Genomic DNA, 56,875 nt, shown 5'->3' with positions numbered 1-56,875 from the left:
GCTTGATATATCTTGGGGGCGCAGGGTGCGTTCCGATCCCGTTTCTGCCCCCCTCGACGCAGCGTCGACGCTGAAGCGGTCGCGGAGACAGTTGTGCATGGTGCTTGCACAGCAGGCCCGGTGGGCGGGCACGCTTGTCGGGCGAATGAGGCAACCCGGCTTGACCCTTTGCTCGCGCGGGTTTCTTTAGGCGGCAGCGGAACCAAGAGGGGCGACATGGCCGATACGAGACTTTCATTTGACGAGCTTGCCCTGCTGCTGCGCCGGGTGTTCGAAGCGCAGGGGCTGCCCGCGCGCATCGCGGCGGTGCTGGGCGAAAATTGCGCCGCCTGTCAGCGCGATGGCGCGCTCAGCCATGGGGTGTTTCGCATTCCGGGCTATGTCTCGACGATCCAGAGCGGCTGGGGGTCGCCCTCGGCGCTGCCCGTGATCGACGCGGGAGAGGGCGCGTTGATCGGCGTCGATGCCTGCGGTGGCTTTGCGCAGGTGGCGCTGGACGCGGCGCGCCCGCTGCTGCTGGAGCGGGTGCGCGCGCAGGGCATCGCGGCGCTGAGCATCCGCAATTCGCAGCATTTCAGCGCCCTCTGGCCCGATGTCGAACCCTTTGCCGAGGCAGGGCTGGTGGCGCTGTCGGTGGTCAATTCCATGGCGGTGGTGGCGCCTGCGCCGGGGGCGACGCCGGTCTTTGGCACCAACCCCATGGCGTTTTCCAGCCCTCGGGCCGGCCAGCCGCCCTACACATGGGATCAGGCCTCGAGCGCGCTGGCGCATGGCGATGTGCAGATCGCCGCGCGCGAGGGCCACAAGCTGGCGCCGGGCACCGGGGTCGATGCGCAAGGCACCCCGACCGATGATCCGGACAAGATCCTGAATGGTGGCGCGCTGCTGCCCTTTGGCGGGCACAAGGGCGCGTCGATCGCCATGTTGATCGAGATCCTCGCCGCCGCCTTTACCGGCGGGGCGTTTTCCTCGGAGGTCGACTGGTCGGACCACCCCGGCGCCAAGATCCCGCTGACCGGGCAGTTTCTTCTGGTGATGGACCCGTCGCACACGGATGGCTTTGCGCAGCGGGTGGCGCAGCTGTCGGACGCGGTGCGCGCCTCGGGAAGCGCGCGGCTGCCCGGAGACCGCCGCCACCGCATCCGCGCCGAGGCGGCGCAAAAGGGCGTCGCCCTGACCACCGCCGATCTGGCGATGATCAAGGGGTATCTTTAGCGGCGCAGGATGCCTTCCATCGGGGCGATCTTTGATCCGTCGCTGAACCGCGACAGGCGGTATTGCGACGGGTCGACCACCGGCACCGCGCCGGTCACCAGATCCGCCATCAGCTTGCCGATCCCCGGTCCAAGGCCGAAGCCATGCCCCGACAGGCCGCTGGCAACGAACAGGCCGGGAATATGGCCGCGCACCCCTTCGGTGGACGAGACCACCGGGATGATGTCTGGCATCACGTCGATATAGCCGGCCCAACGCTGGGCGATGCCGACGCCTTGGAACGCCGGATAGGCCGCCTGAAGCTGGGCATAGACCTTGTCGATCGCCTTGGTATCGGGCTGGGGGTCATAGATCCGCGTGTCTTCGAACGGGGTGCGGTCGGTCGCGCCCCATTTGCGCGGCAGCTTCATCTCTTGCACGAAGCGCTTGCCGAAACGGAATTTCAGCCGGGTGAATTCGCTTTTCAGCGCCGGGAAGAACTTGGGCGCCAGCCAGAAGCTGTCGGGGGTGATCTCGTACAGCCCGGTTTGCGGGCCCGAGATGCTGTAGCCGCCATCCAGACGGCGGCGGAAGGTGTAATCCTGAAACTTGAACGTGCCCTCGGGGCCATCGGGCACAGGGTCGGTGCGTAGCACGGTACCGGTGGTCTTCAGCATCGGCAGGTCGATCCCGAGATTGCCAAGGAACAATCGCGACCAGATGCCCGCCGCGACCACCACCGAGGAACAGCGGATCGTGCCGTTTTCGGTCACCACCGCCGACACCTTGCCGCCCGAGGTTTCCACCGTGCGCACTGCGCAGTTCTGATGCACCGTGCCGCCCAGCATCCGGAAGGCGTTGGCGATGGCGGGGGAGGCCTTTTGCGGCTCGGCCCGCCCGTCATGCGGGTTGTAAAGCGCGCCCTTGATCGGGGCTGTCAGGCCGGGAAACGCGTTTAGCGCCTCGGGGGCGGGCAGCACGCGGGCCGGGATCTGGTATTCCTGCAGGATCTGGGCCCAGTCTTCCTCTTCCTTGAGCGCCTCGTCGGTGGTGACGGAAAAGGTGATGCCGCATTGGCGATAGCCGGTTTCGGCCCCGGTGCGTTCGTTCATGCCCTTCCACAGCCGCACGGATTCGACCATCAGCGGCATCTCGCGCGGGTCGCGGTGCGACAGGCGCACCCAGCCCCAGTTGCGGCTCGATTGCTCGGCGCCAACGTCGCCCTTTTCGCACAGCGCCACCTTGAGGCCGCGTTCGGCCAGCTCCAGCGCGGTGCAAACGCCAGCGATGCCCGCGCCGATGACCACCACGTCGACGCTTTGCGGCAGCGTCAGGTCGTTGGGGACCGGGTCGGGGATGGGGCGTCCGTTGGTCGGCATGGCTGTGGTTGTGTCGAGCGACATGAGAAGGGGTCCGTGTTGTGATGGGTCAGGCATGGGGCGGCAGGGGGGCACCCTGCCGCTTGGCGGTGATATTGTCGCGCAGGCGGTACATGCGCAGATGCGCCTGCGGAGCGAAGGACATGTAGAAGGGCTGCGATTTCAACGGTTCGATTTTCAGGCCAAGGTCCTGCGGCGGCAGGCCAAGCGCCCATTCCGACAGGATGCCGCCCAGCATCGAGCCGGTGGGCACGCCGCGCCCCGACAGGCCAGTCATGGCAACGACGCCGGGGGCCAGATCGTACAGGCGTGGAATGGTGCGGCGCTGCATGTCAAGCTCGCCGAACCACAGATATTCCCAGCGCAGGGTCTCGCGGATCTGCGGGTGCAGCCATGTCAGCCGGTCGCTCATCACCTGTTTGGTATAGGCGATGTCGCGGCCCCGGCGGCCCATCGGGAACATCGAGGCAACGATGCGCCCCGCGCCATCGTATTTATAGACGTAGATATCACCGCGCCCGTCGTGCATCGTGGTGTTGCGGGGCAGCACCTCGGCGCGGGTTTCCGGCGACAGCGGCTGCGTCGCGGCGACAAACACCCGCATGATCTTGAAGGTCTCTTCGAGCTTTGGCCAGCCCGCGACCGTATAGGCCCCGGTGGTAAAGATCACCTTGTCAGCCAGCACCGCGCCGCGTTCGGTGCTCACCCGCCAGCCGGTGCCAATGCGTTCGCAGCCAGTGACCGGCGAGCGGGTCAGGATGCGCCCGCCTTCGGACATCACGGCGCGGCCAAGGCCCCGCGCATAGGCCAGCGCATTGACGGCGCCCGCTTCCTCATGAAACCAACCGCCAAGAAAGCGCGGCGAGCCGGTGACCTGCTGCACCTCGGCGGCGTCGAGCATCCGGGTCTTGGCGCCGACGGCGTTGTACTGGTCGGTCTTGGCTTGCAGCGTCTTGAGATGGCCGGGATTGAGCGCGCCCTGCACATAGCCGCTCTGGTCCCATTCGCAATCGATGCCGTAGTCGCGGATCATCTGGCCGACGCGGTCATTGGCCCGGGTCTGACGATGGATCAGCCGCTCGGCCCAAGGCGCGCCAAGGACGCGGCGCAGATCGTCCGGCGTGTAATGGGTGAAGGTCGGGGTGCAATGCCCGGCGTTGCGGCCCGAACCGCCAAAGCCGATCTCCTGCGCCTCGATCACGGCGACCGACACGCCAGCCTTGGCGAGTTCCAGCGCGGTGGTCAGCCCGGCATAGCCCGCGCCGACGATGCAGACATCGGCCTTGATGGTGCCTTCCAGCGCAAAGGTCTCGGGCGCGGCGGGGGCGGTGGCGTACCACAGCGTGTCCTCGAAAGGTGAAAAGCGTGTCATTCAGCGCGCCTCCGACCGGCTGTCGAGCGCATCGCGCAGCCCGTCACCGACAAAGTTGAACCCGGCAACGGCGATGGTGATCGCCAGCCCCGGCACGATCGCCAGCCACGGCGCCGATTGCAGATACTGCTGCGCCCCGTTGAGCATGTTGCCCCAGCTTGGCAGCGGCGGCTGGATGCCATAGCCAAGGAACGAGATATAGGCCTCGAGCAGGATCGCGCGGGCCACGGTCAGCGTGGCGGCAACGATGATCGGGCCGATGGCGTTGGGCAGCAATTCGCGGAACATGATCCAGCGGCCCGACAGGCCCAGCATCCGGGCGGCCTGAACGAAATCCTGATCGCGCAGGGTCTTGACCTCGGCCTGCACGATGCGGGCGACCTCCATCCAGCTGGTGGCGGCAATGATGACGGTGATCATCGCGGGCCCCGGCTGGATGAACGCCGCCAGCGCCAGCAGCAGGAACACCGAGGGAAAGCTCAGGAAGGCATCGACGATGCGCATCAGCACCGCCGAGACGGCGCCGCCGTAATAGCCAGACAGCACGCCCACCACAGAGCCGATGCAGGTGCTCATGATCATCGCGGCAAAGCCCACGGTCATCGACACCTGCCCGGCGTGAAACAGCCGCGCGGCGATGTCGCGGCCCAGCGGATCGGTGCCAAAGATATGGCCTCCGGTGAAGGGGGGGGCAAAGCGGGCGCGCAGGTCGATGAACAGCTCGTCGAAGGCCAGCAGGTAGGGTCCGACAAAGCAGGCCAGCGCAAGCGTGACGATCATCACAAGGCCCAGCATGGCCAGCTTGTGCTGCATGAACCGGCGCACAGCGCGGGATTTGATGCGCGGCGCGCGGCGGGCGGGGGCGTTTGCAGTCATGGTCATCAGGGCCTCTCAGGACAGGCGGACGCGCGGATCGACCACCGCGACAATCAGGTCAGCGGCAAGGTTGCCGATCAGGACAAGCATGGCCGAGGCCATCAGCAGCCCCATCACCACCGGGTAATCGGAATAGCCGAGGCTATCGAGAAACAGCCGCCCCATGCCGGGCCATGTGAACACCGTCTCGGTCACCAGCGCGCCGCCCAGCACCACGGGCAGTTGCAGCCCGGCAAGGGTGATCATCGGCACCAGCGCGTTGCCGACGATGTGCTTGAACAGGATGCGCCGGTTCGGCAGGCCCTTGGCCCGCGCGGTGCGCACGAAATCCTGATTGATGACATTCAGCGTCGCGGTGCGCATGTAGCGCGACCAGACCGCCACATCGACCAGCGCCAGCACCAGCGCGGGCAGGATCAGGTGTACGGCGTAATCGCCGATCGAGCCATCGCCGACCGTGTACATGTTGCCCGCCGGCAGCCAGCCCAGTTCCAGCGAAAAGATGTAGATGGCGATCAGACCGAACCAGAAGGTCGGGATCGACAGCGCCACCATCGCCAGCACCGTCGTGGTGTAATCGAACACCGATCCGCGCCGCACCGCCGACCAGATGCCCACGGTCGTGCCCACGGTGACGGCGATGGCCGTCGCCGTGCCCATCAGCAGCATGGTGGCGAACAGGTGATCGGCGATGATCGTCAGCACCGGCTGCTGATCGCGGTAACTGGTGCCCCAGTCGCCGGCCAGCATGCTGGTCAGCCAGTCGAAATATTGCACGATGATGGGGCGGTTCAGGCCCATCTGTTCGGCCACCCGGTCCATCTGTTCCTGCGTCATGCCGGGCGACAGTGCGAATTGCGACAGCGGGCCTCCGGGCGCGAGGCTGAGGACGAAGAAACCGATCAGCGAGACGATGAACAGCAGGATCAGACTCTGGCCGAGGCGGCCGGACAGGTAGCGCAGCATGGCGGGGGCCTCATGGGTGCGTGGTCAGTGGCCCGGCGCGACCGACCGGGATCGGCCGCACCGGGCGGTTGTGCGCACCGGGCAAAGGGGGGAAAACCCCGGTGCGCGCAGCTCTCAGATCAGGACGTCCATTTCCACGACCGCACGTTCCACGTGCCGATGCGGTTGTTGACGTTCTGGGTTGGGCCTTCGACGCCCTCTTTCCAGCCAGCCACCACGGCGTATTGGAACAGCGGCAGGAAGGGCAGATCCTCACGCATGATCTTTTGCTGTTCCATGTACAGCGGCTTGCGGTCCTCGGGGACAAACAGGTTCGCCGCCTCGGTCAGAAGCTCGTCGACCTTGGGATTGGCATAGGCCATGGTGTTCTGGCCCGAGCCGCCTTTTGCCGGGATCTTCGTCGACATCCAGTAGTCCGAGGAATCCGGGTCGGCGCCCGACAGCGTGGACAGGCCCACCACCACCGAGTCGAATTCCGAGTTCATCCAGTAATCGCCCCACATGACGGCGGGCGGCAGGTTCTTGATTTCCATCTTGGCGCCGATTTCGGCAAAGGTCTGCTGAATGAACTGCTGTGCCTGTTCGCGCAGGTGGTTGCCCGCGGTGGTCGAGTTGGTGAATTCCAGCCGCACGCCGTCTTTTTCGCGCACGCCATCGCCGCCCATGACCCAGCCGGCCTCATCCAGCAGGGCGTTGGCCTTTTCGATGTTGAACTCGTGCTTGGGCAGGTCGGGGTTATAGTAGAACGACTGCTGCGGCATGTAGGTTTCGGTCGGGGTCGGCACACCGTAATATAGCGCGTCGATGATCGAGGTCTTGTCGACCGCAAGGTACAGCGCCTGACGCACCGCCGGGTCCTGAAACACCGGGCGCATGTTGTTGAACCCGATGGATTCGAAGGTGGCACGGCCCATGACCTGCACGGTCTTGCCGTCCAGGGTCTGCGCCTCTTCCAGATGGTCCGGCGAGATGTACTGAAGGCCGATCACATCGACATCGCCCGATTTGAACTGGGTGTACATCACGTTGAGATCGGGGATGTACTTGATGATCAGCGTTTCGATGTAGGGGCCATCGCCGTGGTAATCGGGGTTGGCGACCAGTTCGATGTGATCCCCGGCCATGCGTTCCTTCCACTTGAAGGCGCCGGTGCCGATCGGGGCATTGTTGAACGGGGCGGTGTTGGGATCTTCGACACCGTCGAAGGCGTGCTTGGGGATGATGAAGGTCGATGCAAGGATCGCGCCCATCGGGGCGAAGGGGGCCGTCATCTCCCATGTGATCTCGGTCGGGGACAGCACGGTGATGTTTCTCATCAGCTCATAGCCGGTGGACCGGAAGCTGATGAAATCGGGGTTCATCGGCAGCTCGAGGCTGAACTTGACGTCCTCGGCGGTAAAGGGCGTGCCGTCATGCCATGTGACGCCGTCCTTGAGCGTAACCTTCCACGTCAGGCCATCCTCGGAGATACCGCCGTTTTCCACGGTGGGCACCTCGGCGGCGAGCAGCGGGAAGAATTCGCCATTCTCGTCAAAATCGATCAGCGTGTCGAAGATCGCGTAATAGACGCCTTCATCCACCTCGATATGCGGCATTAGTGGGTTGAAGACGGTGGGCTCCTGGCTGAAGGACAGCACGATCTGGCCCTTGGGGTCGGCATTGGCCGCAAGCGCGCGGGTGCCGGACAGGGCGGTGGCGGACATCAGGCCCGCAGCCCCGAAAAGTTGCAGCGCGCCGCGCCGGGTAAAGCCCTTGCCGGGCAGGTCTTTGGTCATGATAGCGTCTCCCAGTTGGTTGGTTGAAGGCGACGACCCGTTTTGCCGGATTCTGTGTCGCGGGTTGGCCCGGCCCTGATGCAGGCCGGGTAGGATCAGAAACCGCTGATGATCTCGATCTTCGAGCCATCGGAAAAGCGGTTGAAACGGAACGGGGTCGGATCGACGATGGGCGTCTTGCCGGTCACCAGATCGGCGGCAAGCTTGCCTGCCGCCGGGCCGATGCCAAAGCCATGGCCGGAAAAGCCGGTGGCGATGAAGAAACCGGGCGTGCTGTCGATGGCCGAGATCACCGGCACCGCATCGGGCGTGACATCGATGGCCCCGGCCCAGCGTTGGGCGATCTCGGCCTTTTCGAACACCGGGAAGGCGCGGCGCAGGTTGGCCAGCGCCTCGTCCTGCAATTTGAACGCCGGTTTGGGGTCGAGCACGCGGCAGTATTCAAACGGGCTGGCCTCGTCGAGCGACCATTTGTTGGGAATGCGCGCCTCGTCATAGAAGCGCCCGCCGAAACGCAGCATCAGCGATTTCCATTCGGCGCCAAGCGCGGGCAGGAAATCTTTCATGTAGCGGAAGCTGTCGGGCACGATGTCGACGATATTGCGGAAGCCGTCGGCGATGGTATAGCCGCCGTCCTGCCGCTTGCGGATCGAAAAACCTTCGGACCAGATCGCGGTTTCCGGGCCACCTTCGAGAGGCTTGGTGCGGATCACCGAATTCTTGACCTTGAGCTGTGGCAGCCGCAGCCCGGTGTTGCGCGCGAACAGCGACGACCACGCGCCGCCCGCCAGCACCACCTGTTCGCAGGCGATGCGGCCGCGTTCGGTCACCACGCCGGAAACCTTGCCCCCCGATGTCTCGATGCCGCGCACGGCGCATTCGGTCAGCACATGCGCACCGCGATCACGGGCGGCCTCGGCGATGGCGGGGGCGGCTTTTTGCGGCTCGGCCCGGCCATCGACAGCGTTGAAAAGCGCGCCCTTCACATCCATGTTGCCCATGCCGGGGGCCAGTTCGGCCATTTCGGCTTTTGACACCATGCGGCTTTCGAACTGGTAATCCTGAAGGTTCTTCAGCCAGCGTTCGTGCTGTTCGTATTCCTTGTCGGTGGCGCAGGAGAACATCACGCCCGAGCGTTTGTAGCCCAGATCGCGGCCCGTGCGGGTCGCCATGCCGTCCCAGATCCGCAGCGATTCGGCCATCAGCGGCACTTCGCGCGGATCGCGCCGGGTGATGCGCACCCAGCCCCAGTTGCGGCTCGATTGCTCGTGCCCGATGCCGCCCTTTTCGCACAGCGCCACCTTTAGGCCGCGTTCGGCCAGTTCAAGCGCGGTCGAGCTGCCGATGATGCCGCCGCCAATGACGACGACGTCGACTTTTTCAGGAAGATCCACATCCCCGTGAACGGGAACGACATAAGGTCCGGGCATCAGAAAAACTCCTCGGCCTGACAGTTGACGTGAAATTCGGTGACCGAGGCGGTGTTGGGCAGCGCCAGCAGCATGGCGATTGCGGCGGCAAGATCTTCGGGCTGGGTCATTTCGGTGGTGGGCTTGCCGGTCAGGCTGACGGCCATGTCGGTGGCAACAAAGCCGGGGCAGACTGCGGTGGCGCGGATGCCATGGTCAAAGCCGACCTGCCGGAAGCCATGGGTCAGCGCCACCGCGGCGAACTTGCTGACGCTGTAAGATGAAGATCCGGCGGATTTCACCCGCTTTCCCGACAGCGAGGCCAGCACGATGATCCGCCCCGCCCCGCAGGCGATCAGATCGTCCCACGCGGCCTTGGCAAGGCGGCGGGGCGCCTTGACGTTGACCTCGAACATATCGTCGAAATCGGAATCCTCGGCCTCGATGACGTTTTTCGGGATCATGATGCCGGCATTGGCGACGATGGCGGTGATCGGGCCAAGCGCCTCGCGGGCCTGTTCGGCCCAAGCTGTGGCGGATTCGGGGTCGGCGGCGTCATATTCCATGACATGAACGCGCGCAGGGTTGGCCCAATCGGGCAGTTTCGGCGTGCGCATTCCCAGCGACACCTTCCAGCCCGCTTCATACAGCGTTTTCGCCACCGACGCGCCGATACCGCGGCTGGCGCCAGAGATCAGGGCAACCTTGTCTACTGCCATTTGTCTCGTATTCCCATGTAAGCGCGCTTGAGCAAGCGCATGAACTGGTCCCGATCCTCGTCGGGGATGACATCGAAGAACTCGCGTTCCTGCTGGCGGATGATCTCGCGGACCTCCTCGGCGAGCGCGTGGCCCTTGGGCGTGATGTGCAACGCCTGGGCGCGGGCATCGCCGGCATGGGTTTCGCGGGTCGCAAGCCCGGCTGTCACCAGCTTGTCGATGATCCTCCCGGTTGCGGGGCGATCGCGCATCAGAACCCCGGCAATGGCCGAGGGGCGGATGCCGGGATAGTCGTCGATCAGGAACAGCGTGGTGATCTTGCCCTTGCCCTTTGCCACCTCGAGATGGCCCATCCGCGCATCGAGATCCTTGGAGACCGCAAAATCGATCGAGCGGATGTACCAGCTGAACGCGCCTTCCAGAATGTCGATGCGCAGCCCGGCGATTTCAAAGGGCTGCTCGTCTTCCGGGGTATGATCGTGGGCTGCGGTCATGCCTGTCCTGTTCCGCCAAGGCGGTTGGTGTGGGGGCGGTGAGTGTATCTGGGTCAGGCAAGCGCCTGATGACAGTAGGGTGACAAGTGTAGTTGTTCTTCACAACTACTTTGCGCCGGCGAGCGGGGATTTTGTGAGATCGTCGCTGAATTCGCCCTGAACCGGTTCAAAATGCAGGCAAAGGGGCGATTGCCGCCCCTTTGCGGGCTATTCAGCCGCCGGGAATGGCCGCCACGAGCGAGCGGGTGTAGGCATCCTGCGGGTCGCGGAAGATGCGCGAGGGCGGGCCAGCCTCGACCACCTTGCCCTTGTGCATAACAAGGATGTCGTCGCAGATCTGGCTGGCGACGCGCAGATCATGGGTGATGAAGATCATCGCAAGGTGCCGTTCGCGCCGGATGCGGTCGAGCAATTCCAGCACCTGCGCCTGAATCGACACATCGAGCGCCGAGACCGCCTCGTCGGCAACGATCACTTCGGGGTCGAACATCAACGCGCGGGCGATGCCCACCCGCTGCCGCTGCCCGCCCGAGAATTCATGCGGATAGCGCTCATAGGCCGACGCATCGAGCCCGACCAGTTCCAGTGTGTCCTCGGCGCGCTTGCGGGCGGCGGTCTGGCTCATCAGGCGATGCGCCACTGGCCCTACGGTCAAGGCCTGCCCAATGGTGAAGCGCGGGTTGAGCGAGGCATACGGGTCCTGAAAGATCATCTGGATACGCGGGCGCAGCGGGCGGAAGGCCTGCTCATCCAGCGTCACGAGGTTTTCACCCTGAAAGCGGATCTCGCCGCCATCGGCATCGGTCAGCTTCATCAGCACCTTGCCGAGCGAGGATTTCCCCGAACCGGATTCGCCCACCACGCCCAGCGTCTCGCCCTTGCGCAGGGTGAAGGAAATGCCGTTCACCGCGTGGACCTCGCGCATCTTGCCAAGAAAGCCGCTGCGGGTGCGATAGGTCTTTTGCAGCCCGCTCACCTGCATCACCACCGGCGGCTCTTTGGCACGGCTGCGGTCCTGTTCGCGCAGGGTTGGCACGGCGGCGATCAGCTTTTGGGTATAGGGATGCTGCGGCGCGGTCAGCACGTCGCCAGCGATGCCCTGTTCGACAATGTCGCCCTTTTCCATGACGATGACGCGGTCGGCGATTTCCGCCACCACGCCGAAATCATGGGTGATGAACATCACCGACATGCCCTTGGCGCGCTGCACCTTGCGGATCAGTTCGAGGATCTGCGCCTGCGTGGTGACGTCAAGCGCGGTGGTCGGCTCGTCGGCGATCAGGATGTCGGGGTTCAGTGCCATGGCCATGGCGATCATCACCCGCTGGCGCTGGCCACCCGACAGGCGGAACGGGTACTGGTGCTGCAGCAACTCGGGGTCCGGCAGACCAACCTCGGTCAGCATTTCGACGACGCGGGCAGGGCGCGACGCCGGGGTGCCCTCGTCGTGGTAATCGAGCACTTCGCGGATCTGCGCGCCAATGGTCATCAGCGGGTTGAGCGCCGACAGCGGGTCCTGAAAGATGATCGACACGGCGCGCCCGCGCATCTTGCGCTTTTCGGCTTCGCTCTGGGTCAGCAGGTTCTTGTCGCGAAAGATGATCTCGCCGTTGCGCACGGTCATCACCGGCGGCAGCAGCCCCATCACCGCGCTTGCGGTCACGGATTTGCCGGACCCGCTTTCGCCAATGATGCAGAGGATCTCGCCGGGGCGCAGGTCAAAGCTGACGTCCTTGACGGCGAAGGCGCGATCATGGTCGCCGGGCAGCGCGACGGTCAGGTCGCGCACCGACAGGACCGGCGCACCGGTCTGGGTATCGTACATGTCAGTTCCAGTCGTTTTTCATTATTATGCCCGGGCAGACTGGCAGATCGCAGTGGATCGAACAAATGCTGACAGTCTTTCCCGCGCGTTTTAAAGCGACGGTGCTGTCGTCATAGGCGGATTACGACGGTGCCCAGCCTGCTGCGCCCCAGCGGCCGCTTGATCGGCGCGTGCACCAGCGCGGGCCTGTCGGGGCACATGCCGCCAATCCCGCTTCCGAGCGGGTCGTCTAGACAAGCGCACAGCCGAAGCTCTCGTCTCGACAAAAGCTCTGGATTTGCAGCCGACCAGACTTAGGTTGTCAGTCGCACATCGGTCCATGCCGATGCTGTCGCAGCGATCCGACGTCTTGAGGCCGCAACGCAAGGGAAGTTACCGCCCGATGCAACCTTACCTGCCCCCAAAGATCACCCCGCCCGGAAAGCCGCTTGGCATTCTGCCAAGCCTGCGCGCGGCGCGGCGCAATGTGCTGGGGATCATCCCGGCGATTGCCTATACCCAGCCCATCGTGACCGGCACCACCGGGCCGGCGCGATGGCACATGGTTCAGGGCCCCGAGGGCATGAAGCATGTGTTTCAGACCAATGTCGGCAACTACCCGAAATCCGAGGTGATGATCCGCATGTTGCGCCCCGCCGTGGGCAACAGCCTGTTCACATCGGAAGGCGCCGCGTGGCGTTGGCAGCGCCGCGCCATCGCGCCGGTGTTTGCGGCGCGCCATGTCGAGGCGCTGGCCCCGGTGATGACGGCAACGGCAGAGCGGGCGGCGCAGCGGCTGGCCAGTGCGGGCGAGGCAGAACTGGTCAAGGAAATGCTGTCGGCGACCTTCGATGTCATCTGCGACGTTGCCTTGTCGGGGCGCGAGTATTTCGATGCCGAAGAATACGGCGCCGCGATCACCCGCTATTTCCTGACCGTCGGGCGCGCCTCCCTGCTCGATTTCCTCGAAGTGCCGCCCTGGGTGCCGCGTCCGGGGGAATTCTTTGGGCGGGGCGCAGTGAAGACCATGCATCGCATGGTGGCCGCGGCCATCGCCAAGCGACGCAAGACCGGCGCGGGGGCACAGGATGACCTGCTCGATCACATGCTGAACGCCATCGACCCGCAAAGCGGGCGGACCATGTCGCCGCAGGAGCTGTTGCACAACATGCAGTTCTTCATCGTCGCCGGGCATGAGACGACGGCGCTGGCGATCAGCTGGGCGCTGTACCTTCTGGCCAACGATCCCGAGTCGCAGGATCGCGCCCGAAGCGAGGCGCAATCGGTACTGGGCGGGCGAGCCGCCGGGGCAGAGGATCTTGCCGCGATGCCGTTCATCGAACAGGTGCTCGACGAGACCATGCGGCTGTATCCCCCTGTCGGGTTTCTGGCACGCAACGTGCTGGACAAAGACAGGATCTATGATCGCGACATTCGTGCCGGAGAGACGGTGTTCCTCAATATCTGGGCGATGCAGCGTCACCAGCAGTACTGGACCAATCCCGACGCCTTTGATCCGGATCGGTTTTCGCCAGAGGCCAAGGCGGGGCGCGACCGCTATCTGCACCTGCCGTTCGGCGCGGGGCCGCGCATCTGCGTCGGGGCGAATTTTGCGATGATGCAGGCGCAGATCATCCTTGCCACACTGCTGTCGCGCTTTGTCTTTGCCCCCAAGGGGCCGCCGCCAGAGCCGGTCATGCATATGACCGTGCGGCCAGAGCCGGGCATCTCGCTGACCATCCAGCCCGCATGAAAAAGGGGAGGCCGTAGCCTCCCCTTTCAACGTTTCAGATCTGCGGGACGATCAGCCGCCGAAATCGTCCAGCATGATGTCTTCGCGGTCGACACCCAGATCAAGCAGCATGTTGATCACCGACTGGTTCATGATCGGTGGGCCGCACATGTAGAATTCGCAATCCTCGGGCGCCGGATGGTTCTTGAGGTATTCTTCATACAGCACGTTGTGGATGAAGCCGGTGTAGCCGGTCCAGTCGTCCTCGGGGAGGGCATCGGACAGAGCAACGTGCCATGTGAAGTTGGGGAATTCCGCCGCGAGCTGGTCGAAATCTTCGACAAAGAACATCTCGCGCTTGGACCGTGCCCCGTACCAGAAGGTGATCTTGCGGTCGCGGTTTTCCAGACGCTTGAGCTGGTCGAAGATGTGGCTGCGCATCGGGGCCATGCCCGCGCCGCCGCCGATGAAGACCATTTCCTTGTTGGTGTCGCGGGCGAAGAATTCGCCGAACGGGCCGGAAATGGTGACCTTGTCGCCGGGCTTGAGGTTGAAGATATACGACGACATCTGCCCCGGCGGGATGCCCTGCGAACCCGGAGGCGGCGAGGCCACGCGCACGTTCAGCATGATCAGCCCCTTTTCATCGGGGTAGTTGGCCATGGAATAGGCGCGCTCGATCGGCTCGTCGACCACCGATTCATACTGCCACAGGTTGAACTTGTCCCAATCGGGGCGGTATTCTTCCTGAATGTCGAAGTCCTTGTAGGACAGCTTGTGCGCGGGCGCTTCGATCTGGATGTAGCCACCGGCGCGGAAGTTGACGTCTTCGCCTTCGGGCAGTTCCAGCACGAGGTTCTTGATGAAGGTCGCGACGTTGTCGTTGGAACGCACGGTGCATTCCCACTTCTTGACGCCGAAGACCTCTTCGGGAACCTCGATCTTCATGTCCTGCTTGACCGCGACCTGACAGGACAGGCGGTCGCCGCAGGCGGCTTCGCGCTTGGTGATGTGCGATTCCTCGGTCGGCAGGATCGACCCGCCGCCCTCGTGGATCTTGACCCGGCATTGCGCGCAGGTGCCGCCACCGCCGCAGGCAGAGGGCACGAACAGCTTTTCCGCCGCCAGCGTCTGCAGCAGCTTGCCGCCCGCCGGAACCGAGATGGTCTTTTCACCATTGATGGTGATGTTGACGTTGCCCGTGGACACCAATCTGGAGCGCGCCGCGATGATGAGAGCCACCAGCGCAAGCACGATCAGGGTGAACAGGAAGACGCCAAGGGAGAAGGTGATCACGTAAAGGCCTCCCTTACAGTTTGACGCCGCTGAACGACATGAAGGCCATAGCCATCAGTCCAGCGGTGATGAAGGTGATGCCGATGCCCTGAAGCCCGTCCGGGATGTCGGAGTATTTCAGCTTTTCGCGCACGCCGGCCATGGCGGTGATCGCCAGTGCCCAGCCAAAGCCCGACGACACGCCGTAGGTCAGCGCCTCGGGGAAATCATAGGCGCGTTCCACCATGAACAGCGAGCCGCCAAGGATGGCGCAGTTCACCGTGATCAGCGGCAGGAAGACCCCCAGCGCGTTGTAGAGCGGCGGGAAATACTTATCGAGCACCATCTCGAGGATCTGCACCAGCGCGGCGATCACCCCGATATAGGAAATCAGACCAAGGAAGGTCAGGTCGACATCCGGAAACCCGGCCCATGCCAGCGCGCCGGGGGCAAGCAGGTGGGTCAGGATCAGGTTGTTGGCGGGAACGGTGATCGCCTGAACGATCATCACCGAGATGCCAAGCCCCATGGCCGTCTGGATCTTTTTCGAAACGGCAATGAAGGTACACATTCCGAGAAAGAAGGACAGCGCCAAGTTCTCGACGAAAATCGCCTTTACGGCAAGGGATACGAGCCCTTCCATCAATGTGCCTCCACCGTCTGGATCTTGTATTCACGGTCTTCCTGCTGCTTGGGCTTCCACGTGCGGACCGCCCAGATCAGCAGGCCGATGACGAAGAAGGCCGAGGGCGGCAGCAGCAGCAGGCCGTTGGGCACGTACCAGCCGCCGTTGTTGACCGTCGGCAGGATGGTGATGCCGAACAGCGAGCCCGAGCCGAGCAGCTCGCGGATCACGCCTACGGTCATCAGGATCAGCCCGTAGCCCAGCCCATTGCCGATGCCGTCGATGAAGCTTTGCACCGGCGGGTTTTTCATGGCGAAGGCTTCGGCGCGGCCCATCACGATGCAGTTGGTGATGATCAGGCCGACAAACACCGACAGCGTTTTCGAGATTTCATAGGCATAGGCCTTGAGCAGCTGGTCGACCACGATGACCAGCGACGCGATGATGACCATCTGCACGATGATGCGGATCGATCCGGGGATCTGGTTGCGCAGCATCGAGATGAACATCGAGCTGAAGCCCGTCACCAGCGTCACCGCGATGCTCATGACCAGCGCCACCTGCAACGACGAGGTGACGGCCAGCGCCGAACAGATGCCAAGCACCTGCAGCGTGATCGGGTTGTTGTCGATCAGCGGATCGACAAGTTGCGATTTGTAGGTCTGCGCCATATCAGATCTCTCCTGCCTTGAGCCGTTCGAGGAAGGGTTCGTAGCCCTGCTCGCCCATCCAGAAGCGGACGAGGTTGTCGACACCGTTCGACGTCAGCGTCGCGCCCGCCAGCGCATCGACGTGGTATTCGGGGCCCGCGGGAGGCACTGTTTTGGCGACGGTGATCTGCAGTTCGCCATCGTCGTCGCGCAGCTTCTTGCCGCGCCACAGCGCCTTCCAGCGGGGGTTGTCGACCTCGGCGCCAAGGCCGGGGGTCTCGCCCTGCTGATAGAATTGCAGGCCGAAGATATCGTTGCCATTGGCCTCGAGCGCGATGAAACCGTACAGCGTTGACCACAGGCCATAGCCCTGAACCGGCAGCACCACCTTGTCGATCTCGCCCGCTTCGTCGCGCAGGATATAGATCATCTGGTAATATTGCTGCTTGCCGCCCAGCCCGGCGGGGTCTTCGTCAAGCGCGCGCACGATCGCCGGATCGGACGATGTGGCGAGCTGGTCGAAGGTTTCGATGTCGAACTGGTCGGTGAATTCGCCGGTGTCGAGATCAAGCACATGCGGCTCGAACGCGGCAAAGGCTTGCGCCACCGGCACGTCCGGATCGTAGGCACCGGCGACTTCAAGCACGTTGAGCTGCTTGTCGCGCAGGCGGTTGGCGTCCTGCACCGGGCGCAGCGACACGGCGGCGGCGGACACCACCATCGAGCCGACAAGGCACAGCGCGACGGCAATGCCGACGGTCTTGGCGGTATTGTCGGGCGGGGTGTCGAGAAAGCGGCGGATAAGGCCCTTGCGGGGCGTGGACTCAGGCATTGCGCTTGGCCCTCCGTTTGATGTTGGCCTGGACGACGAAGTAGTCGATCAGAGGCGCGAAGACGTTGCCGAACAGGATGGCGAGCATCATGCCTTCGGGGAAGGCAGGGTTGATGACGCGGATCATCACGACCATGAAGCCGATCAGCGCGCCGTAGATCCAGCGCCCGGTGTTGGTGTGGCTGGCAGACACGGGTTCGGTCACCATGAACACGAGGCCGAAAGCATAGCCGCCGATCACCAGATGCCAGTACCACGGCATGGCGAACATCGGGTTGCTGTCCGATCCGATCAGGTTCAGCAGCGAGGCAAAGGCGATCATGCCGACAAGGCAGCCCGCGACCAGCCGCCAGTTGGCGATCTTGGTCACCAGCAGGAAGGCAAGGCCGATCAGGCAGGCCAGCGCCGAGGTTTCCCCGATGCTGCCCTGAATCGTGCCAAGGAAGGCGTCGAACCATGTGATGCCATGCTGGGGCAGGGCGGCATGGCCTTCGGACGCGCCGACCGCCAGCGCAGTCGCGCCCGTATAGCCATCGACCGGCACCCAGACGCTGTCGCCCGACATTTGCGCCGGATAGGCGAAATACAGGAAGGCCCGGCCCACCAGCGCGGGGTTGAGAAAGTTCTTCCCCGTGCCGCCAAAGACTTCCTTTCCGATGACCACGCCAAAGGCGATCCCCAGCGCGACCTGCCACAGCGGCGTCGACGCGGGCAGGATCAGCGTGAACAGCATCGAGGAGACGAGAAAGCCCTCGTTGACCTCATGGCCGCGCACCACGGCAAAGATCACCTCGAAGATGCCGCCCACGACAAGCGTGACGATGTAGATCGGCAGCCAGTACAGCAGCCCGTGCAGCATGTTGGCGAGCGGGTTGGCGGGGTTGAACCCTATGCCGAGCCCGTCGATGATCGCCGCGCGCCAGCCCGATGCGCCATATTCGGCGATGGCAAGGTTGCTCTGATAGCCGACGTTCCACAGGCCGAAGAGAATGCAGGGGATCGTCGCGAGGACCACGTAGGTCATGATCCGCTTCATGTCGACGTAGCTGCGCGCGTGCGGCGCAACGGTCGTCACGGTTTTCGGCGTGTAGACGAGGCTCTCCACCATCTCGTAGATGGAGTAATACTTGTGGAGCTTGCCGCCTTTGTGAAAGTGCGGTTCGATCCGGTCAAAGACCTGACGAAGACCCAAAGGTCAGCCCTCCTTCTCGATCTTGGTGAGGCTGTCGCGCAATGCGAGGCCATATTCATATTTGGCGGGGCAGGCAAAACCGCAGAGGGCGAGGTCTTCCTCGTCTAGTTCCATCGCGCCAAGCGCCTGCGCGGTGTCGGTATCCATCACCAGCAGCGCGCGCAGAAGCTGGGTGGGCAGGTAATCCTGCGGCATCAGCTCTTCGAAGGTGCCAAGCGGCACCATGGCGCGGCGACCGCCGTTGAGGTTGCTGGTCAGCGCGTGCAGCTTTTTGGTGAAGGCCGATCCGAGCACCGGCTGGTAGGCGTATTTGTCGCTCATCGGCAGGATCCAGCCAAACGTGTTCTGTTTGGTGTCTTCCTTAATCAGGGTGATCATGCGGTGGTAGCGGCCCAGAAAGGCGGTTTCGCCCGCCCCCATCCGCCCCGACAGGATCGAGCCCGAGATCATCCGCACCGGAAGCTGCGTCGCCAGATCGTCGTGGCACAGCTCCAGCATCGACGCCCCGGCCATGGTGCGCACGGTGCGCGGGCGCTTGCACAGCGGCCCGGCGATGGCGATGGTGCGGCTCATGTCCAGCTCGCCGCTGTCGATCAGCCGGCCAATGGCGATCACGTCGTGATAGCCGATGGTCCAGACGGTTTTCGTGGCCGAGGACGCCTCGAGGAAATGGATATGGGTGCCGGCAAGGCCCGACGGGTGCGGCCCTTCGAAACCGGCCACATAGACGCCGGGAATGCCCGCGCCCGGCACGGTGCTTTCGGCATCCATGCACAGGTAGGTGTGGCCCTCGGTCAGCCGGGTGATCGCGGTCAGGCCATGGGTGAAGGCATGGCTGTCTTCGGCGATGATCGCGGCAGCATCGGCGCTCAGCGGCTCGCTGTCCATCGCGGTGACAAAGATCGCGGTGGGGCGGCTATCGGGCGCGGGCACCTTGGAATAGGGCCGGGTGCGGAACGAGGTCCACAGGCCCGCCGCGCAAAGCCGTTCGGTCAGGCCTTCGGCGGTGTGGATGTCGCCGGTGTTCGAGAAATCCACCGACTCGCCCGAGGCGGGATCGACCTCGATCTCGATACTGGTCAGAACCCGGCGCGCGCCGCGGTTGATCGCCTTGATCCGTCCGGCCACCGGCGAGGTCACCTGAACCTGCGGCATGTCCTTGTCGGTAAATACGGGCGATCCCGCGCGCACCAGATCGCCTTCCTGAACGGAGAGGCGCGGTTTCAAGCCGATGTAGTCTGCCCCGAGGATCGCGACCGTGCGAACCGCGGGGGCATCCTCGATCCCGCCTTCTGGCGCTCCGAGCACCGGAAGGTCGAGTCCTTTTCTTAACGTAAATCGCTGCACGTCACTCTCGTCCTGTCCATTTTTGCGGTCTTATGCGCCGCTACGCGGCGTTTTTGAAGAGGCCAGACGGGGCAAAACCTAGATTAATGTTGAATCCTTGTCGAAAACGGCTCAGAAGCCCGAACATACGCCACCGAATGCGACAGACCCCCTTCGTGGAGACCAAAAACGTGCCCGAGCAATTCACCTTCTCCCGCCGCAGCTTTCTTGTCATGCCCCTCGCTCTTGCCGCCTGCAAGACAGGCTGGAACGTGCTGGAACTGTCCGGGCTGACCATGGGCACGGGCTATAACGTCATCGCCGTCGATCATTCCAAGAATGTCGATCAGGCCGAGCTTCAGGCGGCAGTCGATGCCAGTCTGAGCGATGTCATCGCGCAGATGTCGAACTGGGAGGCCGGATCCGAACTGTCGCGCTTCAACGCGCATCGCTCGAACGAGGCCTTCGCGGTCTCGCCGGAACTGGCGGGCGTGATCGCGGCTGCGCAGCAGGTGCATGACGGATCGAACGGGCGCTTTGACGTGACCGTCGGCCCGCTGCTCGACCTCTGGGGCTTTGGCGCTGGCAAGACGCGCAGCGATGCGCCGTCGGATGCGGAAATCGCCGAAGCGCTGGCCTGCTGCGGTCAGGCCGACTCGATCGAGGTTAACGGCAACGCCCTGCGCAAGCTGCGCCCCGAGGCCGAGATCTATGTGTCGGCCATCGGCAAGGGCTATGGCATCGACCGCGTGGCACAGACCCTCGCAGGCTTCGGCCTGACCGATTACATGGTCGAGGTGGGCGGCGATATCTATACCGCCGGTCTGAACCCCGAAGGGAAGGCATGGCAAATCGGCATCGAAACCCCCGATGCCTATGATCGCGGCGTCATGAAGGTGGTTGGCGTGTCCGACATGGGCATGGCGACCTCGGGTGATTACCGCAACTTCTTCGAACAGGACGGGGTGCGCTATTCGCACATCCTCGACGCCACCACCGGACGCCCGGTCACCCACAAGACCGCCTCGGTCACCGTGATGACCGACAACGCCATGCTGGCCGACGCATGGGCGACCGCGCTGCTGGTGCTGGGCCGCGAAGAGGGCCTGAAGATCGCAAATGATCGTGACATGGCGGTGCTGTTCCTTGAACGCGGCGACGCGGCAGGCGATGTGGTGGCAACGGCCAGCGACCGGTTCACGGCGCTGACCGCCTGAACCTGCGGGGCCCGGCCCCGATCCGAAAGGAGCACGCGCCATGACGACCTTTCTTCTGGCCTTTGGCCTGCTGATGATCGTGATGCTGGGCATGGCGCTTGGCGTCATCCTCAACGGGCGCACGATCAAGGGCAGCTGCGGCGGACTGAACGCGATTTCGGACGCCGACCATTGCGTCGTCTGTCAGCGCGAGATCGACCCCGACTCACCGCTGAAGGAACGTCTGGGCAGTTGCCCGCGCGCCAAGAAGATGCTGGATGACATGGAGCGCGAGGCCTGAGGTCTCGCGTTTCGCGTTTCGCGTTTCAGGCCGACATCGGCAGGAACCCGAGCGTCAGCAAAGCCCCCGCCGCGATCAGCCCGTAAAGCCAGAGCTGCCAGCGCGGGCCTTCGGCTTTCCACGCTCTGCGGTACTGCATTCCGGCGATACAGGCGGCGATGAACAGCGTTGTTGCGCTGAACGGGGTGAGCGCAAGCTCTTCCACGGATTATTTCCTTCCCGGATCGGGTGATTTGGTTCTACCCTGATCGCACTACGGTTTTCGAGGAGCAAGGGAGGAACAACCATGCCCATGTCGTACCAACCGCATATCAAGGCCGATGATGAATCGGACAAGACCGTGAGCCAGTCGCTCTCCAGCAACGTCAAGGTGGCCGAGGCCACGGTGCACCATGTTCTGGAACAGAAGGGCGCGGAGGTCGTGTCGACCGGACCGGACAATACGATCGGCGAGGTTGTGAAAGTCCTGCGGGATCGCAAGATCGGTGCGATCCTTGTGCTGGATGACAGCGGCGCGATCGTCGGCATCCTCTCCGAGCGCGACATCGTGCGCCGCCTCGCGGACACCCCCGGCCAGACCTTGCCTCAGACCGTCAAGGAGTTGATGACCAAGGCGGTCGAGACCTGCACCCCCGCCGAACCGCTGGTGCGGGTTCTGCGCCGGATGACCGACGGGCGTTTCCGCCACATGCCGGTGATGGATAACGGCGAGCTTGTCGGGATGATCTCGGTCGGCGATGTGGTCAACTACCGCGTGACGGCACTGGAATACGAGGCGCTGCAACTCAAGCAACTGATCGTGGGCTGAGCGCGCTGCGATCTGCCTGATTTGGCGGCAGGTGTTGCGCCCATCCGGCCTGCCGGAGCATCTGCCGTGGACCTCGTTCGCGCGGCCCCTTAACTGTTTTCGCAAGGACGATACAGGAGAGCGCGCCATGTATGGCACCAGCCTTGGCGGGGAAACCTACCGCTTTGCGGACCTGAAGTCGCTGATGGCAAAGGCCACGCCGCTGCGCTCTGGCGACCAGCTTGCTGGAGTCGCGGCGCTGCGCGATGTCGAACGGGTGGCGGCGCAGGTGGCACTGGCGGAGCTGCCGCTAAAGACCTTCCTGACCGAGGCCGTGGTGCCCTATGAGACCGACGAGGTCACGCGGCTGATCATCGATACGCATGATGCGGCGGCCTTTGGGCCGGTGTCGTCGATGACGGTGGGCGATCTGCGCGACTGGCTGCTGTCGGACAGCGCCGACAGCGCGGCACTGGCAGCGCTGGCGCCGGGGCTCACGCCCGAGATGGCCGCCGCCGTGTCCAAGCTGTGCCGGATACAGGATCTGATCCTGATCGCCAAGAAATGCCATGTTGTGACAGGGTTTCGCGATACCGTGGGCCTGCCGGGGCATCTGTCGACGCGGCTTCAGCCGAACCACCCGACCGATGATCTGCGCGGCATCGCGGCCAGCATCCTTGACGGGCTGATGTATGGCTCGGGCGATGCGGTGATCGGCATCAACCCCGCGACCGACAACCTGCACGCCACGGTGCAACTGCTGCATCTGCTGGACGAGATCATCCACGAGCACGGCATCCCGACGCAAAGCTGCGTGCTCAGTCATGTCACCAACACCATGGCCGCCATCGAAGAGGGCGCGCCGGTCGATCTGACCTTTCAATCCATCGCGGGCACGCAAAAGGCCAACGAAAGCTTCGGCATCTCGCTGGCTTTGCTGGCCGAGGCGCATGAGGCGACGCTGTCGCTGGGGCGCGGCACGGTGGGCGACAACGTGATGTATTTCGAGACGGGGCAGGGGTCTTGCCTGTCGGCCGATGCGCATCACGGCGTCGATCAGCAAACGCTGGAATCGCGCGCCTATGCCGTGGCACGGCGCTATCGCCCGCTTTTGGTGAACACCGTGGTGGGGTTCATCGGGCCGGAATACCTGTATGATGGCAAGCAGATCATCCGCGCCGGCCTTGAAGATCATTTCTGCGGCAAGCTGCTGGGCGTGCCGATGGGCTGCGACATCTGCTACACAAACCACGCCGAGGCCGATCAGAACGACATGGACATGCTGCTGACCCTGCTTGGCACGGCAGGGATCAATTTCATCATGGGCATTCCGGGATCGGATGACGTGATGTTGAACTATCAGACCACCTCTTTTCATGATGCGCTTTATGCCCGCCGGGTGCTCGGGCTGCGCCCCGCGCCGGAATTCGAGGACTGGCTCGACCGCAGCGGCTTGATGGCCAAGGATGGTGGTTTCACCCCGGCGGCGCGGCCCCCGGCGGTGCTCTCGCAGCGCCTGTCGCTGCTGGAGGCCGGGTGAATGGCTGACCTGCCCGATCAACGCAACCAAGACCCTTGGGCGCGGCTGCGCCGCCATACCTCGGCGCGGATTGCGCTCGGGCGCACCGGCGTGTCGCTCAGCACCGCGCGCAACCTTGAATTTCAGATCGCCCATGCGCAGGCGCGCACGGCGGTGCATTCCGTACTGGATCTGGACCTGCTGGAACAGCAGACCGGCCCGCTGATCCGCACGGCCTCGCGCGCGCCGGACCGCGCCGCCTATCTTCAGCGCCCCGACTGGGGGCGGCGGCTGGATGACGCCTCGGCGCAGGCGCTCGAAGCGCAGCCCAAAGGCGCCGACATTGCCATCGTGCTGGCCGATGGCCTGTCATCTCTGGCGACGCAGGATCAGGCGCCGGGGTTTCTGGCGGCCTTCCTGCCGATGCTCGATGGGCTCAGCGTTGCGCCGCTGGTTGCCGCAACGCAGGCGCGCGTGGCGATCGGCGACGAGATCGGCGCAATTCTTGGCGCAAGGATGGTGGTGGTGCTGATCGGAGAGCGCCCCGGCCTGTCGGCGGCCGACAGCCTTGGGTTGTATCTGACCTTCGGGCCACGGCTCGGGCGCAGCGATGCCGACCGCAACTGCATCTCGAACATCCGCCCCGGCGGGCTGGCCGCGCCCGATGCGGCGCATCGCGCCGCGTGGCTGGTGCGCGAGGCGTTCAAGCTGGGGCTTTCGGGCGTCGGGCTCAAGGATCGCACGGTTACGGTGGATGCCCTTCCGGAATGATGTTTACCTGCCGCAAGGCCGCTGCGTCCGGGTCACAGGGCGTGGCGCATCCGCCATGCGTAAAATGCGCGTTGTGAACGCCATTTGCGTTGCGCCGGCTGGCGCGCTGACGGAGCCGTGTCCGCGCGTGCCGGGGGGCTTGCGGCGCGCGGCGTTGCGTTCCACATCTAGACGCACTCACAGGAGGCCGCGATGACGGACCAGAAAACATTGCTGCTGACCGGCGCCAGCCGGGGCATCGGCCACGCCACCGTCAAGGTGTTTCAGGCGGCGGGTTGGCGGGTGCTGACCGTCTCGCGCACCGCGTTCGATTCGCGCTGCCCGTGGCACGCTGGCGGCACCGATCATATTCAGGGCGATCTTGCCGACCCGGTGGCGCGGGCTGAGATGGCCGCGCGGGTGCGCGAGGCGCTAGGCGGCAGCGGTCTGCACGCCATCGTCAACAACGCCGGCATCTCGCCCAAGGGCGAGGGCGGCGCGCGGCTTGGCATCGAGGGCAGCTCTGATGCGGTGTGGAAACATGTGCTCAACGTCAATCTGGTCGGACCGGCGGCGCTGATGCGCGACCTGCTGCCCGAGCTGAGCGAGGCCAAGGGCGCGGTGGTCAATGTCGGCTCGATCGTCGGGCGGCGGGTGCATCCCTTTGCCGGGGTTGCCTATGCCTGTTCCAAGGCGGCGCTCGAGGCGCTGACCCGCGAGGCGGCGGCAGAGCTTGGGCCGCGCGGCGTGCGCGTCAACATGGTGACGCCGGGCGAGATCGAGACCGAGATCCTGTCCCCGGGCACCGAAAATATGACGCAGGTGATTCCGCTGCGCCGGCTCGGCAAACCCGACGAGGTGGCGCGGGTGGTGCTGTTCCTGTGTTCGGCGCAGGCGAGCTATGTCAACGGCGCGGTGATCGATGTGAATGGCGGCCAGCACGCCTGACAACGGCGCCGCGCATCGTGGATGAGGGCGCAGGTGGCCTCATCCGACGGGCGACAAACATGGCGGCGCTCGTTTGCCACCGGGGCATGGCAAGATTCAGGAGGAAGGATCGATCTTGCCGCGCAGGGATTTCACCTCTCCGCGTTGCTTTTTCGACTCGAGCCGCCGCCGTTTAGAGCCAAGCGTCGGCCGGGTGGCGACACGCCGCTTGGGCCTTTCGCAGGCCTTTATGATCAGGTCGATCAAACGTTCACGGGCGATCTCTCGGTTGCGTACCTGGCTGCGGGTCTCGTCGACCTGAAGCACCAGCGCGCCCTCCTTGGTCCAGCGCCGCCCGGCCAGCGTGCGCAGCCGCGTCTTCACGGGCTGCGGCAGATTCGGCGAACGCTCGGCTTCGAATCGCAGCTCGACTGCGCTGGAGACCTTGTTCACGTTCTGCCCGCCCGGCCCCGAGGCCCGGATGAACTGTTCGGTGATCTCCCAGTCTTCGATGGATATGCGGTCGTTGATCCTGAGCATGGGGCATCACATAGCATGAAACGCAAGGGCCGCCACGGTTTCCCGAAGCGGCCCCTGAATGCTTGCCGGAAGGCGATCCGGGCAAGCGCTGAAAAACTGAAATGGGCCACCCTGCCTGTGGGGTGACCCATTCGAGACGTCAAGGAGGCGGGCCGGTTAGGCTATGCCAACCCTGAGGGGACTCGCTGCCAGGGGCTGCCCTAGCAGGTCATCCTCCGGGCTGTTCCGACACCTCTCTCCAATGTGACTCTAGACACTGGATCACCTCCTTTCAGCTGTTGAAAAACGCAAGTTCAGGTTGCCATGGAATAGCGAACCCGCAAAGCGTTTTTAACAGATCAAACGTAAGCGTTTCGTGAAAGTGCCTTCGAAACGATCATCCGGAAGGGCACGAGGGCAATAACCGCCAGCGCCAGTTTGACCAGCCAGTCCGCCGTTCCCAGCGACACCCAAAGCGGCACGATCGGGCCAACCCCCAGCAAAGGCAGGGTTTCTTGCGCCCAGCTGACGTCATTTCCCGGCTCGATAAAGCCGAAGGCGCCGGAAAACGCGATGCCGAAGAAAAGAGCGGTGTCGAGCGCCGATCCGACCAAAGTCGATGCCAGCGGTGCGCGCCACCATGCGCCATCGCGCAAGCGATCAAAGATCGCCACATCCATCAGTTGCGCTGTCAGGAAGGCAAGGCCCGAGCCGATGGCGATGCGCAGCGTCACGGCGGGGTAGGTGTAGCCGTCGCCGGTCAGCATGATCTGCGTGCCGATCAGCGAGCAGATCACGCCCACGACAAACCCGGCAAAAACCACCCTGCGCGCGGCGGGCGCTCCGTACAGGCGGTTCATCACATCGGTGACCAGAAAGGCCAGAGGGTAGGTGAAGGCGCCCCAGGTCAGCCACTGGCCGAACAGGAATTGCACCAGAATATTCGAGGCCAGCACGATGGCGGCCATGGAAAGAATGCCGGGAAGATGTTTGCGTGTCATGAGGTGACCCGTTTTTACAAGGTTGCGGGGAACTTGTTCCGGAATGCGCCCGGACGCGGTCTGTTAGGGCGTTTCGCCCCGTGACGCAAGCGTTTCGGGCACGCGGAATTCCACCAGCTCGGTCTTTTGCAGCGGGTTGAAATTGTCATCCGCCACCATGGTCAGCCGGATTTCGCCGGTGTCGTCGCGCCACACGGCGATGCCTTCGAGGTTGTCGAACTGGAAGACCGACGAGCTGAGCAGCTCGGTTTCATTGCTGAGCGCATCGTCGGACATGTCGAACCGGCGCACCCGCGACAGAAAGCCGAAGCCGGTGAATTCACGTTCCAGCAGGTACAGCCGCCCGTCCGGGCCGACATCGGCCCCGACAACCAGAAAGCCGCCCCGGCGCGGGATCTCGTAAGGTTGCGTCCAGCGCTGCCCATCGAAGCGCCAGACCGGGAACGCGCGCAGCAGCGCGCCGGAGCGTTCGGGCAGGGTCAGCAGGCGGCCCTTGGCGTCGATGGCAAGCGCCTCGAAGCCGCTGTTGCCCGGATATGTGGCAAAGGCCGGAACGCTGGGCAGGGGATGCGCGCGCAGCTCGCTGTCAATCGACATGACGCGGGCCGGGCCTTCGAACGAGACGTAAAGCCGGTCGCCCCTGATGGCGAGGCCCTCGCTGTCGCCGGCGGCGAGCTTGCCATTGGGGGCGCGCAGCAGGGCGGGGCGGGTGGCCTCGACCCCGACGATACGCCCGTTCTTGCGGGTGATCCGGGCTGTCAGATAGGCGGAACGATCGCCGATCACGGTGATCTGGCTGCCATCGTCGGACATTTCGATCGCCGACAGACCGCCGAAGGCGTCATCGTCCATCGTCCAGCGGAAGCTGCCGACAAACCCTGCGGTGCTGTCGCCGGCGCCGGCTGACAGGGCGAGGCAGAGCGCGGCGAGCGCAATCATTGCGCCGCGAGGACTGAAGCGCATTGTGCCGGCAAATCTCCGAGGGTGAGTTCACGCTTGGGTTTGGGGGCCGGCGCGTTGGGATCGGGGGGCGGCGGGTTGAGGATGTTGTTCACCCAAGCCTGCGCATCGGCGCAGCCGTCTCCGGCGGGGGGCGGATCCTGATTGATGCAGCCGACAGCACCCGGCGGGCAGCTCAGCCGCACGTGGAAATGATAGTGGTGCCCGTACCACGGGCGGATCTTGCGCAGCCAGCTGCGATCGCCGGTTTCATCGTTGCACATCTGCACCTTGGCGCCGGGAAACACAAAGATCCGTGCCACCCGCGGATCGCTCGCCGCTGCTTTGAGCAGCTCGTGATGGGCGCGGGTCCAGTTGTCGTTGGTATAGGCCCCCGAGGCGCGGCGCATCGAGATTGACGAGATGCTCTCACGCGCGGCACGGCTGAGGGTCAGGTCGGTTGCGGGCAGCATCCAGATATCGGCATCGAGCCCGAGCTGGTGGCTGGCATGGCCCGACAGCATCGGGCCTCCGCGCGGCTGCGCGATATCGCCGATATAAAGACCGTTCCAGCCGGGCAGCTGCGCAGCCTTGCGCGACAGATCCTGAAGGTAGTCGATCATCTCCGGCTGGCCCCAGTTGCGGTTGCGCGACAGGCGCATGGCCTGCCACGTCGCGCCGGTTTCGGGCAGTTGCACGTTGCCCGCGGCGCAGCCCTTGGCGTAGCTGCCGAAGGGGGCGGGCGATTGCCGCGACGCAAAAGACGGCGCGCCAAACGCCGCCTTGGCGCTTTGCGTCGACAGCACGCCTGTCACGCGCGGAAGGTCGGCCTGCGCGGCAGGGCGCTTTTCGCCGCAGCCGGTCAGGATTGCCGTGGCAGCAAGAAGGGCGGTCAGGGTGCGGATCATTCTGCTCGGTCTCCGTCAGGTTGTACCCAACGTAGCAGAGTGAGGCCGCCAAGGAAAAGGAAGATCACCGGAAGAAAGCCGAGTTGATTGGATTGGGTCCACAGCGTGAAGAAGGTGATCAGCGCCGGGGCGAGAAAGGCGGTGGCCTTGCCGCTCAGCGCGAACAGGCCAAAGGCTTCGGCAGCGCGGGCCGGATCGGTGTGGCGCACCATCATCGAGCGCGAGGCGGAATACAATGCCCCGCCCGCGCCGCCGATGATGGCGCCGCAGATGTAGAACAGGATATCGGGCAGGGGCGAACCTTCGGGCAGGGGCAGCGCGAACAGATGGTCGCGTGACATGCCGATGATGATGGTGCTGACCGCGATCAGCAGCCAGACACAGGACAGGATGACCGGCTTTGGCCCGAAGCGCTGGTCGGCATGCCCGCCTGCCCAGCTGAGAATGGCGGCGGAAATCGCCGCGATGATGCCGAAAACGCCAATCTGGGTGATTTCCCATCCCAGCACCAGCCGGGCATAGATGCCGCCATAGGCATAAAGCGCCGCCAGCGAATCGCGGTACAGCATCGAAGACAGCAGAAAGCTGCGATAGGACGGGCGCTCTGCCAGATCGCGCAGCGCGGCGCGCAGCTCTGCGATGATCGTCCGGGCCTGCGCACGCCTGCGCGGGGTGGGCGCCGGGTCGCGGTTCCACAGGAAGAACGGCACCATGAACAGCGCGAACCAGATCGCGATGAACGGACCGACAAAGCGGGTGCCTTCGCGCGCGGCAGGGTCCAGCCCCAGAACAGGCGCGGTGCCGATCAGGGTGGTGCCTGTCTCGTTTTCCGCGAAGAGCAGCAACATGGCGAAGAGCGAGACAACCCCGCCCCAATAGCCAAAGGCCGAGGCGCTGCCCGAGATCCGCCCGACCTGCTGCGGCGTGCCCAGCTGCGGCAGCGTGGCGTTGTTGAGGTTGAAAGCGCATTCCGATGCGGTGTACCCGGCCCAGAACGCCACAAGCGCCATCATCAGCCCGGTGCCATCCGGCAACAGCCCCCACAGGCTGGCCGCGCAGATCACCGCCAGCGCGGTGAAGCCCGCCAGCCACGGCATCTTGCGCCCCGACGCATCGGCCCACGCCCCGAGCAGCGGCGCCGACAGCGCGATGAACAGCCCCGATACTGTCTGCGCCGACGACCACAGCCCCTGCGCCTGCGCCTTGGCGGCATCGACGGTCATGCCCTCTGCCGCGAAGTGATCGGCGGCGACGGCGGCGAAATAGGGGGCGAAGATGAAGGTCAGGCCAAGCGTCGCGTAGGGCTGCTGCGCCCAGTCGAACATCATCCAGCCCCAGATGCGCTTTTTTGAAACCTGTGCCATGCCGCCCTCCGTGCCCGCGAGGGCGTTAGACCAGCCCGGCGCAAGGTCAGGCAAGCGGCAAACCGTGCCACCTGCGTGAAAACTTCAGCACTGCGGCGGCCATGGGCGCAGGTCTTCGGCCTCGATCCACTTCTGCACGAACGCGGGCAGGGGAGGTGAGTGCGGCTCATGACCCATCGCGGTCAGCACCTGAGCGGGAGGCACGATGCCGCCCGGCCCGGTCACCGCGCTGCGATAGACCGCGTGATTGGCGCACTCGCCGTCCTTTCTCCACATGGATTGTTCCAGGTAGAGAAACCGCGCATCCCAGCCGACCATGCGCGAGCGCATCTCGATGGTTTCGAACACCCGGATGCGGCGGCGATAGCGCACGCAGGCCCCGGCGATCGTAAGCCCCCAGCCTTCGCGCTTGAGCGTGCCCAGCAGCCCGGCCCGCTGCGCCAGCGGAATGCGCCCCAGATCGTACAGCGTCAGGGTGCGGCCGTTGTTAAGTTCCTTCCACAGGTCGATGTCCCACGGCCAGCAGGTGTGGTGCGACACATGGATGCCATCGAGCCCAAGCGGATCGGCCTTGCGATACTTGCGGATTTCCTTGGCCATGCGGATGAAGGGATACATGCGGCGCTCCTTGATTTGTGGCGAGACTGCCGCGCTGCGCCATCGCGTCAACCGCGACCTCACGGCACTCTTGTCCCTAAGCGCCCCGGTGCCTAAATAACCCCGGCAAACAATGGAACGAAATGGACACCCGGCACATGATGGCAATTTACGGACCGCTGAAACTGATCCTTGATGCGGTCTTCTTCATCATGATCGTGCATATCATCATGAGCTGGCTGATCAATTTCAACATCCTCAACCTGCGCCAGCCGATCGTTGGCCAGATCTGGACCGGCCTGAACCGCCTGCTCGAACCGCTGTACAACCCGATCCGCCGCATTCTGCCGGATACGCGGCCGCTGGATCTTGCGCCGCTGGTGGTGTTCATCATCATCATCTCGCTGCGCGATTACATCTTGCCGAGCCTGCTGTTCTGACGCAGCCCCGGCCTTGTTCCGCAAATCTTAGTATGCGACCCTGCCGACTGACGCAGATATAGCTAGTAATGGCAGGATCACCGGTGATGCCCCGCGACGCAGATCATGACGCCTCGGGCGAGGCGTTGCTCAAGCAGGTCTTTGGCTTTGATGCCTTCCGCCCCGGTCAGGGCGAGATCGTCGACTCTGTCGCCCGCGGCGACAACGTGCTGGCGATCATGCCCACGGGCGGCGGCAAATCGCTGTGTTTCCAGCTGCCCGCGCTGATGCGGAACGGGGTGACGGTGGTGATCTCTCCGCTGATTGCCCTGATGCGCGATCAGGTGCGCGGTCTGCGCGAGGCGGGGGTCTGCGCCGGGGCGCTGACCTCGGGCAACACCCCCGAGGAAACCGATGCGGTCTGGGACATGCTGCGCGAGGGGCGGCTGAAGCTGCTGTATCTTGCGCCCGAACGGCTGGCCAATGGCGGCACCCAGCGGATGCTGGCCGAAGCGGGGGTTAGCATGATCGCCGTCGACGAGGCGCATTGCGTCAGCCAATGGGGCCATGATTTCCGTCCCGATTACCTGCGCATTGGCGAGCTGCGCCGCGCGCTTGGCGTGCCGCTGGCGGCCTTTACCGCCACCGCCGATCAGGAAACCCAAGAGGAAATCGTCCGCCGCCTGTTCGATGGCGAGACGCCCAGCACTTTCCTGCGCGGCTTCGACCGGCCCAACATCCACCTTGCCTTCTTGCCCAAGGACAACCCGCGCAGCCAGATCCTGCGCTTTGCCGCCGCGCGCAAGGGGCGTTCGGGCATCGTCTATTGTGGCACCCGCAACAAGACCGAAGCCATCGCCAAGGCGCTGAGCGACGACGGGCACGTCGCCTGTCACTACCACGGTGGGATGTATCCCGAAGACCGCCGCGCCGTCGAGGAACGCTTCGCCGTCGAGGACGGGCTGATCGTGGTCGCCACCGTCGCCTTCGGCATGGGGGTCGACAAGCCCGATATCCGCTGGGTCGCACATGCCGATCTGCCCAAGAGCATCGAAGCCTATTATCAGGAAATCGGCCGGGCCGGGCGCGATGGTGCCCCGGCCGAAACCATGACGCTTTATGGCGCCGATGACATTCGCCTGCGCCGCTCGCAGATCGACGAAGGCAACGCCCCGGCTGACCGGCGCACCGCCGATCATGGCCGGCTGAATGCGCTGCTGGGGCTGGCCGAGGCGCTGGGCTGCCGTCGCCAGAAGTTGCTGAAATATTTCGGAGAAAGTTCCGAGCCTTGCGGCAATTGCGATCTGTGCGATGCGCCGCCCAAGGTGTTCGACGGCACCGAGGTGGTGCGCAAGGCACTGTCCGCCGCGCTGCGCACCGGCGAGAGCTTTGGCATGGGGCATCTGGTCGACATCCTGATGGGCAACGAGACCGACAAGGTGCGCCAGCGCGGGCATGACAGCCTGCCGACCTTTGGCGTCGGGCGCGATCTGAAGAAGGGTCAGTGGCAGGCGGTGTTCCGGCAGATGATGGGCTTTGATCTGGTGCGCCCCGATGCCGACCGGCACGGCGCGCTGGTGATGACCGATGCGGCGCTGCCGATCCTCAAGGGGCAGGAATCGATCCAGCTGCGGCAGGACGTGATGGACCGTGCCTCCGACCGCCGCCCGCAGGTCAAGACGCTGGTGTCCGACGAGGACGCGCCGCTGATGTCTGCGCTCAAGGCGATGCGCACGTCGCTGGCGCGCGAGGCCAGCTTGCCGCCCTACATGATCTTCCCCGACCGCACGCTGATCGAGATGGCCGAAAAGCGCCCGCAAAGCTTTGACGACATGGCGAATATCAACGGCGTCGGTGCCAAGAAATTGCAAAGCTACGGCGCGCAGTTCCTGTCGGTGATCACCGGCGCCGCGCAGGAAGAGATGCACCCGGCACGGCGCAAGCTGGCCGGGCAGGACGCTGGCGCGCTGTTTGACCGGCTGCAAGAGGCGCAGCTGGAACTGGCACGCGGCGAGGACGGCACTGGCAAACCGCTCAGCTGCTCCAACGCCACGCTGCGCCAGATCGCCGAACGCCGCCCCGCGACCCTGTCGGAACTGGCGCGGATCGCCGGTATGGGGGAACAAAAGATTGATCGTTTCGGTCAGGTTTTTCTGGACCTGCTCGCCCAGCCGGACTAGGTCCGCCTTTGCATTCCGTTCCGGGAATGCGACGAGACAAGAGGAAGACGATGCTGGTTGTGGTGTCCCCGGCGAAGAAGCTGGACTGGTCCGAACGAAACGAGACGATGACAGAGCCGCGCTTTGCGGATGAGGCCGCGCGCCTTGCGGCGATTGCCCGCAAGCTGACACAGGCCGAGCTGAAGACGCTGATGCACCTGTCGGACGATCTGGCAAAGCTCAACCACGAGCGGTTTCGCGATTTCTCCGCCACGCCCTCGGCCGAGGTGCTGCGCCCGGCGGTGCTTGGCTTTGCAGGCGATACCTATCAAGGGCTCGAAGCGAGCTCGCTTGACGCTGACGAGATGGCGTTTGCGCAGGGGCATCTGCGCATTTTGTCGGGGCTGTATGGCGTGCTGCGCCCGCTCGATGGCCTTCAGCAATACCGGCTTGAAATGGGCTCGCGGCTGAAGACGCCGCGCGGCAAGAACCTGTATGACTGGTGGGGCGACCGGATTGCCAAGGCCTTGCAGGACGATGCCGAGGCGGTGAACGCGCAGGTTCTGGTGAACTGCGCCAGTCAGGAATATTTCGGCGCGGTGGATACGCAGGCGCTCGGGCTGCGGGTGGTCACGCCGCAATTCATGGAAGACAAGGGCGGCGAGCCGAAGATCGTCAGCTTTTACGCCAAGCGCGCGCGCGGGGCGATGGCGCGGTATATCGTGCAGCGCCGCCTGACCGATCCGGACAGCCTGACGGCCTTCGACAGCGGCGGCTATGCCTGGTCGGCCAGCCTGTCAGAGCCTGACAAGCCGGTGTTCATCCGCGCCGCCTGAGCGCCCGGCGCATCCGGCCCTGTCCATTTGTCGACGAGATGCGCCAGTTCGGTGCGGCGCAGCGGCTTGGTGAGGTAATCGTCCAGCCCGGCGTCGAGAATGCCGTCCTTGTCGCCGGCCATGGCATGGGCGGTCACCGCGACAATCGGCACGCGGGGGCCATTCCCTTCGATCTTGCGGATCTCGCGCGTGGCTTCCTTGCCGTCCATTCTGGGCATCGAGATATCCATGAAGATGATGTCGGGCCGCTGGTCGCGATAGGCCTGAACCGCCTCGATGCCATTGCCGGCCAAGCGCAGCTTCAGAGGAATATCAAGCTTCTGGATCATCTTGCGGAACACCAGCTGGTTGGTCGGGTTGTCCTCGGCCAGCAGGATGTCGAGCGGCTTCGCGGCGACGGGTTCGGGCGGCGGCTCCGGGGCGTTGCGAACCGAAGAAAACCCTGCGTTCATGTCGCGATGCCGGAACGTCGGGAGGCCGGCGGAAGATTCCTCCGGGTCCGGCGCGGGCAGTGGTTCGGGCGCGTCTTCGGGCTGCGCGGGATACAGCGCGCACAGGGCGGCGATCAGCAGCTGGCGTTGCACCGGCTTTGGCAGCACCGCGTGAACCCCGGCGGGGCGTGCCTCTTCGGAGAGCGCCTGCGCGTCCGAGGTCAGCAGGATCACCGGCAGCCCCGGCACCAGCCGCCCGAGCTGCTGCGCCAGCTCTGCCCCGGGAATCTCGGCAAGATCCTGCTCTGCGATCACCAGATCCGGCGGCTCGCTCATCCGGTCGAGCGCGTCTTCGCCGGTCTTGCAGCTGGTGACCCTGAGCCCAAGCCGCTCAAGCTGGGCGCCGAGGATCGCGCGGGTCATCTTGTGATCGTCGACCAGCAGCACGTTGCGCAGGGCTGTTGGCAGAACCGGTGCGGGATCTCCCGGCGCGGCGTCGATGCTCAGCGGCATCCGAAGGCCAAAGCACGACCCTTTGCCAAGCTCGGATTCCACCCAGACCTCGCCTCCCATCATCAAGACCAGTTTGCGGGTGATGGCGAGGCCCAGCCCGGTGCCCTCGAACTGGCGGTTGCGCTCGTCGTCGGCCTGATTGAACTCGCCGAACACATGTTCGAGCTTGTCCGAGGCGATGCCGATGCCGGTATCCTCGACCGTGATGTGGATCGCGGCGCTGCCGTCCTGCCCGGTCTCGCCATTCAGCCGCACCAGAACATGACCATCGGCGGTGAACTTGACAGCGTTGCCGACGAGGTTGGTGAGGATCTGCCGGATGCGACCGGGGTCGGCCACCACGTGGGTCGGCAGCAACATGTCGTAATCGAGCAGCAGCTCGAGTCCCTTCTGCCGCGCCGCGGGTTGCAGCAGCAGCAGAATGTCATGGACCGTGCGTTCAAGGTCGAACAGCTCGGGCTTGAGTTGCAGCTTGTCGGCTTCGATCTTGGAATAGTCGAGAATGTCGTTGATGATCACCAGCAGCGCCTCGCCGGAACTGCGGATGGTGTCGACATACAGCTTCTGCTCATCCGAAAGATCGGAGGTGCGCAGCAGGCCCGCCATGCCGACAACGCCGTTCATCGGGGTGCGGATCTCGTGGCTCATGTTGGCGAGGAAGGCCGATTTCGCCCGGCTGGCCATTTCGGCGCGCAGCTTGGCCTCTTGCAGTTCCTGCTGGGTCTGCTTGATCGCGCTGATGTCGAAACACAGGCCGACCCGGCCGCCGTCGCGCAGCGGGCGTTCGTAAATGCGCAGCCAGCGATCGTCGTCAAGCTGCTGTTCCGTCTCGGTGATTGCGGTGCGATGGGCGTACAGACGTTCTTCGAGCCAGTCTTCCTCGCGGCCGATGGCATCCCTGTACTGGCCATGCTCGAGCCCGTAGCGCAGGATCTCTTCGAAGCTGTTGCCCAGCTCGATGGCGGGGGCGCTGCTGCGATAGATGTCGCGGTAGGGCTCGTTGCACATCAGCAGCCGGTCCTCGGCGTCGTAGATGGCAAACCCGTCGGGCAATTCTTCGACTGCGGACCACATGCGCATCAGGTCGGTGATGTCGACGCACAGCGATACCACACCGCCGTCGGCCATGTGCCGATCCTGAATCTTGAGGAACCGCCCGTCCCACAGCCGCAGCGTGACCGGGGGAATGGGATCGTGGCTCCAGCGCCCCATCATCCGGTCCCACCAGGCGCGCGGGGCCTCGCCCTGAAGATCGACGATGCCTTCCTCGATCATCATGCCGAGCACGTGGCCATAGCTTGCGCCCGCCCCGACGCTGTCTAGATTTTCGAAGGGCGCAAGATAGGCCGGGTTCGCCAGTTCCATCACCCTGTCGGCGTTGAACATCGCAAAGCCGTCGCGCATGGTCTGAAGCGCCTTCCACAGCTGCCCCTCGACCAGTTCGATCTTTTCGTTGGCAAGGCCAAGCTGCGATTTGACCAGCTGGTTTTCGGTCCGCACCTCGGTGATCTGGGCGCGGGTCTGGGTGATCTCGGCGCGGGTCTCGTGGATCTGGCTCGACAGGGCGCGGGCATGTTTGTCGAGTTTGCGATTGGCGGCAAACAGCTCGGCCTGCTTGAGCTCAAGCAAGCGTTCCGCCGCCAGACGTGCGCGGCGCTCTTCTGCCAGCCGTGCCGTGAGATTCATGTGCCTGCTGTCCTCTGCAACCGCGAGCAAGATTGACCGGCCTTGGTGAAGATCGGATTAAGCCCGCCGCGGCAAAACAGCGGGGAATCGTTGCGTTTCAAGCAGGGCAGGCCCACCATGGCGGCAGGTTCCTTGGGAGGGGAGTTGAATATGCTGCGTTTGCTGGGTGCCCTTGCGATGCTGTGCCTTGCAGGGGCCGCCATGGCGCAGGAGCCGCTGCCAGAGCGGCGCATCGTGGTCAGCCGCGATACAGATTTCCATGGCGGCGATCTGCAACCGCTGTTCGACAGCACCTTGGCGATCTGCGAACAGGCCTGTCTTGGCAACCCGTCCTGTCAGGCTTTCACCTTCAATGCCCGATCGAACGCCTGTTTCCCCAAGGCCGGTGTGACCCGGCGCGTGCCTTATGAGGGCGCCACGTCTGCGGTTGTGATTGCGAGCGATCCGGCGGTTCGTGCCCGCGCCGCGCTGCGGGCGCAGGATCTGGCGTTTCTCGGCGCGCTGGAGGCGGCGCGCGGCGAGGCTGCCGCCCTCGGGCTGCGCCATGGCGGCGGCGCGTCGACATTGGCAGACTTGCGCGAGGCCGCCCGCGCCGCGCAGGCGGAAGGCAGGCTTGAGGAGGCGATGAACTGGACCGGCGCCGCGGTGGCGCAAAGCGATTCCGGTGCCGATTGGCTGGCCTATGGTCAACTCGAGATGCGCCTTGCCAGCACCCGTCGCGACAGCGCGGCCGACAGCCTGCAACAGCGCGCCAAGCTGGCGGCGATCAACGCTTGGCTGCGGCTTGGTGGCGCCCCGGCGCAGGCCGAGGCGATGCTGCTGCTGGCCGAAACGCTGGAGGCCACCGGCGCGCCGCGCCTGTCAGTGCCCGCGCTGCGGCTGGCGGCGCAGGTGGCCCCGTCCGATCGCGTTACCGCCGCGCTGGATCGCGCCGTGGCGCAGTTCGGCTTTCGCATCACCGACCACGTGGTCGAGGCCGACAGCGCCGCGCCGCGCATCTGCGCCGAATTCTCCGACCCGCTGATCCGTGCCGGGCAGGACTATGCCCCCTATGTCCGGCTGCCCGATGCAAAGCTGGCGGTGGTCGCCGAAGACCGCCGCCTGTGTGTCACCGGCATCGAGCACGGCGCGCGTTACCGGCTGACCTTTCGCGCCGGGCTGCCCGCCGCTGATGGCGAAACGCTGGCCCGCGATGTCGAGATCACCGCCTATGTTCGCGACCGAACGCCCTCGGTCCGGTTTCCGGGCCGCGCCTATGTGCTGCCACGCAGCGCCGATGCGGGGCTGCCGGTCGAGACTGTGAACCTCAGCTCGGTGGCGCTGACCCTGTACCGCCTGTCCGACCGAAATCTGGTGCGGGCGATGCAGGAGGGGTCTTTCGCCGCGCCGATGTCGCACTGGCAGTTGCAGCAGTTCTCCGAGCAGCTGGCCGAGCAGGTCTGGACTGGCACCGGCGAGACCGGCAATCAGCTCAACGCCGACATGCTGACGCGGCTGCCGATGGCCGAGGCCATCGCGGGGAAACCCGCCGGGATCTACGCGCTGGCCGCCTCGGTGCCCGGCGCAGACCCGTGGGACAGCGCGGCGGCGACGCAATGGTTCGTGCTGTCGGATATCGGGCTGACCAGCTTTGACGGCAGCGATGGGCTGACCGTGATCGCGCGCGGGCTGAGGGATGCCGCGCCGCTGGCTGGGCTGGACGTTACGCTGGTGTCGCGGGCCAACGCGGTGCTGGGCCGGGCGGTGAGCGATGCGCAAGGCGTGGCGCGCTTTGCCGCCGGGCTGTCGCGCGGCACCGGGGCGGGGGCACCGGCGCTGATCACCGCGGCGCGGGGCGAGGATGACATCGCCTTTCTGTCGCTGAGCGATCCCGCCTTTGATCTGTCGGACCGGGGCGTCGAAGGGCGTGCGCCTGCCGGGCCGCTCGATGCGTTCCTTGCCACCGACCGGGGGGCCTATCGCGCGGGTGAGACGATCCATGCCACCGCGCTGCTGCGCGATGCAAATGCGCAGGCGGTGGCGGGCGTGCCGCTGACCGCCGTGCTGACCCGCCCCGATGGGGTGGAACAGGCGCGCCTCGTCTCGGCCGAGGGGCGCGCGGGCGGCCATGTCTTTGATCTGCCGCTGTCCAGCGCCGTGCCGCGCGGCACATGGCGGCTGGAGCTGTTCGCCGATCCTGCCGCCCCGGCGCTGGCTGCCTCGACGCTGCTGGTCGAGGATTTCACCCCCGAGCGCATCGACGTCACACTGGCGCTGCCGCAGCCGCTGCGCGCGCTCGAGGTTACGGCGCGCTATCTGTTCGGCGCGCCCGGCGGTGATCTGGCGCTGGAAGGTGAGGTCGCGGTGCTGCCGCAAACCACGCAGGAGGCATGGCCGGGCTATCGCTTTGGCCGCCACGACGATGACGCCGCGCCGCAGACGCAGGCGCTGCCCGCCGATCTGCGCACCGATGCGTCGGGGTTTGCGCGCATCCCGCTGGCGCTGCCGGAGGCGCCTTCTGGTCGCCCTGCCAGCGTCCGTGTGACGCTGCGCGCTTCCGAAGGTTCGGGCCGTCCGGTCGAGCGCGAGATCACCGCCGCGATTCCGCCCATCGGCCCGATGATCGGCATTCGCCCCGAGTTCGACGGCACCCTGCCTGAAGGCGCCGAAGCGTCGTTCCTGTTGCAGGCGGTAGGCGGGGAAATGCCCGTGACATGGCAGGTCAACCGGGTGAGCACGCGCTATCAATGGTACCAGCTTTACGGCAACTGGAACTGGGAGCCGATCACCACGCGCGAAACCGTCGCCTCGGGGGCGGCGATGCTGGGCGACGATCCGCTGCGGATCACCGCAGACATCGACTGGGGCGATTACGAGCTGGTGGTGGCGCGCGAGGGCGGTCAGTATCTTGCCTCGTCCGTCGGGTTCGAGGCGGGCTGGTATGCGCCCGCCGGGGCGCTTGCCAGCCCTGACACGCTCGAACTGTCGCTGGATCGGGAACGCTATCGCGCGGGGGATACCGCGCAGCTGCGCGTGGTGCCGCGCGCGGCAGGCGAGGCGCTGGTGACGGTGCTGGCCGACCGGGTGATCTCGATGCAGTCGGTGACGCTGGCCGAGGGCGAGAACACCATCGCCCTTGATGTAAGCGACGATTGGGGCACAGGCGCCTATGTCACGGTACAGCTTGTGCGGCCGATGGATGTGGCGGCGGGGCAAAACCCGGCGCGTAGCCTTGGGGTGGCCCATGCGGCGCTTGACCCCGAGGGCAAGGCGCTGGCGGTCGCATTCGATGCGCCCGATCAAAGCGCCCCGCGCGCGCCGCTGAACGTCAGCCTGACCGCCGAGGGCGCCGATTGGGTCACCGTCGCGGCTGTGGATGTCGGGATCCTTAACCTGACGGGCTATCAAAGCCCCGATCCGTCGGCGCATTACTTTGGCCAGCAGCGGCTTGGGGTCGAGATCCGCGACATCTACGGTCGCCTGATCGACGGGATGAACGGCGCGATGGGGAAAATCCGCTCGGGCGGCGATGCTGGCGCGTCGATGCTGATGCAGGCACCGCCGCCGACCGAAGAGCTGGTGGCGCAGTTTTCCGACCCGGTGGCGGTGGTCGACGGGCGGGCCGAGTTCAGCTTCGATCTGCCCGATTTCAACGGCACCCTGCGGCTGATGGCGATCGCATGGTCCGATGCGGGCGTCGGGCAGGCCGAGGCAGATGTGCTGGTGCGCGACCCGGTGGTGATAAGCGCCGCGCTGCCGCGTTTCCTGTCGCCGGGCGATCAGACGCGGCTGCTGCTGGAGCTGACCCACGCCTCTGGCCCGGCGGGCGAGATGCCGCTGCAGATCAACGCCAAGGGGCTGACGCTTGGCGACGCTCCGCAGGTGGTGCTCGAACAAGGCGGCACGCAGCGCATCGCCTTGCCGCTGCTGGCGGGGGAGGTGGGCGATCACAGCATCGCGGTGGCGCTGACCACGCCCGACGGCAAGCGGTTGGAAAAGCGTCTGAGCCTCGGCGTGCGCGCCACCGATCCGCCGGTGGGGCGCACCCGGCGGTTGGTGCTGGGGCCGGGGCAGAGCCTTGTGCTCGATAGCCCCCTGCTGGAGGGGCTGCACCGCGAGGGTTCTGAACTGCTGCTGTCGGCGGGGCCGCTGGCGCGGCTCGATGTGCCGGGGCTGCTGGCTTCGCTCAGCCGCTATCCCTATGGTTGCACTGAACAGGTGACCTCGCAGGCCTTGCCGCTGTTGTACCTGTCGGATGCGGCACAGGCGCTGGGCCTTGGCGATGACGCCCGCATCGCGCAGCGCATTGCCGAGGCGGTGACGGTGGTGCTGACCCGGCAGAACGCCAACGGTGCCTTTGGTCTGTGGCAGGCCGGGTCGGGGGATTTCTGGCTCGACGCCTATGTCACCGACTTCCTGTCGCGGGCGCAGGCGGCGGGGCAGGCTGTGCCCGCGCAGGCGATGCAGGCGGCGCTCGACAACCTTGCCAACCGGATTTCATACGCGCCCGATTTCGACGATGGCGGCGAGGATATCGCCTATGCGCTGATGGTGCTTGCCCGCGAGGGGCGTGCCGCCGTCGGCGATCTGCGCTATTACAGTGACGCGCGCGGCGAGGCCTTTGCCACGCCGCTTGCCCGCGCCCAGCTTGGCGCGGCGCTGGCCAGCTACGGCGACCAGCAGCGCAGCGACGCGATGTTCCTGCGCGCTGCCGCCGCGCTGTCGCGCGAGGCCGGGACCGGCTGGCGCGACGATTACGGATCGGCGCTGCGCGATGCGGCGGGGGTGCTGTCGCTGGCGGCGACGGCCCGCTCTGACGTGGTTGACCTCGAGGCGCTGATCACCCGCATTTCCGCAGTGGACCGCCCGCTGTCGACGCAGGAACAGGCATGGTCGCTTCTGGCGGCCCATGCCCTGACCGGGGACGCGGGCGCGGGGCTGGCCATCGACGGTCTTGCGGTTGATGGCCCGCTGATCCGGCGTATCCCCGGCGATGCGCTTGACCGGACAGAGATCGCCAACACCGGCCCCGGCCCGGTGCCGCTGACTCTCACCACGCTTGGCGTTCCAGAGGGTGACACGGCGGCCAGTGGCTATGGCTACAGCCTGCAACGGGATTTCTACAGGCTCGACGGCACACCGGCGTCCTTCCCGGCGCAGCAGGGGGAACGCCTTGTCGCCGTGCTGACCATCCGCCCCGCCGAGGATCGCCGCGCAAGGCTGATGATCGACGACGCGCTGCCCGCCGGGTTCGAAATCGACAACCCCGCGATCCTGCGCGCCGGCGACATCCGGGCGCTGGATTGGCTCGAAACCGCCGAGCCAGAGCACACCGAGTTTCGCGCCGAACGCTTCCTTGCCGCCCTGACGCAGGAGGGGGGCGAGCCCATGCGCCTCGCCTATGTCGTGCGGGCGGTGTCTCCGGGGATGTTCCACCACCCGGCGGCGCTTGTGCAGGATATGTACCACCCCGAATACCGCGCCACCACCGCGTCGGGAGACTTGGAGATCAGATGACAGAGACCCTTACGACCATCCGCTGGCGGGCGCTCGACCGCGACGGCGAGGACAAGTGCCGGCTTGCGCAGCTTGGCGATGGCTACATGCTGATCGGCCATGCGCGGTTTCGCGACGGCGCGGGCTGGGCGGCGCTGGATTACGTGGTGCGCATCGGGGCCGACTGGAAGACGCTGTCCGCCGATGTCACCGGCCGCCACGGCGGCGACGATGTTGCTGTGAAGCTGGTGCGCAGCGGCGCGGACTGGACGCTGAACGGCACCGCGCAGCCGCAGCTTTATGGCTGCGAGGATGTGGATTTCGCCTTTACCCCGGCGACCAACCTGATGCCGCTGCGCCGTCTGCCCGATGTCGGGCGATTGACAACGCAGGCCGCATGGCTGCGCTGCCCTGGACCGCCCGGATCGATGGTGGTGACGCTCAGCCAGAGCTACACGCGCGAGCGCGGCCAGCTTGTCGCCTACAAGGCCGAGGAAACCGGCACTTGCCAGCAGCTTGTGGTTGGGCCGGACGGCTTCGTCATGACCTATCCGGGACTGTGGGAGGCGGATGGCTAGGCTATTCGTTCTTGTCGCCCTGCTTTGGGGGGGCGCCTTTGCCCGTGACCGCGCCGACGACTGGATCACGCGCACCGACCTGCCGGTGCTGGTGCACGCCACCTCTCCCGAGATCCGCGACCGGGACGGGGCGCTGCTGCGGGCCTATACCGTGGAAAACGGTCTGTGGCGCATGGCCATCAGCGCCGATGCCATCGATCCCGCGCTGATAAAGATGCTGATCGCCTATGAGGACCGACGCTTCCTGTCGCATGGCGGCGTCGATCAGTGGGCGGCGCTGCGGGCTGGCTGGCAGGCGGTGGTGTCGGGAGGCGTGGTGTCGGGGGCCTCGACGCTGACGATGCAGGTGGCGCGGCTGCTCGAGGATGGGCCGACCGGCAACTGGCAGGGCAAGCTGCGGCAGGCCCGGGTGGCGCTGGCGCTGGAACGGCGGCTGAGCAAGGCGCAGATCCTGCAACTATACACGGAGCTGGCCCCCTATGGCGGTAATATCGAAGGCCTGCGCGCAGCGTCGCTGACATGGCTCGGTAAAGAGCCACGCCGCCTGACCCCCGCCGAAGCGGCGTTGTTGGTCGCTTTGCCGCAGTCGCCCGAAACCCGCCGCCCGGATCGCCACCCCGAACAGGCGCGCGCCGCCCGCAATCGGGTGCTGGCCCGGATGGCGCGGGCGGGCGTGCTCGACAGCGATACGGCGCAGGTTGCAATGCGGGCTGCGCTGCCGGGGGCGCGGCGCGCCATGCCGATGCTTGCGCCGCATCTGGCCGACCGGGCGCTGGCGCAAGGCGTTCGGCGGGTCACTCTGAATGGCGGGCTTCAGCAACGGCTCGAGACGCTGGTGCGCGCCTACATGACAGGCCGCGATGCGCGCCTGTCGGTGGCGCTGCTGGTGGCGGATCATCAAAGCGGCGAGCTGCTCGCCTCGGTCGGCTCTGGCGGCTATGCGTCAGGGCGCGGGCAGGGGTTCGTCGATATGAGCCATGCGCTGCGCTCGCCCGGCTCGACGCTGAAGCCGCTGGTCTACGGGCTGGCCTTTGATCGCGGGCTGGCGCATCCGGAAACGTTGATCGCCGACACGCCCGTGATGTTCGACGGCTATGCACCGCAGAATTTCGATGGAGTGTTTCGCGGAGAGCTGCGTGTCGCCCGCGCGCTGCAATTGTCGCTGAACATTCCCGTGGTGCGGCTGACCGAGGCTATGGGCCCGGCGCATCTGATGGCGGCGATGCGCGCCGCCGGGATGGACCCGCAGCTGCCGGGAGGGCGGGCCGGGCTGGCTGTCAGCCTTGGCGGGGTCGGGGTGACGCCGCTGGAGATGCTGACGCTTTACGCCGCGCTGGCGCAGGGCGGCGAGGCCCGCCCGCTGCGCTGGGGCATGGAGGCCGCTGCGAGCGCGCCGCAGCGCATCCTCAGCCGCAGGGCGGCGTGGCAGGTCGGGCATGTGCTTGCAGGTCTGGCGCCGCCCGCCGCGTCGGGGCCGCCGGGGCAGGTGGCGTGGAAAACCGGCACATCCTATGGCCACCGCGACGCATGGGCGCTGGGCTGGGATGGGCGCTATGTCGTGGCGGTGTGGATCGGGCGGCCCGATGGCACCCCGGTGCCGGGGGCGTTTGGCGGGGATCTTGCCGCGCCGCTGCTGTTCGAGGCGCTGGGCCGGGTGCGCCCCAAGCCGGTCCCGCTGCCCGCGCCGCCGCCCGAGACGCTGCTGGTGAGCAACGCCGATCTGCCCGTCAACCTGCGCCGCTTTGGCGGCGAGACCCGCGCCGCGCCGCTCGAGGTGATCTTTCCGCCCAGCGGAGCCCGGCTGCTGCAAGACGGCGCGGGCATTGCGCTGAAGCTGCGCGGCGGACAGCCGCCATTTACCGTGTTGGCCGATGGCGAGGTCGTCGCCACGCAGCAGCGCGGCCCGCTGCTGACCGTGCCGCCGCGCGGGCCGGGGTTCACCACCTTGTCGGTGATCGACGCGGCGGGCCGGTCGGGCCGGGTGTCGGTCGAGCTGCGCTAGAGCCGCTCGATCGCCAGCGCGATGCCTTGACCGCCGCCGATGCACATGGTGATCAGCGCCCGCTGCCCGTCGATGCGCTCAAGCTCGTACAGCGCCTTGACCGTCAGGATCGCACCGGTGGCCCCCACCGGATGCCCCAGCGCGATGGCCCCGCCGTTGGGGTTCACCAGATCAGGATCGAGATCCAGCGCGCGGTTCACCGCCAGCGCCTGCGCGGCAAAAGCCTCGTTCGATTCGATCACGTCGAAATCGCCGATGGCCAGCCCGGTGCGGGCGCATAGCGACTCGACCGCCGGGATCGGCCCAAGGCCCATGACCTCGGGGCGAACCCCGGAATGGGCATAGCCCAGCACGCGGGCGCGGGGAGTCAGCCCGACGGCCTTCGCCGCATCTGCCCGCGCCAGCACCAGCGCCGCCGCCCCGTCGTTGATGCCGCTGGCATTGCCCGCCGTCACCGAGCCGCCCTTGCGAAAGGCCGGGCGCAGCGCCGCGAGCGCTTCGGCGGTGGTGAGCTTGGGATGCTCGTCGGTGTCGACCACCACCACGCCCCGACGCGACGACACCTCTACCGGCACGATCTGCGACGCAAAGCGCCCCGCCCGGATTGCCGCCGCCGCCCGTTCCTGACTTTCCAGCGCAAAGGCATCCTGATCCTCGCGGCTGATGCCGCCCGCCTCCGCGACGTTTTCCGCCGTGATGCCCATATGCCCGGTGCCGAACGGACAGCTGAGCGCGCCGATCATCATGTCAACGCTGGTGATATCGCCCATCTTGCGGCCAAAGCGCTGATCCTGAACGATGTGGGGCGCGCGCGACATACACTCTGCCCCGCCGGCCAAGGCGAAATCCGCATCCCCCAGCATCAGCGATTGCGTCGCCGAGACGATCGCCTGCGCCCCCGATCCGCAAAGCCGGTTGACGTTCATCGCGGGCACGGTCTCGGGCGCGCCCGCATCCATGGCGGCCACGCGCGACAGGTACATGTCGCGCGGTTCGGTGTTGATGACATGGCCGAACACCACGTGCCCCAGCTGGCCGCCCGCAACCCCGGAGCGCGCGAGCGCGGCGCGGGCGGCGATGGTTGCAAGGGTGGTTGGCGCGACGCTCGACAGGCTGCCCCCGAAGGTCCCGATGGCAGTACGGGCACCGTCAAGAATGACGATGTCGTCAGAGGTGAGGGTCATGGGGTCTCCTTCCCGGATGGCCGGTCCACGGTTGTCACGCCGAGGATGACCGCGCGCGGAAAGGATGTCAGCCGCGACGTCCCGTCACTGGCGCAAAGACCTTGGCAGCGTATGCGGGGCTCTTGGTCTGCGGGGCAGCAGCACGCGCAGCCGTCGCAACCAGCGTGGCAGCACCGCCCGGGGCGGCGCGCCGCGACTGGGCACATGCGGCCCGACGGACACGTATCGCTGAGGCGTGGCAGGCGGCGGCTGGTAGCGTGAATGCTCTGTCATGCGCCGCAGTCTGCACGTTTGGGGTTGATGAGAGGTGGACTGCGCTGCTTAATCGCGGATCGCTGGCAAGGTTTCGTTCACCACGCGAACCTCGCGCTGCGGGAAGGGAATGCTGATGTCGTTCGCCTTGAAGGCATCCCACAGCGCAAGATAGACGTTGCCCCTGATGTTGGTCAGCCCTGCGGACGGGTCCGAGATCCAGAAGCGCAGGATATAGTCGACCGAACTGTCGCCGAAGCCGACGATATGGCAGACCGGTTGACGATCTGTCAGCACCCGGCCCACGCCAGCGGCCGCGTCGATCGCGACCTGTCGCACCAGATGCGGATCGTCGCCATAGGACGTGCCGAAGAAGATATCGAGCCGCACGAAATCGTTTGAATGAGACCAGTTGACCACCTGTCCGGTGATCAGATCCTCGTTCGGGATCAGGTATTCCTTGCCGTCGCGCGTGGTGATCGAGACATAGCGCGCGCCCAGCGAATTGATCCAGCCGAAGGTTTCGCCAAGGCTGATGACGTCGCCGGGTTTGATCGACTTGTCGAGCAAGATGATCACCCCCGAAACGAGGTTGGACACCACCTTTTGCAGGCCGAAGCCAAGCCCGACGCCGATCGCCCCCGACAGCACCGCAAGGCCGGTCAGATCGACGCCGACCAGCTTCAGCGCCATGAAGAACGCCGCGCCATACAGGCAGACCTGCAGGAACTTCACCGCCAGAACCTGCATCGACGGGCTGATGCTGTCGTTGCGCCGGATGCTCGCGGCCCCGGTCCCCGCAAGGAATCGCGCCAGCGCCACCAGCGCCACCAGCAGCACGACGGCCTGTACCGCGAGCCAGAGCGACAGGCGCGAGTCGCCGATCTGGATGGCGACGCTCTCCAGCAGGTTCTGGGTTTCGTCCGCAAGCCCGACAATCGAGATGGTCACCCAGGTCCAGGCCGCGTAGCGCATCAGCGAGCGCGCCCCCGGATTGACGATCAGCCGGGTGGCAAAGGCGATCAGCAGCCAGGCGCTGGCAAGCTCGGCGATGATCGTCAGAAGATACGAACGCGAGGGCCATGTCACCTCTTTCATCACGTTGACCACAAGCCAGATCAGCACCACGAACAGGATCATCCGCAGGCGCCGCTGCACCATGATCAGCAGTCGCATCCGCCACGTGGGCCAGCCTTCGCGGCTGCGCATCCAGTCGCGAAGCGCCGGGGTGAACCAATGCGCCAGCAGATGTGCCAGCACGAACACCGCCACCGCGATGCCGAGCTGGTAGAAATTCCAAGGCCGCAGGAAGGTGGCCAGAAACCCTTCTGCCAGCGTCAGCAGATCCTGCAAGGTTGCGAGCAGGGTGTGGAAGGGGCTTTGCTGCGTCGCCTCGGGCTGGTTCATGCGGCCTCCTTGAAGAAGGCCAGATTTGCACCCTGCATGGCGCGGGGCAAGGGGGCAGAGCGGCGCGGGCGAGGCCGCAGCAGAGCATCGGGCGCAATCGCCGGCCTTGCGTGGCTGATGCGCCGTCGCCGCAACAGGGCAGGGCGGCCCGTTGATTGTCCGGCCCTTGCGCGAGACGCGCTTGCGCTGTATCTGATCCGACCATGAAACGCATCTTCGACATGGACGACCGCGCCCGCCTGCCGTGGCGTTTCCACGGTGCCCGACGCACCGCGCGCGCCAGCCTATAAGGCCGGGCCATCCGCCCCTCAGACTTTGTTCAATCTTCATCCAGGGAGAGGACCCATGTCCCCCAAGACGCTCTACGACAAGATCTGGGATGCCCACGTTGTCAGCGAAGACGAAAACGGCACCTGCCTTCTGTATATCGACCGTCACCTCGTACACGAAGTGACCAGCCCGCAGGCCTTCGAAGGTCTGCGCCTGAGTGGCCGCAAGGTCCGCGCGCCCGAGCGCACCATCGCCGTGCCCGATCATAACGTGCCCACCACCGAAGGCCGCGAGACTCACATCGAAAACGAGGAATCGCGCATTCAGGTCGACGCGCTCGACAAGAACGCCCGCGACTTCGGCGTGAACTATTACCCGGTCACTGATGTCCGTCAGGGCATCGTGCACATCGTCGGCCCGGAAAACGGCTGGACCCTGCCGGGCATGACGGTGGTCTGCGGCGACAGCCACACCGCGACCCACGGCGCCTTTGGCGCGCTGGCGCATGGCATCGGCACCTCCGAGGTCGAACACGTGCTGGCCACCCAGACGCTGATCCAGAAGAAATCGAAGAACATGAAGGTCGAGATCACCGGTAAGCTGCGCCCCGGTGTGACCGCAAAGGACATCACCCTGTCGGTGATCGGCAAGACCGGCACCGCCGGGGGCACCGGCTATGTCATCGAATATTGCGGCGAAGCGATCCGCGATCTGTCGATGGAAGGCCGGATGACCGTCTGCAACATGGCGATCGAAGGTGGCGCCCGCGCTGGCCTGATCGCGCCGGACGAGACTACCTTTAACTACGTCAAGGGCCGGGCGCACGCCCCCAAGGGCGCGCAGTTCGAAGCCGCGCTGGCGTGGTGGAAGACGCTGTACTCCGATGACGACGCGCATTGGGACAAGGTCGTCACCCTCAAGGGCGAAGAGATCGAACCGGTGGTCACTTGGGGCACCTCGCCCGAAGACGTGCTGCCGATCTCGGCGCTGGTGCCCGCGCCCGAGGATTTCACCGGCGGCAAGGTCGCAGCGGCCAAGCGGGCGCTGGACTACATGGGCCTGACCGCCGGTCAGAAGCTGACCGACATCGAAATCGACACGGTGTTCATCGGTTCGTGCACCAATGGCCGGATCGAGGACCTGCGCGCCGCGGCCGAGATCCTCAAGGGCAGGAAAAAGAAGGACGGCATCCGCGCCATGGTCGTGCCGGGCTCGGGCCTCGTGCGCGCGCAGGCCGAGGAAGAGGGGCTGGCGCAGATTTTCATCGACGCCGGGTTTGAATGGCGTCTTGCGGGCTGCTCCATGTGCCTTGCGATGAACCCCGATCAGCTTGCGCCCGGCGAGCGCTGCGCCGCCACTTCGAACCGCAACTTCGAAGGGCGTCAAGGCAAGGGCGGGCGCACGCACCTGATGTCGCCGGCGATGGCCGCAGCTGCCGCGATCACCGGTCGGCTGACCGATGTGCGCGAACTGACGGACGCGCCGGTTCCCGCCTGATCCGGTACAAGACCTGACTTGGCCGCGCCCGAAATTCTCGGGCGCGGCTTTTGCATGCCGAGCGTCACGCCTTGCGCAATGCGCTGTGCGACTTGACAGCTCCGTCGCCGTGCTGCTGGGCAATGCCGTAGGCCGACCCATCGCGGGTGATCTCGGCACCCTCGATCTTGAGAGTGGTCTTGCGGGTGCAGACCTTTGCCACGGTGCCGGTTCCGGTACCATTGCCCGAGTCTCACGCGACGCAGATGCCTTCTTCGGAACTCATGTGAGACTCTTCTGGCGTTCCGGAGCAACCGTCTTGGCAGTCAAGCCGTTCCTTGCGCAGAAGGTCGACGTCCCGCCAGAAGGGCGCTTCGGATTTTCCGGGCTTTGGATGATCCGCTGATCGTGATGACCTTCGGCAGACATGCGGCCACCCGCCGCGCACGGGCGTTTTCACCGCGCGGGGGCCTGCGATGCTTGTCGCGCGCGCGGATTTGTCATAGGGAAATCTGGATCCGCACGGGGCGGGGCCAGGAGAAGACGCCATGGAAAAATTCGAGAAGCTCACCGGAATCGCAGCACCGATGCCGCTGGTGAACATCGACACCGACATGATCATCCCCAAGCAGTTCCTGAAGACGATCAAACGCTCAGGCCTCGGCGTACACGCCTTCGACGAAATGCGCTACAACCAAGACGGCTCGGAGAACCCGGAGTTCGTGCTGAACCGGCCCGCCTACCGCGCGGCACAGGTGATCGTCGCCGGTGATAACTTTGGCTGTGGCTCGTCGCGCGAGCACGCGCCTTGGGCGCTGGCCGACTTCGGGATCAAGGCAATCATCTCGACCTCGTTCGCCGATATCTTCTACAACAACTGCTTCAAGAACGGCATGCTGCCCATCGTGCTGCCGCAAGAAGCGGTCGACGTGCTGATGAAGGACGCGGAAAAAGGCGCCAATGCCCGCATGACCGTGGACCTCGAGAACCAGGTTGTCACCACGTCGGACGGCGAGACATTCTCTTTCGAGATCGACGCCTTCAAGAAACATTGCCTGCTCGAAGGACTCGACGACATCGGCCTGACGATGGAAAAAGTCGGCGCGATTGACAGTTTCGAAGCTCAGGCTGCCCAAAGTCGCCCTTGGGTCTGAACGCAGACAGCTCGGATTGCAAAGGCGGGGTTGTTTGCCCCGCCTTTCGTCGTTTCGGCCGATGCGCATGTTGTCGGGACGGGATGCCTCCGGCGGGGATATTTAGAGCCAGAAGAAATCAGAGTGCTGCTCCCCTGTTTCTTCTGGCCTGAAATATCCTGGGGGTCCGGGGGTGAAACCCCCGGTGAATCGGATCGCGGTATGTCGATCCGAAGCGTCGTCAGACCGACAGCGACAAGTTCATCTGAGGCACATCCCCTTTGATTACCAGCTCTGCATCGGTGGCGGCGATCACTTCCTCGACGCTGTAGCCAGGGCCGGTTTCCAGAAGGTGAAGCCCGTCATCAAGGGGGGCCATCACCGCCATCTCGGTGACAATCAGGTTCACCCGCCGCTGCGACGTCAGTGGCAGCGTGCATTCCGGAACGATCTTTGACACCCCTTTGGCGGTGTGGATCATCGCCACGATCACCTTTTTCGCACCCGTCACGAGATCCATCGCGCCGCCCATGCCGGGCACGAACTTGCCGGGAATCATCCAGTTGGCAAGGTGGCCCTTGGCATCTACCTGCAATCCTCCGAGCACGGTCAGATCGAGATGCCCGCCCCGGATCAGGCCGAAGGAAAACGCGGAATCGATGATCGAAGCCCCGGGCACTGCCGAGGTGAAACTGCCGCCCGCGTCGGTCAGGTGTCTGTCTGTCATGCCTTCGGGTGGGCGGTGGCCAAGGCCCACCACGCCATTTTCGGACTGGAAGAACACCCCGAGGCTTTCATCCAGATGGTCTGACACCAGCGTCGGAATGCCGATGCCAAGGTTCACCAGCGTTTTCGGGCGAATTTCGAGCGACACGCGCCGCGCGATGATTTCCTTGGGGTCCATGGTTTCGAAATCCACCATTACGCTGTCCTCTTGATCACGTGATCGACCAAAATCCCCGGCGTCTTTACCGCGTCCGGAGGGATGACTCCGACGGGCACGATTTCTTCGGGTTCGGCGATCACCACGTCAGCGGCAAGCGCCATGATCGGGTTGAAGTTCGTCGCGGACAGCATGTAGGTCAGGTTGCCCACGTAATCGCAGCTGCGCGCCGCGATCAGCGCAAAATCCGCGCGCAGTGGTTTTTCCAGCAGGAACGGCTTGCCGTCGACCTCGATCACTTGCTTTCCATCTGCGATCAGCGTGCCCAGGCCGGTCGGCGTCAGGATCCCGCCCAGCCCCATGCCGGCGGCGCGGATGCGTTCGACAAGGGTTCCCTGCGGCACCAGTTCGACCTCTATCTCGGCTGAGCGCATCTTTTCCTGCACATCCGGGTTCACCCCGATGTGGCTGCCGATGAACTTGCGCACGCAGCCTGCTGTGACCAATGGTCCAACCCCGGTGTCTGGCCGGGCGGCATCGTTTACGATCATCGTCAGGTCCTTTTTGCCGGAGGCCGCCAGCGCATGTACCAGCCCGTCCGGAGTGCCGACGCCCATGAAGCCGGATAGCATCACGCGGGCGCCGTCGGGGATCATTGCCACGGCCTCTTCCAAGGTTATTGCCAGATGCATCAGGGTGGTCCTTTCCAGACGTCAGCAGTCGGTATCCTATCAAGGCCTGTTTTCGCAGGGCGGCCATGCGCTGCATCAAATCGGACTGGATTAAGCCGGTGACGTGCTGCGGCGCCCTGCAGCCGTAAAATGTTGTGTGCGATCGCGTATCGCGCCGAAATTTCAGAAAAATTGATGCAAAAACGCACCGATTCATTCACGAAAATGCCCGGTTTCGGCTGTCTTACGGAACCACTCCTTGCTGAGCGTGGCGAAAGGCGGCAAAAATTGGGCAAGAATGAGGCAAGCCGTCGCAAAGGCGGGGTCGGGTACAATTCAGGGCATGGCATCAGGCCACGCCCGGCCGGACCGAAGGGGCAGAAAGCAGTGATCAGCCGGATGGTGCACGCGGGCGCGCGTGCCGTACTTATCGCATTGCTCGTGGCAATGCCGGCGCTCTTTCTCGCCGAGCGCTCGCAGGACGGCGCGCAGATCATTGCGCTGGTAGCGCTTGTCGCTGCCCTTCTGACCTTTGTAGAATACGTCGGCGACTATCCGTCGATCATCGAATTCCGCGATGCGCCGCCGTTCAACCGCATCCGCTTTCTGGCGCTGCTCTTCACCGTTCTGACACTGACCCTCATCGGCCGGGGCGAGACGCATCCGAGTTCGCTCAGCCTGCTGTTCGAGCATGTGGGCAGTGGCGTGGGCAATCTGCTGGATTTCCCCTATTCGCCGGTGCGCTTGATGGTGCTTGTCGCCACCGACGAGATGACGCCGCGCCAGATCGACATGATGCGTACCGGTGCCGGGCTGTCCTATCTGGTGTCGCTGGTGGCGATCACCTCTTTCATTTTCATGGTGCGGGTGCTCGACTGGCCGGTCCGGCGCGGGGCATTCAATTTCTGGATCAACCTGCCGCTGTTCGATCCGGCGGTGGGCAAGGATGTGCTGTATCGGCTCAAGCGGGACGGCAAAGTTAACGTGGCCTTAGGGTTTCTTCTGCCATTCCTGATCCCCGCCATCATGAAGATGGCGACCGAGATCATCGATCCGATCTCGTTGACCGAACCGCAGACCCTGATCTGGACGATGAGTGCATGGGCCTTTCTTCCGGCAAGCTTGATCATGCGAGGCATCGCGCTGATGCGTATCGCCGAACTGATCGAGGAAAAGCGTCGTCGCGCCTACGAGCAGGCCGATTTGCAGGCTGTCTGACCCCTCTGCTCTGGGCCTGTCTCTGGCTGTGCCTCTGGGCGCCTCCGCTGCGGGCAGAGCCTGTGACGCTGGCAACCTGGAATGTCGATCTGACGCGCAAGGGGCCCGGGCTGCTGCTGCGCGACCTGCTCAAGGGAAAACTCGGGCCTGTGGTTGGCGAGATTGCGCAAGCCGATCCTGATGTGCTGCTGCTGACCGACATCGATCATGATCACGACGGCGTGGCACTTGCGCAGCTTGCGAGGATGCTGGCTGAGGCGGGCGCGGTCTATCCCTATCGACTCACGGCGCGGCCCAACAGCGGCATGCCAACCGGGCTGGATCTGGATGGCGACGGGCGGCTTGGCGGCGCCGGGGATGCGCAGGGCTACGGGGAATTTTCCGGGCAGGGCGGCATGGCGGTGCTGTCGCGGCTGCCGGTGACGCTGGAACGTGATTTCTCGGCGCTGCTCTGGGCCGATCTGCCGGGCAATCTGCGCATCGCCGAAGACCCTGCGCCGGATCTGCAACGGCTGTCGTCGTCGGCGCATTGGCAGCTGCGACTGGACAGCGAGCCGCCGCTGTCGCTGCTGGCATGGCATGCCACCCCGCCGGTGTTTGACGGCCCCGATGATCGCAATGGCCGGCGCGGCGCGGATGAGCTGGCGCTGTGGCTGCGGCTGCTCGACGGGGCGCTTGGCGCGCCGCCGCAGATCCCGGTGCTGATCGGCGATGCCAATATCGACCCGGCGCGCGGCGAAGGGCGCCACGACGCGATCCGCGCCGCGCTTGACGATCCGCGCCTGCAAGATCCGCTGCCCGGCACCGACACGGTTATCTGGGAGCAGACCGGCCCGATGCGGGTCAGCTATATCCTGCCCTCGGCCACGCTCACCGTGCTGGACGCGCAAACCCGGCCTCCGATCGTCGATGATCCGCACCGCATGGTGCTGGTCACCCTCGATCTGCCCTGATTTCTTGACCATCACCGCGCGGAAGGCTAGGCGAAACGGGACAATTCCGAGGAGAGGACACGTCTCATGAGCAACCCTTCGCTTCTGATCCTGCCGGGTGACGGCATCGGCCCCGAAGTCATGGCCGAAGTGCAGCGGATCATCGGCTGGTACGGCGACAAGCGCGGCATCACCTTCGACGTATCCGAGGATCTGGTCGGCGGCGCGGCCTATGACGCGCACGGCACGCCGCTGCACGATGACACCATGGCGAAGGCGCAATCGGTCGATGCGGTGCTGCTGGGCGCTGTGGGCGGGCCGAAATACGACGTTCTGGATTTCTCGGTAAAGCCCGAGCGCGGCCTGCTGCGCCTGCGCAAGGAAATGGACCTCTTCGCCAACCTGCGCCCTGCGCAGTGCTTTGACGCGCTGGCGGATTTCTCGTCGCTCAAGCGCGATGTGGTTGCGGGCCTCGATATCATGATCGTGCGCGAGCTGACCTCGGGCATTTATTTCGGCGAGCCGCGCGGCATCATCGAGGAGGGCAACGAGCGCGTCGGCATTAACACCCAGCGCTACACCGAGTCGGAAATCGACCGGGTGGCGCGCTCGGCGTTCGAGCTGGCGATGAAGCGCGGCAAGAAGGTCTGCTCGATGGAGAAGGCCAATGTGATGGAATCGGGCATTCTCTGGCGCGAGGTGGTCACCGAGGTCGGCAAGGAGTACCCCGAGGTCGAACTGAGCCACATGTATGCCGACGCCGGCGCGATGCAGCTGGTGCGCTGGCCCAAGCAGTTCGACGTGATCGTCACCGACAACCTGTTTGGCGACCTTTTGTCGGATGCTGCCGCGATGCTGACCGGTTCGCTGGGGATGCTGCCGTCGGCCTCGCTTGGCGCGCCGATGGACAATGGCCGCCCCAAGGCGCTTTACGAGCCGGTGCACGGCTCGGCCCCCGATATCGCCGGTCAGGGCAAGGCCAACCCCATCGCCTGCGTGCTGAGCTTTGCCATGGCGCTGCGCTACAGCTTCGATCTGGGCGAGGAGGCCGAGCGGCTTGAAGCCGCAGTGAACAAGGTGCTGGCGGATGGTGTGCGCACCGCTGATCTGCTGGGCGAAGAGGGCGTGACCCCGGTGTCGACCAGCGGCATGGGCGATGCGATCCTTGCGGCGCTCGACGCCAGCCTCTGATACCGCTACCGCCCCCGTGACAGGCACGGGGGCGGGGCTTTGTGCGAAACTTCGCAGGCGCGCAAAGCGCTGCGTTGACCATCGCGGGATAAGCTTTCAGAGCTAGGGGCAGGGCTGTGCGAGTCGGGCCCGAATTCTGCAACTCATCCACCGGACCTTCCCGCCATGAGCCACAACGCAAAAGGTGCGCTGTTCGCACTGCTGTCCTTCGGGATATTCTCGGCGCACGATGTGATCGTGAAGATGCTTGGCGCCCATTACGCGCCGTTCCAGATCGTGTTCTTTTCGGTGCTGTTCAGCTTTCCGCTGGTCAGCCTGATGCTGATCCGGGACACGACGCCGGGCCACCTGCGCCCGATCCACCCATGGTGGACGGCGCTGCGCACGGTTTCGGCGGTGATCACCGGCTTTTGCGTATTCTATGCCTTTTCCGTGCTGCCGCTGGCGCAGACCTACGCGATCCTGTTCGCGCAGCCGCTGCTGATCACCGTGCTGGCGATTCCCATCCTTGGCGAAACGGTGCGGCTGCGGCGCTGGTTGGCGGTGCTGGTGGGCCTCGCGGGGGTTCTGGTGGTGTTGCGCCCCGGCGGCACCGAGCTGACGCTGGGCCATGCGGCGGCGCTGGTGGGGGCGTTGTCTGGGGCGCTTTCGGCCATCGTGGTGCGCAAGATTGGCCATGAGGAACGCTCGGTCGTGCTGATGATCTATCCGATGACGACCAACTTCATCGTCATGGCCTGCGCGCTGCCCTTCGTCTACAAGCCGATGCCGCTGGAACATCTGGGCGGGGTGTTCGTCATGGCGGCCTTTGCGCTGGTCGGGGGGCTGGTGCTGATCGCGGCCTATCGCAAGGGCGAGGCGGTGATCGTTGCGCCGATGCAATATTCCCAGATGTTGTGGGCGACGCTGTACGGGGCGCTGTTCTTTGCCGAATGGCCGGACGGGATGACGCTGCTTGGGGCGGCGCTGATCATCGGGTCGGGGGTTTATATCGTGCTGCGCGAAGGTCGCACGAGCGTCTCCGAGAACACCCCGGTGCTGCGCACCCGCTCTCGTTTCGAGACCGGCACCTCGCTGCGTCTGGGGCCGATGATCCGTGCCATGAAGCGCCGCGAAAAAGTCATGCAAGAAACCACGCGATGACCCCTTGCCAAGCCTGCCGGGCTGGGCTATTCCGCCCGCCACGGTCGGGCTGTAGCGCAGCCTGGTAGCGCACCTGCTTCGGGAGCAGGGGGTCGGAGGTTCGAATCCTCTCAGCCCGACCAGTTTGAAAAAGTGTGGATTGCCACTGAAGTCTTCCCCAAGTGGCCACAATTATTCCTTTGCGGCAGCAAGGCTGACGTAGCTTGGAAGCGTTACAGGCGGTACCGCGCACTACAGCGATTACCTGAGACAACGGTCTACTATCCTCCCCGCTTCAATCTGTGAGCTAGAGGCATGGGAAGACGCGATCAGAGGCTCCCGAATGCGCAAGCAGATCGAGCGGCGTTTATCGCAGCTTCGCAGAAAAGGGCTGGTCGGCGCGGCAGCAAGTAATCCCTTGAGTCGCCGGACAGTTTCGGCCCGAAGCCGACCTTCAACTTGACTGCAGCGCGGCCCTTCGAAGCCGCCGTTCGACACGTTGTGCAGCATTCTTGCCGGTCCAAGGTCGGCTGCGCGGACCAAGCTGCCGTTCGACGCTGTCATGCAGGCGACCGCTTTACCCAAAACCGACGTTGTTGCACATATCGG

47 protein-coding genes, 1 tRNA gene and 1 pseudogene are annotated in these 56,875 nt (G+C 65.1%); 21 read left to right on the top strand and 28 right to left on the bottom strand.

What is annotated here, in order from left to right; all coding sequences use genetic code 11:
* Positions 1-216: 216 nt before the first annotated feature.
* The gene (locus KO516_RS22990; protein WP_216006123.1) at positions 217-1,215 is read left to right on the top strand and encodes an Ldh family oxidoreductase; all 999 of its coding nucleotides are present in this window, start codon (positions 217-219) and stop codon (positions 1,213-1,215) included.
* On the opposite strand, the gene KO516_RS22985 is transcribed toward KO516_RS22990, so the two are convergent.
* The 9 genes from KO516_RS22985 to KO516_RS22945 form a co-directional block, all read right to left on the bottom strand.
* Positions 1,212-2,597 carry an FAD-binding oxidoreductase gene (locus KO516_RS22985; protein ID WP_252737852.1) on the bottom strand — a complete coding sequence of 462 codons (1,386 nt, stop codon included), beginning with the start codon at positions 2,595-2,597 and terminating at the stop codon, positions 1,212-1,214. The genes KO516_RS22990 and KO516_RS22985 overlap by 4 nt on opposite strands.
* 25 nt (positions 2,598-2,622) lie before the next feature.
* Positions 2,623-3,945, bottom strand: coding sequence for an FAD-binding oxidoreductase (locus KO516_RS22980; protein ID WP_216006122.1), 1,323 nt, complete (start codon positions 3,943-3,945; stop codon positions 2,623-2,625).
* Positions 3,946-4,827: an ABC transporter permease gene (locus KO516_RS22975; RefSeq protein WP_216006121.1), complete on the bottom strand. Its 882-nt coding sequence runs from the start codon at positions 4,825-4,827 to the stop codon at positions 3,946-3,948.
* 9 nt (positions 4,828-4,836) lie between these two features.
* On the bottom strand, positions 4,837-5,787 hold the full coding sequence (locus KO516_RS22970) for an ABC transporter permease (protein ID WP_216006120.1): 951 nt from the start codon (positions 5,785-5,787) through the stop codon (positions 4,837-4,839).
* A 119-nt stretch (positions 5,788-5,906) separates the two neighbouring features.
* Positions 5,907-7,562, bottom strand: coding sequence for a peptide ABC transporter substrate-binding protein (locus KO516_RS22965; RefSeq protein ID WP_216006119.1), 1,656 nt, complete (start codon positions 7,560-7,562; stop codon positions 5,907-5,909).
* 95 nt (positions 7,563-7,657) lie between these two features.
* Complete coding sequence (locus KO516_RS22960) at positions 7,658-8,992, bottom strand: FAD-binding oxidoreductase (RefSeq protein WP_216006118.1); 1,335 nt, start codon at positions 8,990-8,992, stop codon at positions 7,658-7,660.
* Entirely contained in the window at positions 8,992-9,690 is a 699-nt protein-coding gene (locus tag KO516_RS22955; protein WP_216006117.1) for an SDR family NAD(P)-dependent oxidoreductase, read from the bottom strand. The genes KO516_RS22960 and KO516_RS22955 overlap by 1 nt, the downstream gene beginning before the upstream one ends.
* Positions 9,681-10,184, bottom strand: coding sequence for a MarR family winged helix-turn-helix transcriptional regulator (locus KO516_RS22950; protein WP_216006116.1), 504 nt, complete (start codon positions 10,182-10,184; stop codon positions 9,681-9,683). Before KO516_RS22950 ends, KO516_RS22955 begins: the two co-directional genes overlap by 10 nt.
* A gap of 211 nt (positions 10,185-10,395) precedes the next feature.
* A complete protein-coding gene (locus tag KO516_RS22945; protein WP_216006115.1) occupies positions 10,396-12,009 on the bottom strand; it encodes an ABC transporter ATP-binding protein in 1,614 nt (537 codons plus the stop codon).
* 382 nt (positions 12,010-12,391) lie between these two features.
* On the opposite strand from KO516_RS22945, the gene KO516_RS22940 reads away from it, so the two are divergent.
* Entirely contained in the window at positions 12,392-13,741 is a 1,350-nt protein-coding gene (locus tag KO516_RS22940) for a cytochrome P450 (protein WP_216006114.1), read from the top strand.
* A gap of 51 nt (positions 13,742-13,792) precedes the next feature.
* Here the strand turns inward: KO516_RS22940 and nqrF are convergent, their stop codons facing one another.
* The 6 genes from nqrF to KO516_RS22910 are packed head-to-tail and all read right to left on the bottom strand — an operon-like array spanning position 13,793 to position 19,641.
* A complete protein-coding gene (gene nqrF / locus KO516_RS22935; RefSeq protein ID WP_216006113.1) occupies positions 13,793-15,016 on the bottom strand; it encodes an NADH:ubiquinone reductase (Na(+)-transporting) subunit F in 1,224 nt (407 codons plus the stop codon).
* A gap of 13 nt (positions 15,017-15,029) precedes the next feature.
* Positions 15,030-15,638: an NADH:ubiquinone reductase (Na(+)-transporting) subunit E gene (nqrE, locus tag KO516_RS22930; RefSeq protein WP_216006112.1), complete on the bottom strand. Its 609-nt coding sequence runs from the start codon at positions 15,636-15,638 to the stop codon at positions 15,030-15,032.
* Positions 15,638-16,291: an NADH:ubiquinone reductase (Na(+)-transporting) subunit D gene (locus tag KO516_RS22925; RefSeq protein WP_216006111.1), complete on the bottom strand. Its 654-nt coding sequence runs from the start codon at positions 16,289-16,291 to the stop codon at positions 15,638-15,640. The genes nqrE and KO516_RS22925 overlap by 1 nt, the downstream gene beginning before the upstream one ends.
* Position 16,292: 1 nt before the next feature.
* The gene (locus KO516_RS22920) at positions 16,293-17,102 is read right to left on the bottom strand and encodes a Na(+)-translocating NADH-quinone reductase subunit C (RefSeq protein WP_216006110.1); all 810 of its coding nucleotides are present in this window, start codon (positions 17,100-17,102) and stop codon (positions 16,293-16,295) included.
* Positions 17,095-18,294 carry an NADH:ubiquinone reductase (Na(+)-transporting) subunit B gene (locus KO516_RS22915; RefSeq protein WP_216006109.1) on the bottom strand — a complete coding sequence of 400 codons (1,200 nt, stop codon included), beginning with the start codon at positions 18,292-18,294 and terminating at the stop codon, positions 17,095-17,097. The genes KO516_RS22920 and KO516_RS22915 overlap by 8 nt, the downstream gene beginning before the upstream one ends.
* 3 nt (positions 18,295-18,297) lie before the next feature.
* On the bottom strand, positions 18,298-19,641 hold the full coding sequence (locus KO516_RS22910) for a Na(+)-translocating NADH-quinone reductase subunit A (RefSeq protein WP_216006108.1): 1,344 nt from the start codon (positions 19,639-19,641) through the stop codon (positions 18,298-18,300).
* Positions 19,642-19,853: 212 nt separating this feature from the next.
* Between KO516_RS22910 and KO516_RS22905 the strand changes: the two genes are divergently transcribed.
* Positions 19,854-20,837, top strand: a complete 984-nt coding sequence (locus tag KO516_RS22905; RefSeq protein WP_252737858.1) for an FAD:protein FMN transferase — start codon at positions 19,854-19,856, stop codon at positions 20,835-20,837.
* A 40-nt stretch (positions 20,838-20,877) separates the two neighbouring features.
* Entirely contained in the window at positions 20,878-21,117 is a 240-nt protein-coding gene (nqrM, locus tag KO516_RS22900; RefSeq protein WP_216006106.1) for a (Na+)-NQR maturation NqrM, read from the top strand.
* Between the two features lie 25 nt (positions 21,118-21,142).
* On the opposite strand, the gene KO516_RS22895 is transcribed toward nqrM, so the two are convergent.
* The gene (locus tag KO516_RS22895) at positions 21,143-21,322 is read right to left on the bottom strand and encodes a hypothetical protein (RefSeq protein WP_216006105.1); all 180 of its coding nucleotides are present in this window, start codon (positions 21,320-21,322) and stop codon (positions 21,143-21,145) included.
* An 81-nt stretch (positions 21,323-21,403) separates the two neighbouring features.
* On the opposite strand from KO516_RS22895, the gene KO516_RS22890 reads away from it, so the two are divergent.
* From KO516_RS22890 to KO516_RS22875, 4 genes are all read left to right on the top strand, one after another.
* Complete coding sequence (locus tag KO516_RS22890) at positions 21,404-21,925, top strand: CBS domain-containing protein (protein ID WP_216006104.1); 522 nt, start codon at positions 21,404-21,406, stop codon at positions 21,923-21,925.
* Positions 21,926-22,052: 127 nt separating this feature from the next.
* On the top strand, positions 22,053-23,444 hold the full coding sequence (locus KO516_RS22885) for an ethanolamine ammonia-lyase subunit EutB (RefSeq protein ID WP_216006103.1): 1,392 nt from the start codon (positions 22,053-22,055) through the stop codon (positions 23,442-23,444).
* Positions 23,445-24,194 (top strand): ethanolamine ammonia-lyase subunit EutC, encoded by a 750-nt coding sequence (gene eutC / locus KO516_RS22880; RefSeq protein WP_216006102.1) that lies wholly within the window; start codon positions 23,445-23,447, stop codon positions 24,192-24,194. It begins immediately after the preceding gene.
* Positions 24,195-24,386: 192 nt separating this feature from the next.
* Entirely contained in the window at positions 24,387-25,121 is a 735-nt protein-coding gene (locus KO516_RS22875; protein ID WP_216006101.1) for an SDR family NAD(P)-dependent oxidoreductase, read from the top strand.
* A gap of 96 nt (positions 25,122-25,217) precedes the next feature.
* Here KO516_RS22875 and arfB read toward each other — a convergent pair whose 3' ends face one another.
* The 6 genes from arfB to KO516_RS22845 all read right to left on the bottom strand — a co-directional run bounded on the left by arfB (position 25,218) and on the right by KO516_RS22845 (position 30,449).
* On the bottom strand, positions 25,218-25,640 hold the full coding sequence (arfB, locus tag KO516_RS22870) for an alternative ribosome rescue aminoacyl-tRNA hydrolase ArfB (protein WP_216006100.1): 423 nt from the start codon (positions 25,638-25,640) through the stop codon (positions 25,218-25,220).
* Between the two features lie 338 nt (positions 25,641-25,978).
* On the bottom strand, positions 25,979-26,620 hold the full coding sequence (locus KO516_RS22865) for a queuosine precursor transporter (protein ID WP_216006099.1): 642 nt from the start codon (positions 26,618-26,620) through the stop codon (positions 25,979-25,981).
* A 63-nt stretch (positions 26,621-26,683) separates the two neighbouring features.
* The gene (locus KO516_RS22860; protein WP_216006098.1) at positions 26,684-27,583 is read right to left on the bottom strand and encodes an esterase-like activity of phytase family protein; all 900 of its coding nucleotides are present in this window, start codon (positions 27,581-27,583) and stop codon (positions 26,684-26,686) included.
* Positions 27,556-28,467, bottom strand: coding sequence for a penicillin-insensitive murein endopeptidase (mepA, locus tag KO516_RS22855; RefSeq protein WP_216006097.1), 912 nt, complete (start codon positions 28,465-28,467; stop codon positions 27,556-27,558). Before mepA ends, KO516_RS22860 begins: the two co-directional genes overlap by 28 nt.
* The gene (locus KO516_RS22850) at positions 28,464-29,831 is read right to left on the bottom strand and encodes an MFS transporter (RefSeq protein ID WP_216006096.1); all 1,368 of its coding nucleotides are present in this window, start codon (positions 29,829-29,831) and stop codon (positions 28,464-28,466) included. Before KO516_RS22850 ends, mepA begins: the two co-directional genes overlap by 4 nt.
* 84 nt (positions 29,832-29,915) lie before the next feature.
* Complete coding sequence (locus KO516_RS22845; protein WP_216006095.1) at positions 29,916-30,449, bottom strand: acyl-CoA thioesterase; 534 nt, start codon at positions 30,447-30,449, stop codon at positions 29,916-29,918.
* Positions 30,450-30,586: 137 nt separating this feature from the next.
* Between KO516_RS22845 and KO516_RS22840 the strand changes: the two genes are divergently transcribed.
* The 3 genes from KO516_RS22840 to yaaA all read left to right on the top strand — a co-directional run bounded on the left by KO516_RS22840 (position 30,587) and on the right by yaaA (position 33,842).
* Positions 30,587-30,868: a YggT family protein gene (locus KO516_RS22840; RefSeq protein WP_216006094.1), complete on the top strand. Its 282-nt coding sequence runs from the start codon at positions 30,587-30,589 to the stop codon at positions 30,866-30,868.
* Positions 30,869-30,954: 86 nt separating this feature from the next.
* Positions 30,955-33,027 carry a DNA helicase RecQ gene (recQ, locus tag KO516_RS22835; protein WP_216006093.1) on the top strand — a complete coding sequence of 691 codons (2,073 nt, stop codon included), beginning with the start codon at positions 30,955-30,957 and terminating at the stop codon, positions 33,025-33,027.
* 50 nt (positions 33,028-33,077) lie between these two features.
* On the top strand, positions 33,078-33,842 hold the full coding sequence (gene yaaA, locus KO516_RS22830) for a peroxide stress protein YaaA (protein WP_216006092.1): 765 nt from the start codon (positions 33,078-33,080) through the stop codon (positions 33,840-33,842).
* On the opposite strand, the gene KO516_RS22825 is transcribed toward yaaA, so the two are convergent.
* Positions 33,782-36,472, bottom strand: a complete 2,691-nt coding sequence (locus KO516_RS22825; protein ID WP_216006091.1) for a response regulator — start codon at positions 36,470-36,472, stop codon at positions 33,782-33,784. The genes yaaA and KO516_RS22825 overlap by 61 nt on opposite strands.
* Before the next feature lie 150 nt (positions 36,473-36,622).
* Here KO516_RS22825 and KO516_RS22820 point away from each other — a divergent pair, with 150 nt between their 5' ends.
* Genes KO516_RS22820 through pbpC form a run of 3 tightly spaced genes read left to right on the top strand, consistent with a single transcriptional unit; the run spans position 36,623 to position 44,527 of the window.
* Positions 36,623-41,968 carry an alpha-2-macroglobulin family protein gene (locus tag KO516_RS22820; RefSeq protein WP_216006090.1) on the top strand — a complete coding sequence of 1,782 codons (5,346 nt, stop codon included), beginning with the start codon at positions 36,623-36,625 and terminating at the stop codon, positions 41,966-41,968.
* Complete coding sequence (locus KO516_RS22815; protein WP_216006089.1) at positions 41,965-42,525, top strand: putative glycolipid-binding domain-containing protein; 561 nt, start codon at positions 41,965-41,967, stop codon at positions 42,523-42,525. The genes KO516_RS22820 and KO516_RS22815 overlap by 4 nt, the downstream gene beginning before the upstream one ends.
* Positions 42,518-44,527: a penicillin-binding protein 1C gene (gene pbpC, locus KO516_RS22810; RefSeq protein WP_216006088.1), complete on the top strand. Its 2,010-nt coding sequence runs from the start codon at positions 42,518-42,520 to the stop codon at positions 44,525-44,527. Before KO516_RS22815 ends, pbpC begins: the two co-directional genes overlap by 8 nt.
* Here pbpC and bktB read toward each other — a convergent pair.
* Together bktB and KO516_RS22800 are read right to left on the bottom strand one after the other, a co-directional pair.
* Positions 44,524-45,711 carry a beta-ketothiolase BktB gene (gene bktB / locus KO516_RS22805; RefSeq protein WP_216006087.1) on the bottom strand — a complete coding sequence of 396 codons (1,188 nt, stop codon included), beginning with the start codon at positions 45,709-45,711 and terminating at the stop codon, positions 44,524-44,526. The genes pbpC and bktB overlap by 4 nt on opposite strands.
* Before the next feature lie 321 nt (positions 45,712-46,032).
* Positions 46,033-47,370, bottom strand: a complete 1,338-nt coding sequence (locus KO516_RS22800) for a mechanosensitive ion channel family protein (protein WP_216006086.1) — start codon at positions 47,368-47,370, stop codon at positions 46,033-46,035.
* 345 nt (positions 47,371-47,715) lie between these two features.
* Here KO516_RS22800 and leuC point away from each other — a divergent pair, with 345 nt between their 5' ends.
* The gene (gene leuC, locus KO516_RS22795) at positions 47,716-49,137 is read left to right on the top strand and encodes a 3-isopropylmalate dehydratase large subunit (protein ID WP_216006085.1); all 1,422 of its coding nucleotides are present in this window, start codon (positions 47,716-47,718) and stop codon (positions 49,135-49,137) included.
* A gap of 64 nt (positions 49,138-49,201) precedes the next feature.
* Here the strand turns inward: leuC and KO516_RS22790 are convergent.
* A pseudogene (locus KO516_RS22790) lies at positions 49,202-49,354 on the bottom strand (DUF2945 domain-containing protein); the annotation flags it as partial.
* 310 nt (positions 49,355-49,664) lie between these two features.
* Between KO516_RS22790 and leuD the strand changes: the two are divergent.
* On the top strand, positions 49,665-50,270 hold the full coding sequence (gene leuD / locus KO516_RS22785) for a 3-isopropylmalate dehydratase small subunit (protein WP_216006084.1): 606 nt from the start codon (positions 49,665-49,667) through the stop codon (positions 50,268-50,270).
* 220 nt (positions 50,271-50,490) lie between these two features.
* Here leuD and KO516_RS22780 read toward each other — a convergent pair whose 3' ends face one another.
* Both KO516_RS22780 and KO516_RS22775 read right to left on the bottom strand, forming a co-directional pair.
* Entirely contained in the window at positions 50,491-51,171 is a 681-nt protein-coding gene (locus KO516_RS22780; protein ID WP_252737848.1) for a 3-oxoacid CoA-transferase subunit B, read from the bottom strand.
* Positions 51,171-51,824, bottom strand: a complete 654-nt coding sequence (locus KO516_RS22775; RefSeq protein ID WP_216006083.1) for a CoA transferase subunit A — start codon at positions 51,822-51,824, stop codon at positions 51,171-51,173. Before KO516_RS22775 ends, KO516_RS22780 begins: the two co-directional genes overlap by 1 nt.
* A gap of 378 nt (positions 51,825-52,202) precedes the next feature.
* Here KO516_RS22775 and KO516_RS22770 point away from each other — a divergent pair, with 378 nt between their 5' ends.
* From KO516_RS22770 to KO516_RS22750, 5 genes are all read left to right on the top strand, one after another.
* Positions 52,203-53,021, top strand: coding sequence for a hypothetical protein (locus tag KO516_RS22770; RefSeq protein WP_216006138.1), 819 nt, complete (start codon positions 52,203-52,205; stop codon positions 53,019-53,021).
* A gap of 62 nt (positions 53,022-53,083) precedes the next feature.
* Positions 53,084-53,974 (top strand): endonuclease/exonuclease/phosphatase family protein, encoded by an 891-nt coding sequence (locus KO516_RS22765; protein ID WP_371742140.1) that lies wholly within the window; start codon positions 53,084-53,086, stop codon positions 53,972-53,974.
* 66 nt (positions 53,975-54,040) lie between these two features.
* Complete coding sequence (gene leuB / locus KO516_RS22760; protein WP_216006081.1) at positions 54,041-55,144, top strand: 3-isopropylmalate dehydrogenase; 1,104 nt, start codon at positions 54,041-54,043, stop codon at positions 55,142-55,144.
* 165 nt (positions 55,145-55,309) lie between these two features.
* Positions 55,310-56,287 (top strand): DMT family transporter, encoded by a 978-nt coding sequence (locus KO516_RS22755; protein ID WP_216006080.1) that lies wholly within the window; start codon positions 55,310-55,312, stop codon positions 56,285-56,287.
* A 45-nt stretch (positions 56,288-56,332) separates the two neighbouring features.
* Positions 56,333-56,409, top strand: a tRNA-Pro gene (locus KO516_RS22750).
* Positions 56,410-56,875 lie beyond the last annotated feature (466 nt).

It is taken from the genome of Citreicella sp. C3M06 (assembly GCF_018860705.1).
Lineage (GTDB): Bacteria > Pseudomonadota > Alphaproteobacteria > Rhodobacterales > Rhodobacteraceae > Salipiger.
This window is presented reverse-complemented; position numbering and strand designations above follow the sequence as displayed.

Excerpts from the sequence above, each read along its gene's own strand:
- KO516_RS22990 (WP_216006123.1), top strand. The coding sequence starts at position 217 with ATGGCCGATACGAGACTTTCATTTGACGAGCTTGCCCTGCTGCTGCGC.
- KO516_RS22975 (WP_216006121.1), bottom strand. The coding sequence starts at position 4,827 with ATGACCATGACTGCAAACGCCCCCGCCCGCCGCGCGCCGCGCATCAAA.
- leuB (WP_216006081.1), top strand. The coding sequence starts at position 54,041 with ATGAGCAACCCTTCGCTTCTGATCCTGCCGGGTGACGGCATCGGCCCC.
- KO516_RS22925 (WP_216006111.1), bottom strand. The coding sequence starts at position 16,291 with ATGGCGCAGACCTACAAATCGCAACTTGTCGATCCGCTGATCGACAAC.
- KO516_RS22985 (WP_252737852.1), bottom strand. The coding sequence starts at position 2,597 with ATGTCGCTCGACACAACCACAGCCATGCCGACCAACGGACGCCCCATC.
- leuD (WP_216006084.1), top strand. The coding sequence starts at position 49,665 with ATGGAAAAATTCGAGAAGCTCACCGGAATCGCAGCACCGATGCCGCTG.
- KO516_RS22860 (WP_216006098.1), bottom strand. The coding sequence starts at position 27,583 with ATGCGCTTCAGTCCTCGCGGCGCAATGATTGCGCTCGCCGCGCTCTGC.
- KO516_RS22875 (WP_216006101.1), top strand. The coding sequence starts at position 24,387 with ATGACGGACCAGAAAACATTGCTGCTGACCGGCGCCAGCCGGGGCATC.
- KO516_RS22825 (WP_216006091.1), bottom strand. The coding sequence starts at position 36,472 with ATGAATCTCACGGCACGGCTGGCAGAAGAGCGCCGCGCACGTCTGGCG.
- KO516_RS22845 (WP_216006095.1), bottom strand. The coding sequence starts at position 30,449 with ATGTATCCCTTCATCCGCATGGCCAAGGAAATCCGCAAGTATCGCAAG.
- KO516_RS22840 (WP_216006094.1), top strand. The coding sequence starts at position 30,587 with ATGATGGCAATTTACGGACCGCTGAAACTGATCCTTGATGCGGTCTTC.
- KO516_RS22780 (WP_252737848.1), bottom strand. The coding sequence starts at position 51,171 with ATGGTGGATTTCGAAACCATGGACCCCAAGGAAATCATCGCGCGGCGC.
- KO516_RS22755 (WP_216006080.1), top strand. The coding sequence starts at position 55,310 with ATGAGCCACAACGCAAAAGGTGCGCTGTTCGCACTGCTGTCCTTCGGG.
- mepA (WP_216006097.1), bottom strand. The coding sequence starts at position 28,467 with ATGATCCGCACCCTGACCGCCCTTCTTGCTGCCACGGCAATCCTGACC.
- KO516_RS22815 (WP_216006089.1), top strand. The coding sequence starts at position 41,965 with ATGACAGAGACCCTTACGACCATCCGCTGGCGGGCGCTCGACCGCGAC.
- recQ (WP_216006093.1), top strand. The coding sequence starts at position 30,955 with ATGCCCCGCGACGCAGATCATGACGCCTCGGGCGAGGCGTTGCTCAAG.
- KO516_RS22940 (WP_216006114.1), top strand. The coding sequence starts at position 12,392 with ATGCAACCTTACCTGCCCCCAAAGATCACCCCGCCCGGAAAGCCGCTT.
- KO516_RS22890 (WP_216006104.1), top strand. The coding sequence starts at position 21,404 with ATGCCCATGTCGTACCAACCGCATATCAAGGCCGATGATGAATCGGAC.
- leuC (WP_216006085.1), top strand. The coding sequence starts at position 47,716 with ATGTCCCCCAAGACGCTCTACGACAAGATCTGGGATGCCCACGTTGTC.
- KO516_RS22950 (WP_216006116.1), bottom strand. The coding sequence starts at position 10,184 with ATGACCGCAGCCCACGATCATACCCCGGAAGACGAGCAGCCCTTTGAA.
- KO516_RS22980 (WP_216006122.1), bottom strand. The coding sequence starts at position 3,945 with ATGACACGCTTTTCACCTTTCGAGGACACGCTGTGGTACGCCACCGCC.
- pbpC (WP_216006088.1), top strand. The coding sequence starts at position 42,518 with ATGGCTAGGCTATTCGTTCTTGTCGCCCTGCTTTGGGGGGGCGCCTTT.
- arfB (WP_216006100.1), bottom strand. The coding sequence starts at position 25,640 with ATGCTCAGGATCAACGACCGCATATCCATCGAAGACTGGGAGATCACC.
- KO516_RS22800 (WP_216006086.1), bottom strand. The coding sequence starts at position 47,370 with ATGAACCAGCCCGAGGCGACGCAGCAAAGCCCCTTCCACACCCTGCTC.
- KO516_RS22905 (WP_252737858.1), top strand. The coding sequence starts at position 19,854 with ATGCCCCTCGCTCTTGCCGCCTGCAAGACAGGCTGGAACGTGCTGGAA.
- nqrM (WP_216006106.1), top strand. The coding sequence starts at position 20,878 with ATGACGACCTTTCTTCTGGCCTTTGGCCTGCTGATGATCGTGATGCTG.
- eutC (WP_216006102.1), top strand. The coding sequence starts at position 23,445 with ATGGCTGACCTGCCCGATCAACGCAACCAAGACCCTTGGGCGCGGCTG.
- KO516_RS22770 (WP_216006138.1), top strand. The coding sequence starts at position 52,203 with ATGGTGCACGCGGGCGCGCGTGCCGTACTTATCGCATTGCTCGTGGCA.
- KO516_RS22965 (WP_216006119.1), bottom strand. The coding sequence starts at position 7,562 with ATGACCAAAGACCTGCCCGGCAAGGGCTTTACCCGGCGCGGCGCGCTG.
- KO516_RS22885 (WP_216006103.1), top strand. The coding sequence starts at position 22,053 with ATGTATGGCACCAGCCTTGGCGGGGAAACCTACCGCTTTGCGGACCTG.
- nqrE (WP_216006112.1), bottom strand. The coding sequence starts at position 15,638 with ATGGAAGGGCTCGTATCCCTTGCCGTAAAGGCGATTTTCGTCGAGAAC.
- yaaA (WP_216006092.1), top strand. The coding sequence starts at position 33,078 with ATGCTGGTTGTGGTGTCCCCGGCGAAGAAGCTGGACTGGTCCGAACGA.
- bktB (WP_216006087.1), bottom strand. The coding sequence starts at position 45,711 with ATGACCCTCACCTCTGACGACATCGTCATTCTTGACGGTGCCCGTACT.
- KO516_RS22775 (WP_216006083.1), bottom strand. The coding sequence starts at position 51,824 with ATGCATCTGGCAATAACCTTGGAAGAGGCCGTGGCAATGATCCCCGAC.
- KO516_RS22920 (WP_216006110.1), bottom strand. The coding sequence starts at position 17,102 with ATGCCTGAGTCCACGCCCCGCAAGGGCCTTATCCGCCGCTTTCTCGAC.
- KO516_RS22820 (WP_216006090.1), top strand. The coding sequence starts at position 36,623 with ATGCTGCGTTTGCTGGGTGCCCTTGCGATGCTGTGCCTTGCAGGGGCC.
- KO516_RS22945 (WP_216006115.1), bottom strand. The coding sequence starts at position 12,009 with ATGTACGATACCCAGACCGGTGCGCCGGTCCTGTCGGTGCGCGACCTG.
- KO516_RS22960 (WP_216006118.1), bottom strand. The coding sequence starts at position 8,992 with ATGCCCGGACCTTATGTCGTTCCCGTTCACGGGGATGTGGATCTTCCT.
- KO516_RS22850 (WP_216006096.1), bottom strand. The coding sequence starts at position 29,831 with ATGGCACAGGTTTCAAAAAAGCGCATCTGGGGCTGGATGATGTTCGAC.
- KO516_RS22955 (WP_216006117.1), bottom strand. The coding sequence starts at position 9,690 with ATGGCAGTAGACAAGGTTGCCCTGATCTCTGGCGCCAGCCGCGGTATC.
- KO516_RS22865 (WP_216006099.1), bottom strand. The coding sequence starts at position 26,620 with ATGACACGCAAACATCTTCCCGGCATTCTTTCCATGGCCGCCATCGTG.
- KO516_RS22970 (WP_216006120.1), bottom strand. The coding sequence starts at position 5,787 with ATGCTGCGCTACCTGTCCGGCCGCCTCGGCCAGAGTCTGATCCTGCTG.